At 41.3% G+C, this 56,388-nt stretch carries 64 protein-coding genes and 4 tRNA genes (1 of these 68 only partly in view); 17 read left to right on the forward strand and 51 right to left on the reverse strand.

The genetic code is table 11. The features are described from left to right. Positions 1 to 115: 115 nt before the first annotated feature. Positions 116 to 1,627, reverse strand: coding sequence for a DHA2 family efflux MFS transporter permease subunit (locus J2Z37_RS18155; RefSeq protein ID WP_209811725.1), 1,512 nt, complete (start codon positions 1,625 to 1,627; stop codon positions 116 to 118). A gap of 166 nt (positions 1,628 to 1,793) precedes the next feature. Here J2Z37_RS18155 and J2Z37_RS18160 point away from each other — a divergent pair, with 166 nt between their 5' ends. Beyond that, complete coding sequence (locus J2Z37_RS18160; protein WP_209811726.1) at positions 1,794 to 2,675, forward strand: TetR/AcrR family transcriptional regulator; 882 nt, start codon at positions 1,794 to 1,796, stop codon at positions 2,673 to 2,675. 63 nt (positions 2,676 to 2,738) lie between these two features. On the opposite strand, the gene J2Z37_RS18165 is transcribed toward J2Z37_RS18160, so the two are convergent. From J2Z37_RS18165 to J2Z37_RS18195, 7 genes are all read right to left on the reverse strand, one after another. Then, positions 2,739 to 2,815: transfer RNA gene (locus tag J2Z37_RS18165), tRNA-Pro, on the reverse strand. A 105-nt stretch (positions 2,816 to 2,920) separates the two neighbouring features. Further along, the gene (locus J2Z37_RS18170) at positions 2,921 to 4,390 is read right to left on the reverse strand and encodes a malate:quinone oxidoreductase (RefSeq protein ID WP_209811852.1); all 1,470 of its coding nucleotides are present in this window, start codon (positions 4,388 to 4,390) and stop codon (positions 2,921 to 2,923) included. Positions 4,391 to 4,575: 185 nt separating this feature from the next. Further along, positions 4,576 to 5,859, reverse strand: coding sequence for an MFS transporter (locus tag J2Z37_RS18175; RefSeq protein WP_209811727.1), 1,284 nt, complete (start codon positions 5,857 to 5,859; stop codon positions 4,576 to 4,578). Positions 5,860 to 5,895: 36 nt separating this feature from the next. Then, on the reverse strand, positions 5,896 to 6,330 hold the full coding sequence (locus J2Z37_RS18180; RefSeq protein ID WP_209811728.1) for a hypothetical protein: 435 nt from the start codon (positions 6,328 to 6,330) through the stop codon (positions 5,896 to 5,898). Positions 6,331 to 6,669: 339 nt separating this feature from the next. Next, positions 6,670 to 6,743 (reverse strand) — tRNA-Gly (locus tag J2Z37_RS18185). Between the two features lie 10 nt (positions 6,744 to 6,753). Further along, a tRNA-Val gene (locus J2Z37_RS18190) sits at positions 6,754 to 6,830 on the reverse strand. Between the two features lie 155 nt (positions 6,831 to 6,985). Beyond that, positions 6,986 to 7,061 (reverse strand) — tRNA-Gly (locus tag J2Z37_RS18195). A gap of 969 nt (positions 7,062 to 8,030) precedes the next feature. On the opposite strand from J2Z37_RS18195, the gene J2Z37_RS18200 reads away from it, so the two are divergent. Further along, positions 8,031 to 8,561 carry a GNAT family N-acetyltransferase gene (locus J2Z37_RS18200; protein WP_209811729.1) on the forward strand — a complete coding sequence of 177 codons (531 nt, stop codon included), beginning with the start codon at positions 8,031 to 8,033 and terminating at the stop codon, positions 8,559 to 8,561. Positions 8,562 to 8,597: 36 nt separating this feature from the next. Here J2Z37_RS18200 and J2Z37_RS18205 read toward each other — a convergent pair whose 3' ends face one another. Beyond that, entirely contained in the window at positions 8,598 to 9,839 is a 1,242-nt protein-coding gene (locus J2Z37_RS18205; protein WP_209811730.1) for a M16 family metallopeptidase, read from the reverse strand. A gap of 249 nt (positions 9,840 to 10,088) precedes the next feature. Between J2Z37_RS18205 and J2Z37_RS18210 the strand changes: the two genes are divergently transcribed. Further along, a complete protein-coding gene (locus J2Z37_RS18210) occupies positions 10,089 to 11,585 on the forward strand; it encodes a sodium-dependent transporter (protein ID WP_209811731.1) in 1,497 nt (498 codons plus the stop codon). Position 11,586: 1 nt separating this feature from the next. Beyond that, positions 11,587 to 11,685, forward strand: a complete 99-nt coding sequence (locus J2Z37_RS18215; RefSeq protein ID WP_209811732.1) for a MetS family NSS transporter small subunit — start codon at positions 11,587 to 11,589, stop codon at positions 11,683 to 11,685. Positions 11,686 to 11,720: 35 nt separating this feature from the next. On the opposite strand, the gene J2Z37_RS18220 is transcribed toward J2Z37_RS18215, so the two are convergent. Together J2Z37_RS18220 and J2Z37_RS18225 are read right to left on the reverse strand one after the other, a co-directional pair. After that, positions 11,721 to 12,566, reverse strand: a complete 846-nt coding sequence (locus J2Z37_RS18220) for a glucosaminidase domain-containing protein (protein WP_209811733.1) — start codon at positions 12,564 to 12,566, stop codon at positions 11,721 to 11,723. A 65-nt stretch (positions 12,567 to 12,631) separates the two neighbouring features. After that, positions 12,632 to 13,573, reverse strand: a complete 942-nt coding sequence (locus J2Z37_RS18225; RefSeq protein ID WP_209811734.1) for a hypothetical protein — start codon at positions 13,571 to 13,573, stop codon at positions 12,632 to 12,634. A 176-nt stretch (positions 13,574 to 13,749) separates the two neighbouring features. On the opposite strand from J2Z37_RS18225, the gene J2Z37_RS18230 reads away from it, so the two are divergent. After that, entirely contained in the window at positions 13,750 to 13,935 is a 186-nt protein-coding gene (locus tag J2Z37_RS18230; protein ID WP_209811735.1) for a hypothetical protein, read from the forward strand. 17 nt (positions 13,936 to 13,952) lie between these two features. Here J2Z37_RS18230 and J2Z37_RS18235 read toward each other — a convergent pair whose 3' ends face one another. After that, on the reverse strand, positions 13,953 to 14,765 hold the full coding sequence (locus J2Z37_RS18235; RefSeq protein WP_209811853.1) for a YitT family protein: 813 nt from the start codon (positions 14,763 to 14,765) through the stop codon (positions 13,953 to 13,955). A 157-nt stretch (positions 14,766 to 14,922) separates the two neighbouring features. Next, positions 14,923 to 15,165, reverse strand: a complete 243-nt coding sequence (locus tag J2Z37_RS18240) for a hypothetical protein (protein WP_209811736.1) — start codon at positions 15,163 to 15,165, stop codon at positions 14,923 to 14,925. 176 nt (positions 15,166 to 15,341) lie between these two features. Between J2Z37_RS18240 and J2Z37_RS18245 the strand changes: the two genes are divergently transcribed. Both J2Z37_RS18245 and J2Z37_RS18250 read left to right on the forward strand, forming a co-directional pair. Then, positions 15,342 to 15,815: a DUF6932 family protein gene (locus tag J2Z37_RS18245; protein ID WP_209811737.1), complete on the forward strand. Its 474-nt coding sequence runs from the start codon at positions 15,342 to 15,344 to the stop codon at positions 15,813 to 15,815. A gap of 72 nt (positions 15,816 to 15,887) precedes the next feature. Then, positions 15,888 to 16,988: a hypothetical protein gene (locus J2Z37_RS18250; RefSeq protein WP_209811738.1), complete on the forward strand. Its 1,101-nt coding sequence runs from the start codon at positions 15,888 to 15,890 to the stop codon at positions 16,986 to 16,988. 35 nt (positions 16,989 to 17,023) lie between these two features. On the opposite strand, the gene J2Z37_RS18255 is transcribed toward J2Z37_RS18250, so the two are convergent. From J2Z37_RS18255 to J2Z37_RS18265, 3 genes are all read right to left on the reverse strand, one after another. Further along, a complete protein-coding gene (locus J2Z37_RS18255) occupies positions 17,024 to 17,194 on the reverse strand; it encodes a cold-inducible protein YdjO-related protein (RefSeq protein WP_209811739.1) in 171 nt (56 codons plus the stop codon). Between the two features lie 105 nt (positions 17,195 to 17,299). Continuing rightward, the gene (locus J2Z37_RS18260; RefSeq protein ID WP_209811740.1) at positions 17,300 to 18,292 is read right to left on the reverse strand and encodes an HRDC domain-containing protein; all 993 of its coding nucleotides are present in this window, start codon (positions 18,290 to 18,292) and stop codon (positions 17,300 to 17,302) included. A 259-nt stretch (positions 18,293 to 18,551) separates the two neighbouring features. Next, entirely contained in the window at positions 18,552 to 19,883 is a 1,332-nt protein-coding gene (locus J2Z37_RS18265; protein WP_209811741.1) for a DNA recombination protein RmuC, read from the reverse strand. 221 nt (positions 19,884 to 20,104) lie between these two features. Here J2Z37_RS18265 and J2Z37_RS18270 point away from each other — a divergent pair, with 221 nt between their 5' ends. Beyond that, entirely contained in the window at positions 20,105 to 20,260 is a 156-nt protein-coding gene (locus J2Z37_RS18270) for a hypothetical protein (protein WP_209811742.1), read from the forward strand. A 122-nt stretch (positions 20,261 to 20,382) separates the two neighbouring features. After that, on the forward strand, positions 20,383 to 20,583 hold the full coding sequence (locus J2Z37_RS18275) for a cold-inducible protein YdjO-related protein (RefSeq protein ID WP_209811743.1): 201 nt from the start codon (positions 20,383 to 20,385) through the stop codon (positions 20,581 to 20,583). 78 nt (positions 20,584 to 20,661) lie between these two features. On the opposite strand, the gene J2Z37_RS18280 is transcribed toward J2Z37_RS18275, so the two are convergent. From J2Z37_RS18280 to J2Z37_RS18305, 6 genes are all read right to left on the reverse strand, one after another. Further along, positions 20,662 to 21,582: a DMT family transporter gene (locus tag J2Z37_RS18280; protein WP_209811744.1), complete on the reverse strand. Its 921-nt coding sequence runs from the start codon at positions 21,580 to 21,582 to the stop codon at positions 20,662 to 20,664. Positions 21,583 to 21,625: 43 nt separating this feature from the next. Then, entirely contained in the window at positions 21,626 to 22,801 is a 1,176-nt protein-coding gene (locus J2Z37_RS18285; protein ID WP_209811745.1) for a M20 family metallopeptidase, read from the reverse strand. Between the two features lie 70 nt (positions 22,802 to 22,871). Further along, positions 22,872 to 24,182 carry a uracil/xanthine transporter gene (locus J2Z37_RS18290; protein WP_209811746.1) on the reverse strand — a complete coding sequence of 437 codons (1,311 nt, stop codon included), beginning with the start codon at positions 24,180 to 24,182 and terminating at the stop codon, positions 22,872 to 22,874. A 26-nt stretch (positions 24,183 to 24,208) separates the two neighbouring features. Then, entirely contained in the window at positions 24,209 to 24,883 is a 675-nt protein-coding gene (locus tag J2Z37_RS18295) for a DUF4230 domain-containing protein (protein WP_209811747.1), read from the reverse strand. 64 nt (positions 24,884 to 24,947) lie between these two features. Beyond that, entirely contained in the window at positions 24,948 to 25,370 is a 423-nt protein-coding gene (locus tag J2Z37_RS18300; protein WP_209811748.1) for a DUF559 domain-containing protein, read from the reverse strand. Between the two features lie 29 nt (positions 25,371 to 25,399). Next, positions 25,400 to 25,939, reverse strand: a complete 540-nt coding sequence (locus J2Z37_RS18305; protein ID WP_245203918.1) for a DUF309 domain-containing protein — start codon at positions 25,937 to 25,939, stop codon at positions 25,400 to 25,402. Between the two features lie 135 nt (positions 25,940 to 26,074). On the opposite strand from J2Z37_RS18305, the gene J2Z37_RS18310 reads away from it, so the two are divergent. After that, on the forward strand, positions 26,075 to 26,590 hold the full coding sequence (locus J2Z37_RS18310) for an MgtC/SapB family protein (protein WP_209811749.1): 516 nt from the start codon (positions 26,075 to 26,077) through the stop codon (positions 26,588 to 26,590). Positions 26,591 to 26,660: 70 nt separating this feature from the next. Continuing rightward, positions 26,661 to 28,781: a DNA topoisomerase III gene (locus J2Z37_RS18315; protein WP_209811750.1), complete on the forward strand. Its 2,121-nt coding sequence runs from the start codon at positions 26,661 to 26,663 to the stop codon at positions 28,779 to 28,781. A 179-nt stretch (positions 28,782 to 28,960) separates the two neighbouring features. On the opposite strand, the gene rarD is transcribed toward J2Z37_RS18315, so the two are convergent. The 8 genes from rarD to asd form a co-directional block, all read right to left on the reverse strand. Beyond that, positions 28,961 to 29,887 carry an EamA family transporter RarD gene (gene rarD, locus J2Z37_RS18320; protein WP_245203919.1) on the reverse strand — a complete coding sequence of 309 codons (927 nt, stop codon included), beginning with the start codon at positions 29,885 to 29,887 and terminating at the stop codon, positions 28,961 to 28,963. A 39-nt stretch (positions 29,888 to 29,926) separates the two neighbouring features. Further along, entirely contained in the window at positions 29,927 to 30,424 is a 498-nt protein-coding gene (locus J2Z37_RS18325; protein ID WP_209811751.1) for a metallophosphoesterase family protein, read from the reverse strand. A gap of 67 nt (positions 30,425 to 30,491) precedes the next feature. Beyond that, the gene (locus J2Z37_RS18330; RefSeq protein WP_209811752.1) at positions 30,492 to 30,944 is read right to left on the reverse strand and encodes a GNAT family N-acetyltransferase; all 453 of its coding nucleotides are present in this window, start codon (positions 30,942 to 30,944) and stop codon (positions 30,492 to 30,494) included. 183 nt (positions 30,945 to 31,127) lie between these two features. Further along, positions 31,128 to 33,590 (reverse strand): DNA topoisomerase IV subunit A, encoded by a 2,463-nt coding sequence (gene parC / locus J2Z37_RS18335; protein ID WP_209811753.1) that lies wholly within the window; start codon positions 33,588 to 33,590, stop codon positions 31,128 to 31,130. 1 nt (position 33,591) lies between these two features. Beyond that, positions 33,592 to 35,568, reverse strand: a complete 1,977-nt coding sequence (locus J2Z37_RS18340; RefSeq protein WP_209811754.1) for a DNA gyrase/topoisomerase IV subunit B — start codon at positions 35,566 to 35,568, stop codon at positions 33,592 to 33,594. A 160-nt stretch (positions 35,569 to 35,728) separates the two neighbouring features. Further along, the gene (locus J2Z37_RS18345; protein WP_209811755.1) at positions 35,729 to 36,160 is read right to left on the reverse strand and encodes a zinc ribbon domain-containing protein; all 432 of its coding nucleotides are present in this window, start codon (positions 36,158 to 36,160) and stop codon (positions 35,729 to 35,731) included. Positions 36,161 to 36,313: 153 nt separating this feature from the next. Further along, positions 36,314 to 36,739 carry a S1 RNA-binding domain-containing protein gene (locus tag J2Z37_RS18350; RefSeq protein ID WP_209811756.1) on the reverse strand — a complete coding sequence of 142 codons (426 nt, stop codon included), beginning with the start codon at positions 36,737 to 36,739 and terminating at the stop codon, positions 36,314 to 36,316. 117 nt (positions 36,740 to 36,856) lie between these two features. Beyond that, positions 36,857 to 37,702: an archaetidylserine decarboxylase gene (gene asd / locus J2Z37_RS18355; RefSeq protein ID WP_209811757.1), complete on the reverse strand. Its 846-nt coding sequence runs from the start codon at positions 37,700 to 37,702 to the stop codon at positions 36,857 to 36,859. 145 nt (positions 37,703 to 37,847) lie between these two features. Between asd and J2Z37_RS18360 the strand changes: the two genes are divergently transcribed. Next, positions 37,848 to 38,495, forward strand: coding sequence for a hypothetical protein (locus J2Z37_RS18360; RefSeq protein ID WP_209811758.1), 648 nt, complete (start codon positions 37,848 to 37,850; stop codon positions 38,493 to 38,495). Positions 38,496 to 38,532: 37 nt separating this feature from the next. Here J2Z37_RS18360 and J2Z37_RS18365 read toward each other — a convergent pair whose 3' ends face one another. The 9 genes from J2Z37_RS18365 to J2Z37_RS18405 form a co-directional block, all read right to left on the reverse strand. Beyond that, positions 38,533 to 38,733: a hypothetical protein gene (locus J2Z37_RS18365; RefSeq protein ID WP_209811759.1), complete on the reverse strand. Its 201-nt coding sequence runs from the start codon at positions 38,731 to 38,733 to the stop codon at positions 38,533 to 38,535. Positions 38,734 to 39,003: 270 nt separating this feature from the next. Further along, on the reverse strand, positions 39,004 to 40,110 hold the full coding sequence (locus tag J2Z37_RS18370) for a PRK06851 family protein (protein WP_209811760.1): 1,107 nt from the start codon (positions 40,108 to 40,110) through the stop codon (positions 39,004 to 39,006). Between the two features lie 167 nt (positions 40,111 to 40,277). Then, positions 40,278 to 40,871 carry a hypothetical protein gene (locus J2Z37_RS18375; protein ID WP_209811761.1) on the reverse strand — a complete coding sequence of 198 codons (594 nt, stop codon included), beginning with the start codon at positions 40,869 to 40,871 and terminating at the stop codon, positions 40,278 to 40,280. 277 nt (positions 40,872 to 41,148) lie between these two features. Next, a complete protein-coding gene (locus J2Z37_RS18380) occupies positions 41,149 to 41,472 on the reverse strand; it encodes a hypothetical protein (RefSeq protein WP_209811762.1) in 324 nt (107 codons plus the stop codon). Positions 41,473 to 41,588: 116 nt separating this feature from the next. Next, a complete protein-coding gene (locus J2Z37_RS18385; protein ID WP_209811763.1) occupies positions 41,589 to 41,918 on the reverse strand; it encodes a hypothetical protein in 330 nt (109 codons plus the stop codon). Between the two features lie 55 nt (positions 41,919 to 41,973). Next, positions 41,974 to 42,603, reverse strand: a complete 630-nt coding sequence (locus J2Z37_RS18390) for a spore coat protein (protein ID WP_209811764.1) — start codon at positions 42,601 to 42,603, stop codon at positions 41,974 to 41,976. 14 nt (positions 42,604 to 42,617) lie between these two features. Further along, a complete protein-coding gene (locus J2Z37_RS18395) occupies positions 42,618 to 43,049 on the reverse strand; it encodes an Hsp20/alpha crystallin family protein (RefSeq protein WP_209811765.1) in 432 nt (143 codons plus the stop codon). Positions 43,050 to 43,175: 126 nt separating this feature from the next. Further along, on the reverse strand, positions 43,176 to 44,126 hold the full coding sequence (gene pyrB, locus J2Z37_RS18400) for an aspartate carbamoyltransferase (RefSeq protein WP_342453853.1): 951 nt from the start codon (positions 44,124 to 44,126) through the stop codon (positions 43,176 to 43,178). An 86-nt stretch (positions 44,127 to 44,212) separates the two neighbouring features. Further along, entirely contained in the window at positions 44,213 to 44,446 is a 234-nt protein-coding gene (locus J2Z37_RS18405; RefSeq protein ID WP_209811766.1) for a hypothetical protein, read from the reverse strand. A gap of 106 nt (positions 44,447 to 44,552) precedes the next feature. Here J2Z37_RS18405 and J2Z37_RS18410 point away from each other — a divergent pair, with 106 nt between their 5' ends. Further along, the gene (locus J2Z37_RS18410) at positions 44,553 to 44,942 is read left to right on the forward strand and encodes a globin domain-containing protein (RefSeq protein WP_245203922.1); all 390 of its coding nucleotides are present in this window, start codon (positions 44,553 to 44,555) and stop codon (positions 44,940 to 44,942) included. Here J2Z37_RS18410 and J2Z37_RS18415 read toward each other — a convergent pair. The 3 genes from J2Z37_RS18415 to J2Z37_RS18425 form a co-directional block, all read right to left on the reverse strand. Continuing rightward, positions 44,939 to 45,421, reverse strand: coding sequence for a PaaI family thioesterase (locus tag J2Z37_RS18415; protein ID WP_209811768.1), 483 nt, complete (start codon positions 45,419 to 45,421; stop codon positions 44,939 to 44,941). The genes J2Z37_RS18410 and J2Z37_RS18415 overlap by 4 nt on opposite strands. Beyond that, positions 45,418 to 45,633 carry a hypothetical protein gene (locus J2Z37_RS18420; protein WP_209811769.1) on the reverse strand — a complete coding sequence of 72 codons (216 nt, stop codon included), beginning with the start codon at positions 45,631 to 45,633 and terminating at the stop codon, positions 45,418 to 45,420. The genes J2Z37_RS18415 and J2Z37_RS18420 overlap by 4 nt, the downstream gene beginning before the upstream one ends. 74 nt (positions 45,634 to 45,707) lie before the next feature. After that, positions 45,708 to 46,355 carry a YkyB family protein gene (locus tag J2Z37_RS18425; protein ID WP_245203924.1) on the reverse strand — a complete coding sequence of 216 codons (648 nt, stop codon included), beginning with the start codon at positions 46,353 to 46,355 and terminating at the stop codon, positions 45,708 to 45,710. Positions 46,356 to 46,615: 260 nt separating this feature from the next. Here J2Z37_RS18425 and J2Z37_RS18430 point away from each other — a divergent pair, with 260 nt between their 5' ends. After that, the gene (locus J2Z37_RS18430) at positions 46,616 to 47,215 is read left to right on the forward strand and encodes a 3'-5' exonuclease (RefSeq protein WP_209811770.1); all 600 of its coding nucleotides are present in this window, start codon (positions 46,616 to 46,618) and stop codon (positions 47,213 to 47,215) included. Here the strand turns inward: J2Z37_RS18430 and J2Z37_RS18435 are convergent. The 4 genes from J2Z37_RS18435 to J2Z37_RS18450 all read right to left on the reverse strand — a co-directional run bounded on the left by J2Z37_RS18435 (position 47,187) and on the right by J2Z37_RS18450 (position 50,177). Next, complete coding sequence (locus J2Z37_RS18435) at positions 47,187 to 47,630, reverse strand: threonine/serine exporter family protein (protein ID WP_245203926.1); 444 nt, start codon at positions 47,628 to 47,630, stop codon at positions 47,187 to 47,189. The two genes, J2Z37_RS18430 and J2Z37_RS18435, sit on opposite strands and share 29 nt — an antisense overlap. Next, positions 47,630 to 48,385: a threonine/serine exporter family protein gene (locus J2Z37_RS18440; protein WP_209811771.1), complete on the reverse strand. Its 756-nt coding sequence runs from the start codon at positions 48,383 to 48,385 to the stop codon at positions 47,630 to 47,632. Before J2Z37_RS18440 ends, J2Z37_RS18435 begins: the two co-directional genes overlap by 1 nt. Positions 48,386 to 48,449: 64 nt before the next feature. Then, the gene (locus J2Z37_RS18445) at positions 48,450 to 48,782 is read right to left on the reverse strand and encodes a hypothetical protein (RefSeq protein ID WP_209811772.1); all 333 of its coding nucleotides are present in this window, start codon (positions 48,780 to 48,782) and stop codon (positions 48,450 to 48,452) included. Between the two features lie 57 nt (positions 48,783 to 48,839). After that, a complete protein-coding gene (locus tag J2Z37_RS18450; RefSeq protein ID WP_245203928.1) occupies positions 48,840 to 50,177 on the reverse strand; it encodes a putative glycoside hydrolase in 1,338 nt (445 codons plus the stop codon). 95 nt (positions 50,178 to 50,272) lie between these two features. On the opposite strand from J2Z37_RS18450, the gene J2Z37_RS18455 reads away from it, so the two are divergent. Next, the gene (locus J2Z37_RS18455) at positions 50,273 to 50,908 is read left to right on the forward strand and encodes a peptidylprolyl isomerase (protein WP_209811773.1); all 636 of its coding nucleotides are present in this window, start codon (positions 50,273 to 50,275) and stop codon (positions 50,906 to 50,908) included. A gap of 32 nt (positions 50,909 to 50,940) precedes the next feature. Here J2Z37_RS18455 and prpE read toward each other — a convergent pair whose 3' ends face one another. Further along, positions 50,941 to 51,687, reverse strand: coding sequence for a bis(5'-nucleosyl)-tetraphosphatase PrpE (gene prpE / locus J2Z37_RS18460; RefSeq protein ID WP_209811774.1), 747 nt, complete (start codon positions 51,685 to 51,687; stop codon positions 50,941 to 50,943). A 168-nt stretch (positions 51,688 to 51,855) separates the two neighbouring features. Then, on the reverse strand, positions 51,856 to 51,990 hold the full coding sequence (locus J2Z37_RS25885; RefSeq protein ID WP_280922237.1) for a hypothetical protein: 135 nt from the start codon (positions 51,988 to 51,990) through the stop codon (positions 51,856 to 51,858). A 206-nt stretch (positions 51,991 to 52,196) separates the two neighbouring features. Between J2Z37_RS25885 and J2Z37_RS18465 the strand changes: the two genes are divergently transcribed. After that, a complete protein-coding gene (locus tag J2Z37_RS18465; RefSeq protein ID WP_209811775.1) occupies positions 52,197 to 52,811 on the forward strand; it encodes a rhomboid family intramembrane serine protease in 615 nt (204 codons plus the stop codon). Here J2Z37_RS18465 and J2Z37_RS18470 read toward each other — a convergent pair. The 3 genes from J2Z37_RS18470 to J2Z37_RS18480 form a co-directional block, all read right to left on the reverse strand. Then, positions 52,808 to 54,073, reverse strand: a complete 1,266-nt coding sequence (locus J2Z37_RS18470) for a stalk domain-containing protein (RefSeq protein WP_209811776.1) — start codon at positions 54,071 to 54,073, stop codon at positions 52,808 to 52,810. The two genes, J2Z37_RS18465 and J2Z37_RS18470, sit on opposite strands and share 4 nt — an antisense overlap. Positions 54,074 to 54,309: 236 nt before the next feature. Beyond that, positions 54,310 to 54,591 carry an NAD/NADP transhydrogenase alpha subunit gene (locus tag J2Z37_RS18475; protein WP_209811777.1) on the reverse strand — a complete coding sequence of 94 codons (282 nt, stop codon included), beginning with the start codon at positions 54,589 to 54,591 and terminating at the stop codon, positions 54,310 to 54,312. A 190-nt stretch (positions 54,592 to 54,781) separates the two neighbouring features. Further along, positions 54,782 to 55,396 (reverse strand): cell wall hydrolase, encoded by a 615-nt coding sequence (locus J2Z37_RS18480; RefSeq protein ID WP_209811778.1) that lies wholly within the window; start codon positions 55,394 to 55,396, stop codon positions 54,782 to 54,784. Between the two features lie 125 nt (positions 55,397 to 55,521). Between J2Z37_RS18480 and J2Z37_RS18485 the strand changes: the two genes are divergently transcribed. Further along, positions 55,522 to 56,388: the 5' portion of a hypothetical protein gene (locus tag J2Z37_RS18485; protein WP_209811779.1), read on the forward strand. The gene runs 321 nt beyond the window's last position; only the first 867 of its 1,188 coding nucleotides appear in the window; the start codon lies at positions 55,522 to 55,524; the stop codon falls past the right edge of the window.

Here is a 56,388-nt window from a genome sequence, read left to right on the forward strand (position 1 = left end):
GAACTTAAAAAAGATGACCCCTATTCAATACAGGAATCATCTTTTAGTGGCTTAATCTCTTTTTTTATAGTGTCCTTGACATAGGTGCCAGTTTACACTTGGTCCTTTTTAAATTTTATGCTGTTACCGGCTTAGTGGAAACATTATTTTTACCTTCTAGCTTGCTTACCGCATCCGCACTTGTATCCACACGTTTAACAAATATCGCTAGCACTAGCGCAACAATATTTACGGCAAAAGCGACATAGAAGGAATATTGGATACCAGCCAATAAGGTATGCTGCGTTAAAGCAGCTTTTGAAGCCTCGGTTAACGTTGTTGGGTCTACTCCGGCCATTAAACTCTGCGCTTCTGTTTTCGTCACAGAGTTCATAATGGTTACGAGAATCGCCGTACCAATGGATCCAGATACCTGTTGCGCTGTATTATTAATCGCCGTCCCATGTGGATTTAAACGAGTTGGCAACTGGTTTAAGCCGTTGGTCATAATTGGCATCATCACCATCGACATCCCAAACATACGCAACGTGTAAGCTAAAATAATATAGGTGTAACTCGAATCAATCTGCAATTGCGCTAACATGTAGGTTGAAACGGCTGTCACCGTTAAACCGATCACGGCTAACAATCGCGGACCAAAGCGATCAAACAGCTTCCCTGTAATGGGAGACATAATCCCCATGACAATTGCCCCTGGCAGCATCATTAAACCTGAATCAAGCGGGGAGATTCCCCGCACACTTTGTACATAGGCCGGTGTTAAAATCATCCCGGAGAACATCGAAACCGCGTTGACGATCGCGATGACGGATGCAAGGGCAAACATCGGGTACTTGTAAGCACGTAAATCTAGTAACGGCTGCTCCATTTTTATTTGGCGAACAATGAAAGCCAATAACGCGATGCCGCCTACAATCAATGTAGTTAGTACAATCTCATCCCTCCAGCCATCTGAGCTGGCAGAACTACAACCATATAATATGCCCCCAAAAACAATCGAAGACAGAACAACGGATAGATAATCCAATGTCACCTGCTTGTTTTGTTCCATAACATTTTCAAGCTTCCAAATAGCTAACAATAAACTAATAACAGCCAGTGGCAAGATCATTTCAAATAGGATACGCCAATCGTGATATTCCACAATATAACCGGACAAAGTTGGCCCGATGGCCGGTGCAGTAATCATCACCAACCCAAAGACCCCCATCGCAGTTCCCCTTTTTTCACGCGGAAAACTGACCAACATCACGTTCATTAATAAAGGCCCCATAATTGAAGAACCGGCAGCCTGAATCATCCTTCCTGTTAGCAACACACCAAAGGTAGGTGCATAGGCCGCTAATGCAGTTCCTAACGTAAAAATCGTCATTGATGCAATGAACAAATGACGATTGGAAAAACGAGTTAATAAAAATGCGGATGCTGGAATTAAAATCCCGCTAACCAGCATGTAACCTGTGGCTAACCATTGAACCGTAGAATAATCGGCAATGTTTAAATCAGTCATAATCGATGGCAAGGCAACGTTTAACAACGAGTTGTTTAAAAATGAAACAAAAGCACCCACAAATAAAATCACAAGCATTAAATATGGTGGTTTTCTATATTGAAGAGTCGAATTCATAGTTCCCTTCCCTCTTATCTTTTTTATTTTTCACTTGACCTATTTTATACCCATAGTTCAATAAATGCAATAGTTTTATACTTATGGTATAAAACTGTGTTGTATTTCCAACACAAGAGAATTATACTATTCTTATAGAGAACAAACAGACGCGTTGGAGGACAGAATGAATAATAGGAAGAGGAAAGTTGCAGACATTGCTTTAAAATTGTTTGTGGAGAAAGGAATTCAACAAACCTCCATCCAGGAAATTATCGAGAATGCAAATATTTCGAAAGGGACTTTTTATAATTATTTCTCCTCTAAAAATGATTGTGTTGCAGATATTTTAGAATTTCTTCGCTATGATGCAAGTCAACAGCGGATTGCCATGCAAATTGGCAAAGATATGAAAGACCGTGAAGTGTTTATTGAACAAATCACTATTTTATTCCAGTTAAATGAGGAACGAAATTTACATGCCTTGTTTGAGGCCATTTTATCTTCAAATGAAAAAGAACTAAGAAAATTAGTCTTGCAGCATCGAATGATTGAGTTGGAATGGTTATCCAATCGCTTGATTGAAGTCATGGGGGATGATGTTCGAGAGTACGCATTTGAGGGAACAATCTTATTTTATGGCATGCTGCAGAATATCTTGTTTACATTACGAATTACAAATAGTACGTATTCGCTAAAACAGGTCGTTCATGTGATTTTATCCTATCTTGAATTAATCCTGCCATACATGGTAAAGCATGGTACTTCCACGTTAAATCATGCTGCCATTGATCAATTAAGCTCCCATGTGGATAAACGATCAGTCACGATCAAGGAATTAACGGAATTTGCCGAGCTGCTACAACAACAGCATTCTTTTAATGAAGAGCAACAAGATTTGATGGATGTTATTATGAATGAATTAAATCGTGGACGGATTCGTAAAATTGTCATTCAGCCACTATTAAAACCTTTACAGCAATTATTTAACGAGACACCGATCCAATCACAAGTACACACCTTTACGAATATGATTTGGTATTTTTTAAAGATAGGAAATACCCGTTGATTTCATAACAATAAAGACCATCTCACCCTCTTGGATGAAATGGTCTCTAAATAACCTTATGTATGGTCGGGAAGACAGGATTTGAACCTGCGACCCCCACGTCCCGAACGTGGTGCTCTACCAAGCTGAGCCACTTCCCGCAAACTACTTCTAATTAATATTTTAATCAAAAACAATCAAATTTCAATTCCCTTTTTTGTAGTCCAGAAGATATTGGTTTTACTTCCTTCATCCTACGCAGTTATTTATCGTAATCCAAGTCCCTTTGCTGTTGAGGCATGAATTTGATCGATCAATTCTGGTCTTTCCACTAGTTGCACCCCATAAGAAGGAATCATTTCTTTTATTTTCGGTTCCCACGCTTTTAGATGTTGTGGAAAACATTTTCCAATTAATTCAAGCATAATGGAAACGGCTGTAGAAGCACCTGGAGAAGCACCAAGCAAAGCAGCTAATGAACCATCCGAGGCACTAATTACTTCTGTACCAAATTGAAGTGTTCCTTTACCGGTAGCCGTATCTTTAATTACTTGTACTCGTTGACCCGCTTTCACAATTTCCCAATCTTCTATTTGAGCAGACGGAATAAATTCACGTAAATTTTCCAAGCGTTGTTCCTTTGACAATCTCAATTGCTGAACCAGATACCTTGTTAATGGAACGTTTTTTGTTCCTGCTGCTACCATAGTTAAAACATTATTCGGTCTTACGGAACGTACCAAATCTAACTTGGAACCAGTTTTTAAGAACTTCGGTGAGAAACCGGCAAAAGGCCCAAACAGTAATGATTTTTTCTTGTTGATGAATCTTGTGTCAAGATGTGGGACAGACATAGGGGGAGCGCCAACCTTTGCTTTCCCATATACTTTCGCATGATGTTGTTCTATTATCTCTGGATTCTTGCATACCATAAATAGTCCACTTACTGGGAAACCTCCAATATGTTTTCCTTCAGGGATCCCGGATTTTTGCAATAAATGAAGGGCTCCCCCACCGGCGCCAATAAAGACAAATTTTGCAGTATGGCGTTCTACAGTACCCCTATCGAGGTTGCGTACTTTCACCTCCCAACCACCATGTGTCCGATGAATATGATCTACATGATGTTTATATCGAATATTGACGTTTTGGTTCTCTAAGTGGTTGAATAACAAACGTGTTAAAGCACCAAAGTTGACGTCGGTTCCAACATCGGTTTTTGTAGCCGCTATCGGTTCGTTTGCATTCCGCCCCTTCATAATAAGCGGAATCCATTCCATTAGTTTTTCCGGGTCATCAGAAAATTCCATCCCTTGAAACAAGGGACAATTAGAAAGTGCTTCAAAACGCTTTCTTAAAAAGGCTACATCCTTTTCCCCGTATACGAAACTTAAATGAGGTAGTGGCATAATAAAGTCCTTGGGATTTTGAATCAGATCCTGGTTTACAAGGTAAGACCAAAATTGTTTAGAAACTTGGAATTGTTCATTGATCTTGATCGCTTTGCTAATATCAAGACATCCATCCGGTTTTTCAACGGTATAATTCAACTCACACAAGGCAGAATGCCCCGTACCTGCATTATTCCATTCATTAGAACTTTCTTCCCCCGCGCTTGCCAGTCCCTCAAATACGGTAATATTCCAGTCTGGTACTAATTCTTTCAACAGTGTTCCTAAAGTGGCACTCATAATACCAGCACCAATTAAGATAACGTCCTGACCCATTTTCCTCATCCTTTCCATATTGCCTAGGGTTTTTCAAGTACCGCATTTTTAATAACTTACCCTGCGGCAATATCCCCTATGTATAGTCATGACACGAGCATATTTATAATGAAAAAAGAGGCATCTCAATGGATGATGCCATTTGTCAAAAGTCTATATTAGCAATGTACCACTCCAAAACATCAATGTGCCAATTAACCATCCAAAGTAGATATTCTGTTCACTTCCTTCACTCGGACGCTTTTCACTTCTTTCAACAAAATCACGCCTATCAAGCCAAACATGGAGAAGACCACAGGAATAAAGAAACCGTAGTAATAACCTTCAATGCTGCCCGTAGCTGACTGAAAATAATCCAGTACATTTCCATAAATGCTTGGCAACATTACCGCACTCAAAAAACCACCAGTATTTGCAAACCCAGAGACTAGGCCTGATTCTTCGATTGGAAAGGATTGACGAACGGCAGCAAAGGTTAAGGAATTGGCCCCATAACAAAAACCAATGATAAAGAATAGTACGATCACCGAGGAATATGGCGGATTCCCTTTAAATAAGAGAAAGTAGGACCAACTGAGTACCATAATGATATGAACAACAAAATAAGGACGTTTAATAGTTTCTAATCGACTGGAGATCCAACTTGTTAAAGGTGCACCAATTAGCGCCGCAATCAGTCCAATCATTACAAGCTGACTAGCATCAGAACGTGTCACTCCATACACATTCATCCCGTAAGGTACTGCCCACGAACCGATAAATCCTACATACGTGCCAACCAATCCAAAATGACAAAGGAATAAAGCCCAAGCTTGTCGACTTGAAACAATTCTTCTTAGTAAAACCCATGTTTTTTCACGTCTAATCCTATTCTTTGCAGTTATATGGTTATTGGGAAAGAGTTGTTTTGTTTTTGTTACCAGGATAAAATAAAGCAGAATCCCGCACAGACATAATAGCAGCCCAACCGAAAAAAAAGCTTCCCTCCAACCAAGCATGATAATCCATACAGAAAAAGGAACTGTCGCTATAAGAAACCCGAGGTTTCCTGTCATTCCGACTACACCAATTAACCGTACAAACTCCTTTGCTTTAAACCATTGGCTCAAAATTAACACCATACTAACCCATATGGTCGCGTCCCCTATTCCCGTTAGCACTCTTGCAAAAAACAGGACAAATTCATGCGTACTAAGGCTATAAATAATTGTCCCTACACCGGTAAGGATTGAGCCTGCAATGAGAAAAAAATTGGGACCAAAACGGTCAACCAATATCCCCATCGGAATTTGTAATCCGGTGTATACGAAAAATTGAATACTAGTCAACAAACCAATCGTTGATGCCGTTACATGAAAATCCCTCATTACCTGGTCTGTAATAAGTCCCGGAGCTGTCCGTTGACTCGCCATGAATAAATAAGTGAACATCACAGTAACAAATACAACCCATCTAAACCTGCTGTTTTGCTTTTCCAATGATTTCTTCTCCTGTTAGTTTTTGTAGAATAAAATTTAACTCCCACTTCTAGCGGTCCAGAAACGAAATGATTTTAATATTTTCGGCAAGTCCTCATTCTCCATTTTTATAAGTGCTCTGAATTCAGGAATGCTGCGGTCGTAATCGCTATGATCCTCTTTTAAAAATTCTTCTGGAGCCTCTTCGGGGGCAATAGCCGCAAAAACCCTTCCCCGTTTTTCCCCCAGAAATTGAAAAGGTGATCCACCAAATTGCTCCATCCATCTCCTTTTGGACATCTTAAAAATAACCACACTAAAAATCACACAGGAACTTTTCCCATGGTATTTCTTCCGATATTTCAAGTTGAAATGAACCGCTGTCTCCGGGCCATATTTCGTTTGAGTAACAAAAACATGCGGCTTCCACCAACGCGGAATAACCAGTTGAAACAGATAGGTCTTGTTTTTGTAAATAATAACGGGTTTCACGATTCCCCCCCTTTGTGCTACTTGTAGGCAGGATATTCGTAAAACCCAATTTTAGTGAAACGATATAGAGAAGATTAGTCGGGAGGCGGAAGGGCGGAAGTATAGAGGGAAATTCTCACGCTATTCTTCTTGCAATCTTATGGGGGTTCACTTGTTGCTTGATACTTTTATATTTCACCCCCGAAAAATGCAAAAAAACCTGCCACCAATGGGTAGCAAGTTTTTTTTATCACAATAGCATTAAAAGCTTCTTTAGATCTTATGTATGGAGCACTCTTCGAGTACTACTCATATGAATCCAACAAAGAAGTATTTCGACGTAGTAGGATTCAAAATAGATGGAGCGGGTGAAGGGAATCGAACCCTCGCTACTAGCTTGGGAAGCTAGAGTTCTACCATTGAACTACACCCGCACTGATTTTATGGTGGACGATGACGGATTCGAACCGCCGACCTCTACGATGTCAACGTAGCGCTCTAACCAACTGAGCTAATCGTCCATTATTTTAATGGAGCACCCTTCGGGTACTTCTTTATTTCATTCCAGCAAGGATGTTTCTCGACGTAGTAGGATTCATTGCAGATGGAGCCATAAAGGACCTCTTTATTTCATTCCAGCAAGGATGCTTCTCGACGTAGTAGGAATGAACATTAATGGAGCGGACGACGAGACTCGAACTCGCGACCCCAACCTTGGCAAGGTTGTGCTCTACCAACTGAGCTACGTCCGCATCAGGAACAATATTTATAATAAACAATTTGGCCATGCTTGTCAAGAATATCGTTAAATTTAGAGCCCTTGCTATTCGATCCACCAGTTAAGATTAAATAGACAGGTTGAGGCTAATCCCCAAAATCCCTTTTTCTTGGGATTAGCGGACTCTGTGTCGATTCATTGGGGGTTACCCTGGGAATTGAGCCTATCGATTTATGTAGGAAGAGCGACTAAGATGGGGCCGTCCAGGCTTGTTTCGGACTGAGACGAGCCGTGTCATCGGATCTCAGTCCGAATCCAAGTCTGTTTCGGACTGAGATGGGTAGGGTCTGTGGATTTCAGTCCGAATCCAAGTCTGTTTCGGACTGAGATGGGTAGGGTCTGTGGATTTCAGTCCGAATCCAAGTCTTTTTCGGACTGAGATGGGTGGGGTCTGTGGATTTCAGTCCGAATCCTGGTCTATTTCGGACTGAGATGGGTGGGGTCTGTGGATTTCAGTCCGAATCCAGTCTTTTTCGGACTGAGATGGGTGGGGTCAGTGGATTTCAGTCCGAATCCAGGTCTATTTCGGACTGAGATGGGTGGGGTCTGTGGATTTCAGTCCGAATCCTGGTCTATTTCGGACTGAGATGGGTAGGGTCTGTGGATTTCAGTCCGAATCCTGGTCTATTTCGGACTGAGATGGATAGGGTCTGTGGATCTCAGTCCGAATCCTGGTCTATTTCGGACTGAGATGGGTAGGGTCTGTGGATTTCAGTCCGAATCCGGGTCACTTTCTAGGCTGCCCTGTCCCGATTCTGGCCTATTTTGAAATCTCGGCTAAAAATCCAAGTGCTTCGGTTAACAGGGCAGAACCCTGTCCTCTGACTGCCATTTTTCCGGTTCCCATAACAGACATCCACCCTCAGTTTCTTAAACGCCATCCATCAGTTATACTAGCCTAAGATAAATATCTGGCGAAATAATCTCATTGGAGGCTGATCACTTGATTTTGCGACCTTTGGAAGAAAAGGATACAGAAGCGCTTTTTGAACTTTTCAAAGAGGAAAAAGGGGCCAATTGGATCGACTTCCCCATCACCTCTCTACAACGATTTAAAGGCCATATATCAGAGCTTTTAGCTGGTGAATTTTTAGGATTCGCGGTTCCCCGAGTGATCCTTGATCCGGTTACACAAAAAATTGCTGGCTTGATTCTCTTAACAAATATCGATACAGAAAATCAATCTGCAGAAATGGGAACTTGGCTCGGCTTTAACTACCGGGGTAGTGGCCTTAACCAACAGGCAAAAGCGGAGATGATTCAGTACGCCTTCACCGAACTCAATTTAGCAAAAATCCTGTTGGTCACAGCGGAACAAAATATCGCATCAATCAAAGCAATTGCCAAACTACCCTATACGTGCAAAACTCGGGGGGATGAGTACGGCGCCTTAAAAAAGCATTATGCTTTTCTTTATCGAAAAAACATTCTCATTTATAAAATTACTCACGAAGATTTTTTCGCAAAAAAATGATTCCCAGCCCATTCTCATTTATTTCTTTTCCTTCGCCTATCCCTTCGCCCTTTTCCCCTTAGGGACAAGCGCACTTAAAATATAATTTTCTGTATCCAACAAACGATTGGCTACCCGCTGCACGTCTTCGGCAGTGACTAACTGTATTTGTTTCAATTCTTCCTCCGGATCCTCCAACAGTCCACGGACTGCCATCGATCCCATGTGGGAATTAAAGGCCCCTGCCCCTTCCAACTCCATAATCCGTATGCCCTCAAGGGAGTTCTTGGCAATGAGCAGCTCCTCTTCGGAAACCGGATCTTTTTTAATACGCTCCCATTCCTCGAGGATTATTTTTTCGACCTGATCGAGTTTTCGATGATCCAATCCAGCACTAACATAGAAACACCCCGCACCTAGCCATGCGTCATGGGATGTGTCAATGGCATAGGCGAGGCCTTTTTCCTCACGAATCGATTGATACAATCTTGATATTTCATTTCCTCCAAGGATTGCATTCAACACTTGAATCGCTGTCCAATCGTTATCTTCTAACCCCGGAGCGGGAACCCCAAGTATAATTTGACCTTGATCCACTTCACGCTGATATTTGTTCCATTGCTTACGAGGCACCGCACCCTCTATCGTCTTATATTGATTTTGCACTACCCGGCGTGTCCCCAATGATTTCTCTAGAACGGGTAAAATCTTATCGGCTTCTACTCTCCCTGTTATAGAGACTGTTAATGAAGAATCATAATACCATTGTTCATAAAACCCAAGCACATCCTCGCGCTGAATCAACTTCACACTATCACGATAGCCTAGAATAGGCACACCAATGGACTGATTTTCGTACACCATTTCCATAAATCGATCCATAAGGAATTCACCTGGAATATCATTATACATATCAATTTCTTCTAAGATAATTGAGCGTTCCTTCTCTAGCTCTGCTTCTGGAAACAAAGGATTTACGAACATGTCCAAAAGAATATCGAGCGCCTGCTCCGCCTGCCGATACGGAACATCCATGGTATACGTGGTTGTATCGCGTTCCGTGAAGGCATTAATGTACCCCCCTATTTTCAATGTATCAATGGAAATCTGCCGATGTCCTCTTTTGTGACTTCCTCGAAACATCATATGTTCAACAAAATGGGCAAGCCCACGTTTATCTTGAGGATCATTAAGTGATCCTGCTCTCACTAAAATGTCCATGCACACTTTAAAACTGGACGGTATGGATTTTATATAGACGGGTATACCATTAGATAATACATATTTTTGAAAACTCATTAAAATCTCCTCTCTGCGACAACTCTCTCTATCTTAAAAGAAACCTCTTCCCAGTTCAATCTTTTCCCTTTACCTGAGCAGTAAGACAATTGATTCCGTGGAATCAATAGACCAAAAATGGGAATAAAAAATACCAGTGGATAGTTTCAATTTAGTTTACAAATAAACTTTCGCTTGTTACTATTTCTTTTAGTCTACCTAGAATTTAATTTTCGTAAATTTCCCATTTTATCAACAGGAGGATACATCATGAAAAATGAACAATGGGGAAATCGAACCGGCTTTATTCTTGCCGCTGTAGGTTCCGCGATCGGACTTGGAAACATTTGGAGATTCCCTTATGTTGCTTACGACAATGGCGGTGGAGCCTTTCTTATTCCTTACCTCTTTGCCCTACTTACAGCAGGGATCCCAATCCTTATTTTGGAGTTCAGCATTGGTAAAAAAGGACGTGGTTCTGCTCCTTTAAGCTTTACCCGTCTAAATAAAAAGTGGGAATGGTTAGGATGGTGGCAAGTTGCCATCTGTTTTGTGATTATAAGTTATTACGCTGTCATTATTGCCTGGGCGATGAGTTATACGAAATTTAGTCTAAGCCTTGCCTGGGGTGACGATACGAAAGGTTTTCTATATGGACAATTCCTCCATTTAACAGACGACGTCTGGTCAATAGAGAATCTGCAACTTCATATCATTATACCATTAGCACTTACCTGGGGAATTGTTTTTATTACCCTCTACAAGGGAGTTAAAACAGGTATTGAGAAATTGGCCAAATTCGCTATGCCTTTGCTTATCTTTCTCTTCCTCATTATTACGTTTCGTGGGCTTACACTTGAAGGAGCAGTGATAGGCCTTAATCATTTCTTTACTCCTGATTGGAGTAAAGTTTGGGATTACAGAACTTGGATGGCGGCTTACGGCCAGATTTTCTTTAGTCTAAGTATCGCTTATGCCATCATGCTAACTTATTCAAGTTACCTGCCGGAAAAATCAGATGTGAATAACAGTGCATTTATCACTGCTTTTTCCAATTCTGGCTTTGAACTTCTGGCTGGAATCACTGTCTTTAGCGTTTTAGGATTCATGGCCTTTGAAAGCCATACAGATATTAGCGAACTAGCCGCGGGTGGAGTGGGACTAGCGTTTATTGTCTTTCCTAAAGTGATTAATACCCTTCCCACATTAAACAGCCTATTTGGTCTTTTATTTTTTGGATCGCTCGTTCTTGCTGGTCTGACTTCAGCGATATCCATCTTAGAAGTTGTTGTTGCAGGGATTCGTGACAAATTTGATATGCAGCGTCAAAGAGCGGTCATTCTAGTTTCCATCCTTGGTTTTGGTGCAAGTTTAATTTACGCAACAGGCGCAGGATTGTATTTCCTAGATATTGTTGACCACTTCATCAATAATTTTGGCGTCGTTATTTCCGGATTGGTCGAACTTATCTTAATTGGATGGTTCCTCAACCTTAAGGCGCTACGTAAGGAAGGGAACCTCACTTCCGATTTTTCCATCGGAAGATGGTGGGATATCATGATCAAATTTGTGACACCTGCGGTTTTACTATTTATTACGATTCAAAACATTATGGGTGAATTCGAGACCCCATACGAAAATTACCCAGTCAGCGCTCTTCTTTTGATTGGTGCAGGAATCGTTGTGATGGTAGTTGTTCTAGGTTATATTTTCAGCAAATTCCGTTGGAATTCTATAGAAAAAACAAAACAACGAAAGGTGGCCTAAGATGAATACTTCTGCGATCGTTATGTTTATCATTAGTGCCAGTTTGCTATGGGGCGGTTTAATCGTATTTCTGACCATTGCCATGAAGAAGAAAGCCTAATCTTATAGGAGCCCGGTCATCGGGCTTCTATTCTTTTATACACGAATAAGCTCGTCCACTGGCTGTGTTCTTTTCGCCAAACTAACCATAACCTTGGCAATTCCATTTTTCCAATTATTGTCGGAGGCATAGCGAACATTCATCCCGCGAAGATTCGATCCGTGGTAATATCGACCCTCTTCACTTAAATACTGCTTACTGACAAAACTCGCAACTCTATCAATACTATCAGCCTTTGTTTTAAAACCGTGGGCACTCTCATAAGGGCTTCTATCATAAGCCATATAACCAAATAGATTATTCTTTTCACGACTAATGCGCGATTTCCCCCAACCGCTTTCCCATGCAGCATGAGCAATCAAATAATACGCATTGACTTTATATGTTTGTTCAGCTGTGACAAATGCCTTACCTAAACCTTCTAAGCCGGTTCCTTTTAACAGTTGCTCGGCTTGTACATCACTTAAGCCAGAAGGTTTACGTAAATCAAGTCGGGTTACATCCGTTGTTCTTACAACTTTAAGAAATTCTCCATTCTTCTTATTTTTCTCTTGTATTTCTTTATGGATTTCTGCTGCTTTTATCGTTTGTAAACGCTTTTCTTGTTGTGCATCCTCAACCGTATGGTATTCTTCGGTGCTTTTCTGAGGTGGAGCTATTTCTATTTGATCGAGATCTGAAGAAGTATTTTCTTTCCCCACTATATTTTGACTCTCATTAACCGTGTAAAAAGATAGAGTGAGTGGCTTCAACATCGGTTTATAAAGTTCTAGAGCTTGTCCTTGCAAGCCTAAATCAGCGGCAACCACCGGGTTTTGAATGGAAATTGTAAAAAGGATGATGATGTTCATCATGAGCAAAAAGATTCTATTCTTCCTCAATTTTGGTTCCCCTCTCTGTTTCAAATTAGTCTACTAGTTTTTATATTCACAGAGAGGAGAAAATATCACCCTAAATTTGGACGAGCCTCAGAAGAAGTAGAATTCAATTTTTTATTTAGTAAAGGAAGTAACTGACTGATTTCTTTACAGCCAAGGATGTTGGGGTTTAAATCACTTCTGCTGTACAATCCAATCCTTAGCTTATTGATTTCTTTTAAAGATGCTTTTTGCTCCTTCCGGGGAAGAAAATGAATGATCAATTGGTTTTCCCCTTCACGGGTCAGAAAGGGTCTAGCTAATTTGGGAAGCAAATGCTGTGGGGCGGCGAGTCTAATATAAGACTTGAAATAGGAATCATTCAACTTTTGCAATGTTTCCCCGCTTAACCAGGGCTGATCGACAGTGCCCTTATTATCGCGAAACAGGAACCGCTGAAGCATTGCATTAATAAAATATAGAATATATCGAACCCAACCTGTTTGGGAAACTACCTGACGTCGTTCCTTTTGTCCCCCCTCCATCTTCTTTTTCAAAATAGCAGTATCCCACTCTTCCCCCTGAATCGGGATAAAGCAAAAACTGATACGTGCACATTCCCCTGGTACCAGAGATATTTGACCTGGTAATTGAACCGGAGAATCTCCTCCCAAGGCGAAAAGATTTTCGTAAGCCAATTTCAGCTCACAAATTGACACCTTGGCCGAGAGCTCAAGTTCGGAACTAGAAACCTCATGGATGATCACATCAGATTTACGTCTTCTTTTCCCTTTTGGATACAAAAGGGAGTGAAAGGATTCATAGGCGTTTTTCTCTAGAGTTAAATAAACTTTGACGCTTTCACCCGGATGATAGATATAGTCAACCCATACAGCGTGACGGACTTGCCCCCATCCTCCCTCCTTCTGATTCAACAGTATACGATGTGTCCGTTTCCAAAACTTCAATTGCTCTTTCATGCTGAATGGATTTTGAATCTCTAGACGGATAGTTTGTAGTGGATTATTCAAGGTTTTCCACCTCCTAAAACATGCCTATGCTGTGAGATGAAAAATGATGTGATGGAATCTGATTTTCATCTGTGCTATAATGGAGCAGATAAGTAAGGATTTTTGTTATACAATTGCCAGGCAAATATGCTTCTGATCGATGATAGAAATATGACGATTAGAAAGGTTGATGCCAGATGGAAACGTTGAAATTAGCAGAAATCGTTTTATCGGTTAACCCTGACTTGTATCAACTCTTGAAAACGGAAGAGTTAAATCAGGACATTGTCCTTCGCAACGGCTTACATTCTTTAAAAGCCCATGATCTTTTGGAAATTGTTGAAGCAAGTATTGCTCATAATCAAAACAACGCCCTTCATTGAGTGAGGGCGTTGTTTTTTCATGTTTTTCGAAATGAACCCATTACCCCAATGGTTTGTGTAATATTGACAAACGTGTCGGGGTCTATAGATTGAATAAAGGTCTTAACTTCCGAAAGCTCATAACGTGAGATCACAACAAAAAGGATTTTTCTTTTTTCACCAGTGTATGCTCCTTCTCCATCAAGCACCGTAATTCCCCGTTCTAGCTCAGTAAGGAGTTTTTCTTTTATTTTTTCACCCTGTGCAGAAATAATCATCAAGGTGAGTTTAATATGCCGAGTGTGAACGGTATCAATTACGCGACCCGTAGTGTATATGGAAACCATCGTATAAAGGGCTAAATCCCATCCAAAGATAAATCCAGAAGTAAGAACCACAATCGAGTTTAAGGAAAATATCAGAATTCCTAGCGGAAAATCTCGCTTTTGTGTTAACAACAATCCAATAATGTCGAACCCTGCAGTCGAGCCACCAAAACGGAAGATTAAACCAACAGCCAACCCTGTAATTGCTCCGCCAAAAACAGCAGCTAACAATGGCTCGCTTGTTATTTGTTTTTCAGGAATCAACTGCATTGCAACAGAAGTCATTGCCACGGATAAAATACTTAGACCTACAAACCTTTTACCTAGTTTTAAATAGCCTGCAATCAAAATGGGGATATTCAATAAAAATATGAACAAACCCGTATTTTTAAGTGGGCTTACATTGGCAATAATCATCGCGATCCCAGAAACGCCCCCACTAAGAATCTTGTGTGGAATTAAAAACAGATTAAAAGAAAGTGCCACAATGACCGATGCCAACCCAATAACAATGATCCGTGACAAACCACGATGGTTGTTAAAGAAATTGATCGTCGAAAGCAAAATATCTACTCCCTCCATTTTACAAGAGCATCGGTTATTGTTTCACAATTCATATCCTTTTATTCAGAAACAAAAAAGCAATGGACTTCTATCCACCGCTCCTAATCCATCTCTATTCTTATGTCGTAGCCTTTTTAAAAGCCTCAACCAATTGCGGAACGGTTTCAAAGCATTCAATCAGATTGGAATAATACAACTCAATATCCATGCCATCTAAAGCGAACGTAAAACGAATGTCCCCCGGTTTTTCAAATCGATCATAATCAAACTCTACATGTTGTACTCGAAACTGCTTTGTCATCTCATGAGCAATATCCGTTGCAAGATGATGCGCATTGGTGTATTCCCGAATGACTTTCATCTATACGTCCCCCTCCATATTTTTATCCACTTTCAACTATGTCTCAAGAATTTTTAAGTTCTGCAAATAGATATGCAAAGACGGGACAGGTTAGAACGTTTCTTGAATGAAGTCGAAAAAATGTCGCAAAATAGGAACTAAAACATTGGGCGAAGGGACAGAGAGGAGACATCTTCATGATATCTTTCGATCAGCATGGCAATATCCCTCCCGGAATCCACCAGTACACCTATTTAGAATTTAGGCAACAATTTGTTGAAGAATTTCCAACATCAAACACCCGAACAGAGATCCATCAATTATCTTTTCTCTGGTTAGGGGAAGTCCGCAGGTATATACAACCCGTAGAAGTTTGGGTAAACGGAGGGTTTATATCTAATGAATTGAATCCCCCTTTGATTGAGATGTGTTTGTTTATTCATCCATATGCCTTAGACGAAAAAAAATCATATGAATGTTTACAATTACTTAACAATGCAATGAGCTATAGGAGCCGATGTTATTTTGGTTTTCGGAATAGCGAGAAACCACTCGTATCCCTAGCAATCGGGCCATATTATTGGACAGAACAACTCGGCTTCGACGCCCAACAGATTCCAAAAGGAATTGTTTTATTACCGTGGGACGAAATTACTGCTGCCCTGGATTAAGTCGACTGCAAATTAAGGAACTATAATCCACACTTAATACATGAAAACTTATGTCACAAGGAGGTGCCAGTGGTGAATGAACAACTACATGCCATCCAGAAGAAAATTCAGAGTACAGAAGAAGAACTGGCTCGTTTGAAAACGCAGCTCAATACAAATTCAACTGAATACATATTTTCGACTGAAGTTTTGATGAAACGTTTGAAAGATCTGCAGGAGTTAAAACAAAGCTTGTTGGATGAGGGAACAGAGGATGGCAAAGATGATGAGAAAAAGGACAGAATGGATGAGATAAAAAAAGGGACAGTAGCCGGTATTGATGATCAAGAAAATCATCAGTTGGTTCAACAGGAATCCACAACCATACAAAAGACAACCTTCGAACACAAAGATCAGGATAAAAAACATATTGCCGAACGACTACAGCTTCAAGTTAGCCAAGAGGACTTGGGCCCAGCCCAGATCCGTGTTCGGGTCTTAACCTATATCCTACACAGCTTCCAAGCGCTTCTTGATCAAATTGGAAGAGAAATAAAATGTTGTCATCGTGTTGAGGAAACGGAAATGGCACAAATCTTTCCGGAGTCTGAACTAATCCTTTCAGCGTCAAACCTGGAACATGTATTTCTGCTTGAAATTTACATGGACCCCGTGTCATCCACTAAGGAACAATGGGCCACACAAATTTTAGATAAATCAATGAGCTTGCTAAATAGTTTGAATGTTCTTCCCCAGCTTGTCGAAGTGATAGCAGAATTCAGTGGGAAGACTCACACCCTGTTAAAAAAGTGGCTCGGATTTATGACAGAACACAAGGTTCAAATTCTGATCTCCTGGAGAAAGGAAAATACACAGCAGATCGAGTGGGCAGGTAATGTGGAGGACTTTAAATCGGGCTTAAAAAATCTAGAAATGATCAAAGTCGATCGCCTAGAGGAAAGAGAACTAGTTGGGATTATCGTGGGTATGAATATTCGAATAGGATCTCTTGAGTTTCAAGAAATGGAATCCAATCGATTGATCTCAGCGAAATGCACGGTTGGGAAACTACTCCAGTACCGCTCTAGTATCGGGGAAAAAGTAAACATACGACTCTTAAAATCGGTTGTGGAAAATATTCAATCTGGAGAAGTCAAAATGAAATGGATTGTCCAAACTTGTGAACCGATTTGAGAAAAAGTCAGGAAACCTGACTTTTTCCCCTTGTGTTATTCATTGCTCGCCATAGTGCGCGGTGGAATTTCCTTCTCCACCTGTACCATGGGAACATTACATGTCGGACAAGTAACAAAAAAGTGAGTTCCAACGCGATACCAAGTATCACATTGATCATTTGAACATACCATGGCTAATAATTTGTTATTGCTCACTTTCCCCATTCTGTATCTCCTCTCTACAGTTGTTCTAAATTTACGATAAGTATACAGGATGATGTATCCGTTTGCAATAAATTTTCTAAATTTTTATAACATTTAGCTTGATATCTAAGCGGCTGATTGTATTTGCAAATAGGTGCAAACCAATCGAATATGGTTGTACTTCTCCCCTTTTTCATCCCTTGGTAATTCTTCCATACTTCCATACAATTTTTCAAAGATTGGTTTTAGGCGTTCATTCCCCAACGATGAAACTAAGTCAACGATCTGATCCTTTTCCTTGATTCGTTCCACTTCTTGTTGAAGGTAAGGGAGCACGTCATAGCCATCCCTGGATAATTCCCTAATTCGTTTCAAAAACTGGACCATTGTTAAAGACATCTTATCTAGGATGTTTCCAATCGAGATTTGATCTTCGATGGCTTCAAGCATCTGTCGTTTTTCTTCAAGCTCTTGCTTCATCCTAACCTGATGCCTTTCCTCACGCTTTATTTTATCTTCCAGCAGCCAAGTTGCGAGTTCTTCCTCTGATACTTTTCGTTGAATCCAATCCAAAGGAAAAGAGTATATCTGCGGATACTTGTTCGTGATCTTTAAAATCTCTTGTCCATAGGAATCCAGTTTAGTCTGACCGATCCCAGGTATTTGCAGTAATTCTTCTTCCTTCTGTGGGACAAGCGCAGCAATTATGGATAACAACCTATCCGTACCAATAAAATATGGTGGGACCTTGGCTGCATTGGAAGCGGTTCTTCTCCATTCTCTTAATTCCTGGAAGAGATTTGCATCATGATGTTTGCTACAAAAGCACTCAAGCTTACGAACGGTTAGAAAGGGTTTGGGTATAGCAGATAAATAGAAGGTAATATGGGGAGTCTGCAATCGAAATCCATCCCGGCATCTGGCTTGTCTTGTTGCTTCAGCAGCTAGCCATGCCCTCTCAAGCTCTGGACCGCTGTACAGGGTTTCTAATGACTCTTCTTCCCCTGAAACATAAGACCAGTGTGTTTCATACCCATTACTTCTCTTCAAAATAATGATCTTCCCTTTCTCAAAGGGGGGCCTGTCCAAAGAAATTAAATATTGAATTTCATTAAGCATACAATTCCTCCTTGTATGTAGGTTTGATTGTTAGGCAAAACAAAAAGACGTTCAACATCTAATAAACGAGAAATCACCTCCACACAACTAAAAAAACAACACCGGAATGATAGATACGGAAAAAACGGAAAATAAAAAACAGAGGAATATAAGAGGTTAATAAGAGGATGATTAAATTATAACAACTGTTAGAATATTTAGCAACCACCAAATTGGAAAAGGGAAGAATTTTTCTCCCCTATCTCGTTTAATTAATTGCCTACTCATTGGATACCAGGTTCAGATCCTCCAGTTGGAGAATCCCCTTTGCTTCTGAGACAGGTAATTCTTCTACAGTTTTCAGGTTTCTTTCAATCGCACGCGTGCGAACAAACGCAGAATCAATGACGTTATTGGCTTCTTGCAGTTTTTTCTGGGCCTTGGTTAAGATTGTTCCGAAGTTGCCAAACTCCGTCTTGATTGCTCCTAACACCTTCCAAACCTCGCTCGAACGTTTTTGTATTGCCAGTGTTCTAAAGCCCATATGTAAAGAATTAAGCAGAGCTGTTAAGGTTGTTGGCCCTGTCACTATGATTCGGTACTCTCTTTGCAGGGTTTCCCATAATCCAGGTCTTCGCAAAATCTCCGCAAATAATCCTTCGATTGGCAAAAACATAATGGCAAAATCAGTTGTATACGGACCAAGATATTTTGATTGGATATTCTTTGCTTCTCTTTTGATTCGGGATTCTAATTGTTTTGCAGCGTCCCCTACTGCATTCAAATCACCGATTTCCTCCGCTTCCAGAAGTCTGTGGTAGTCTTCTAAAGGAAACTTCGAATCAATCGGAAGATATATATACTTATCCTTTTCATCCTTGTCCGGAAGTTTCACAGCAAATTCAACCCGATCATTACTTCCGTCCCGTGTAATCACATTTTTGTCATATTGTTCGATCGTCAAGGTTTGTTCGAGTAGGTTTTCCAACTGAATTTCCCCCAGAGTTCCCCTAGTCTTTACATTTGTTAGCACCTTTTTAAGGTCCCCCACCCCGGAGGCCAGGTTTTGCATTTCTCCCAAACCTTTATGTACTTGTTCCAACCGTTCGCTTACCAGGCGGAACGACTCTCCTAACCGTTTCTCTAGTGTAGCGTGAAGCTTTTCATCTACAGTCATGCGCATTTGTTCAAGTTTCAGATTGTTTTCTTTTTGAATGGTATCAAGCTTTCCTTCCACGGTGCCCCGCATCTGTTCAAATTTCTGGTCATTCATAAAAGTTAATTCGGAAATTTGCTTAGAAAAACTGTCAAACAAGTTTTTTTGTTGCGTAAACTGATCACTCATTCCCGTTAAGACCATTTGATTAAACGTGCGCAAAGATTGCGTTAAGTCATCCCTATTTTGCTTAAAACTGATAGCTGCTTCCGCTCTATTCTGCGAGATTTCTTCACGGATACTACGCTCCAGTCTGTCAATAGCCTTCTCAATGGATAACAATTGAACCTCAAAAGCTGGATTTTTAGCAACTGGCTTCCTGCTCCACAGGATGAACAATAAGACTAGCGTAATCATATTTACTATCAAAGATCCTATCGGAATGAAAGTTTCCATCATGATTCCTCCTGTTCTACTTCAAGAAAATACGTTCCCATTATACAGCATTTTGCAGGCATACTCTAGATTTGGATGGGGGATTTATTCATATTTTTGCAATGAAACACATAAATATAGGAAACAATTACCTTGCAAAACCCTAAAGGACAACGGCGTGGTTTGTGAAAGATAGCAAATCGTGGCAGTACACAACCCCAACTGAGGAAGGAGGTTTTGATGTGCTCACTTCATTACTTCTTCAAATTGCTTGGGTGATCATTATCGCACGATCTGGCTACATGGTCATTAACATGTTAAACAAACGAAATAAACCTTGGTTTGACATTTTGTTTTACCTTTCCGTCGTCATCGTTTCATTAGGATTTTTGTTTTAAAGTTTAAAATGAAGGGAGGCCTAAGAATTAATAAGGTCTCCCTGTCTTACTTATGAAACGGATAATTTCGATGACTAAGGGAATAATATGCAAAATTGGAAAATAGAGCGAGGAGGGTAACCATGTTTTTTAATCGTAAAAAGGATCCCGAACCGATTGAAGAAATGAATACCGACATTTGGAGATGTGTTGGTGATTCATGCTCTGGGTGGTCCAGAAAAGAATTTTCCTTCTCAACCGAACCAACTTGCCCCTTTTGTGATGGAGAAATGGTTAGCGATACACGCATGCTGCCCATTCTGATGGACAGGCTGCCGAATTAGGAAGAGCCCGGTGTGATCACCGGGCTTTATTTGTTTTATATAGATTGCGAAAAAAAATTCCGTATGCAAAAACCTAATTTAAAGGGATGAAGCGGACCGCGCTTCACTAATCGTCTGCATTTTCCTCCGCGGGCGATAGGAAAACAGCAACAGTCCCCCGATCACGACTGCGGTGCCAAATGCTTGCAGCAAAGTAAACTGTTCACCGAGAAGGAAGAAAGAAAAGATAGCCGCGAAGATCGGATTGAGATTGAGAAACATGCCAGAGGTTGTGCCTCCAACATGCTTCACCCCGATATTCCAAAATCCCATGCCTAACACGGTGCCAAGAACACCAATATAAAGCACTGCCATCCAAAATGCGGGGTCTGGATCAATTAAATTGAAACTTGCTGCATCAAATGGGACCAGAATGACCAGACCAAAAATCCCACCCCATAGTGTCGACTTTAAGGGTGATACGTATTTCATTGCTGCTTTTGATGCAACCGCGTAAAATCCCCAGGTCAAAACAGCCGCTAACATAAACAAATCCCCTAAATTAAAGCGAAGCTGCAATAACCTTTGCCATTCTCCATGTGTCATCACAATGATCACACCAAATAAAGAAACAAACATCCCAGCGATCTGCCTGCCATTCATTTTCTCTTTTAACAGAAAAAAGGAAACCACTGCGATCGACAGTGGATTTAAAGCTGAGATTAAGCCTGTATTGCTCGCGGTTGTTCTTTCCAATGCCCAAAACATAAACAAATTAAAAAACACTACACCAGTTAACCCCATAAAAATCAAAGGAATCCATGCGGCTTTGGGGGGCAACAAGCGCTTTTCCTGCAGCCAAACAATGGGAAGCAAGCATAAAACCCCAACCCCCCAACGCAGATCTGTCAAGGTCAGTGAGGAGGTGTGACCGACCATAAACTTCCCGGCGACGAAATTCCCACCCCATAACAAACTAGTGCAAACAAGTAAAAAATAATAAAAATACTGCCTTTTCATGATATTATTGATCTCCTATCTTTAAAGCACCAAAAAGCCAACATTATTTCAGCAGCCTTAACGCTGTATGAATAAACATTTTTAGCCCTTTTTCCAAAGCTTCTTCATCTATGGTAAACTTCGGGTGATGATGGGGATAGATAATTCCTTTTCCCTCATTTCCAGCACCAATAAAGAAGAAGGATCCAGGTGCTTTTTGTTGGAATGCAGAAAAGTCTTCGCCACCCATATTGGGTTGCATCAGGTCCAACGCCTTTTCACCAAAAACTTCCCGCACAGTTTCCTCAACAACAGCTGTGACCGCATGGTCATTAATCACTGGACGGTATCCGAATTCATATTTAAATTCATAACCTGCACCATGTGCCTCGGTAATCCCCTTAATTACCCGCTCCATCAAATTTGGAACGCTCTCCCGAAGCTTTTGATCAAAACTACGAACCGTACCACAGATAGCAACAGATCCTGGTATCACATTATGTGCGGTTCCTCCTGCAAACTGGGTAACAGATAAGACCAGCTGGTCAATCGGATCTGTATTCCGCGAAACAATATGCTGAAGATTAGTGACCACCTGCGCGCCAATGGCAATACTGTCAATGGTTTGATGCGGGAGTGCAGCATGACCGCCCTTACCTAGAATAGTAATCCAAAAAGTGTCTGGTGCAGCCATCATCGGCCCATAGCATACACCGATTGTCCCGAGCTTCATTGGTGCCCATAGATGTGTCCCAATCACATAATCGACACCTTCCATCACCCCGGCCTGAACCATTTCTTCGGCACCACCTGGGAACACCTCTTCTGCGTGTTGAAACAAGAACCGAATTTCCCCTTTGATCTGATCTTTCATTTCAGAAAGCGCTTTTGCTGTTCCAAGCAGCATGGCCGTGTGCCCGTCATGCCCACAGGCGTGCATCACACCGGGATTTGTTGAGGTAAATTCAAATGTATTTTCCTCTTGAATAGGAAGAGCATCCATATCCGCACGTATGGCTAGAACAATCCCCGGTTCCTTCCCGATTAATCTAGCCATCACACTTGTCTTGGTGGGACGTGAAACTTCCAACCCAGCAAAGCCTTGAAGAGTATCATAAATGAACTGCGAAGTCGCTTCTTCTTGAAAGGAAAGTTCGGGATGTTGATGAAGATAGCGCCTCCAGGCAATCACCTGTTCTTTCAATCCTTCTACCCTATCATTAATAGAAGCAGATCTCATCAATGTGTCCTCCTTCATATGATCATCCGTAAAAACTTACTTTAATCATACAACGAAAGTGGGTATCCTACTACCCACTTTTCCTTTGCAATGCTTTTGTCTCGAAAGAACTCCAGTTCACCAGGTTTTCCAGTAAAATTGAAAGAATAATCCCCACCAACAAACCGCTGCTGATTAATGGTCGGATGAGCATCGGCAAGGATTCAAAGACGGTTGATGGCAAATTCATAATTGCCACGCCTAGAAGCACCGGTGCTGCAATCCGATAAATCGTTTTTGAATTAAACTGGATCCCTTCAAGATTGCGTAAAGCAGAACCAAATAGCTGCAGATAGGCGACAAATAAAACAGCATCCCCCACACTAATGGGAAGGGTAGAAAAAAATGAACTTAGAGCCGGAATAAATCCGAGAAGAGAGAACAAAACTGCCCCAACAATAAAAGGGGAGCGTTGCAGAATCCCTGTAGACTGCAAAAAACCAATGGAAGATGTGTATGGTGCATAAGGAACAAGGCCGAAGATTCCAGAAACAACAGAACTTGCTCCCGTGATCGCAAAGGATCTGCGGTAAGCCTGTTCTCCGGCTTTTTCTTGATAAAGCATTTCCGCTCCTTTTATCGATGCGATCGTATTCGTCGTATTTAGCATCCCGGAGATCACAGCTGTTAACACAATACCTACCGTGAAATTAGGACTTCCCCAAGGGAAAAAGGTTAGCAGATCCGCAGAGGGCGCTACTTCTAATACTGGTTCAGAAATTAACAGCGTGTAGGCCACCCAGCCAACGATGATTCCAATTAAAATGGAGAAATTACTAAGTAACCCTTTTCCTTTAATATTCAGCCAGCTCACGAACACGACAATAAAGAGAGACAGACCTGCCACGGGAACGTTGATTGTATCGCCCTGCTCCAAACCAACCATCCCGCGAAAGAAGATCTGAATTAATTGACAGGCAAGCAGCAACAAGAATGAGCCCATGACGATCGGGGTGAAAATCCGATTCAAAAATCCCCCCATTCCGATCAAACCTAAAACGGTAATCAAGATCCCGGAAATGATAATTCCAGTAGCCAGCGCCCCACCAACTTGAGAAAGACTAATTCCGGTCGTAGAAGCTGAGGCACATAAACTGAGGATCACACCCCACCATAATCCAGATTGTCCTTCTACCAAGGCATACCGATGCCCGATTAACGCTTGTCCGACACAAGCAATCCCTGTGTAAATAAAGGAACGCTGCATCGCGGCCGAAATTTCCTCACCAGATAAACCAAACGCAGCCCCAATGGACAGCGGGATCACAACCGTATTGGCAAACATAAAAAAAAGCCACTGAACACCCGCTAAAAAGGTGGCCGTGGAATTAAGCTGTTTCATCCATTTTTCTCCCCTCAGCAAATCTATTAATCTATTTCTTTGAAGCTTATATCTGCCGTATATCCGATCGATTCAAGATAATCATTAATCTGGGCTTTGGCTTTCTCTTCTGCTTGCTCTAGAATGCCTGCTTCAAGTGCCTTCTGTCTGAATCCGTCTTTTGCCTGTTCGATCATTTGATTGCGATCATCCAGCGATATCCGTTGAAAAATCATATCTTTTTCATCGGCAAATTGAACGACGCTGTCCACTGAGAAAATTTCTGCATGGGGCAAAGTTATGATTACTTTTTTCCCATCTCTTTCCACACTGCTTTTGCTTTTCTCCAAATCTATGCCAGCTAAAACTGAAGCAGCTGCAGACGCCAAAATTGATTTTTCCAATTCCAAAAAAACTAGACTTTTATTTTCTTTCCAATGAATAACGTCCGAAAAATTCTGTTGTACGGTTGCCAATTTTGAAATGGCTGTAACACTTGCAAGGATTGATTGTTCCTTCTTCGCATCTGCAGATTGGATGAAATAAAAAGTAAAGTAAATAATGATAGCTAATAAAAAAACGAGCCCTACAGCGAATCCAACCCAAACTTTTCGCATCCGTTTCTTCCACAATTCCTCAACTCTGCCAGCTAGTTCAAGGGCAGCGGAGGTTTCCATTCCCCCCGCCATAATTTGTTGGATGGCCTCTTTAGGATAAAACATTACTTTTTCACCGCCTTATCCGTCCTCATTCATTTGTACGCCACCCGATTGAAGGACAGCACTGTCATTTCAGCTTTTTGGGACTATAACTTGCCTCTCTGACAAAAAAGGACTGTTCAATTTGTGTAACACAACCTTTAGGATTGCGGAGTATTTCTCTCGGGGTGAAGAACACCACTTTCCACCCTTGCTCCTGTAGCACACGCCTTTTTCTTTCACTGCGGTAGTACTGAATGTCTGTATAATCTTCGTGATTCCAAGTACATTCAATGGCAACCTTCCGATAAGGAAAAGCAATATCAACTTGATACTTTCCGACCTTGTAACCAACTTCTGGATAATAGCCCGCTCTCCATAAAGCACGAAATAATTGCCTTTGGCAAGGCCGAGTACAATTTAAAAACTGTGGTGTTTTACTATATTCCCGCCTGTTAAATAATAAGATGCTAACAAGCAGCATAACCACCGATCCTATTCCATAGACCATCATTTAACAACACCTCGGTAAAAGTATGGCTATTCTTGTAACCGGGTATACGAGTCTTGATTTCTATGGTTTAGTTTTTGCAGCAACCTTTCTTCCCGTTGCTTGATCACATCGGACCGATCCCGCAACTTATGGCGATCAACAAGGTCTCTATTGTCCATCGACGTTGAACCCCATGTGAGATTTTTCTTCTTGCATGTCTCTAAACACTGGACATGGAGCTGTTGGTCTTCAATTGGGAGATCAATATCGGTGTATACACAGCCTTGAGCAATCTCGGCCATTCGACGTTTAATCAAGTCTGTCATTTTTTCATAATTAAGGCCAAGCTGTGTAATTTTCTTTTGCTCCATTTTTTGCAGGGAACTTTTTAGCATTTTGATTGCTCCCGCATGATTTCCACGTCTCTGATGGTATAGCCCAACAGCAAGTTGAATGAGAGCCACCCAAATTTCTTCTTTCATCTTATGGTCTTTCCAATAATCTTCGAGAATCTCATGACACTCAAAAAAATCACGATCCCCATGAAAGTGAACAAGGTAGTCAATAAAAGCTTGTGGATATATCATTTTACTTCCCTCTAAAATCATATTTGTCGTTTCAAGGCCATACAATAGTTTAAAGGAGCTTGAACTAGTTGTCGGCGAACAGCCGATTTTTATAATTTTTTACAGGTGAAAAAATTTTGAAAGGAGTAACTCTAATTGATAAACAACATTATCCCAGACTTTATCACTTCCATCAATATAGAAGTGTACTTGCGTATTCTATTAGGCGTCTTTGTCGGATTTTGTATCGGCTGGGACCGAACGGCGAAAAACAAACCTGCGGGGATTAAAACATATTCTTTCGTCACCGTGGCCTCTACTCTTCTAACCATTGTATCCGTAGATCTCTTTCATTCCTATGCCAAATTCGGCGTGACTATGATGGACCCTGCTCGGCTCGCAGCACAAATCCCTCCTGCACTTGGTTTTATTGGAGCAGGATTAATTCTAAAAGAAGGAAGAAAAGTCTCTGGATTGACTTCTGCCGCCATGATCCTGTTTGCAGGAGGAATGGGAATTTGTATCGGGGCAGGTTATTATGGACTGGTCTTTTTCACTCTGTTACTAATGCTAGGGGTGATTAAAATCGGGAATTGGTTAGAAATCCGACTTTCTGAGCCGAAGGAAGATGACGTTCTTCTGCGGGAGGAAATCGAGAAAGTAACGGGGTAAACGGTTGGTTTTCATGCTCACATTCGGTAAGATAGAACATAGTTGAAATAGGAGAAAAAGGAGTTACGCAATGAAATCATTAGTGTTAGCCGAAAAACCGAGTGTGGCGAAGGAAATTGCTCGTGTTTTAGGATGTCGAGAAAATCATAAGCATTTTATGGAAGGTCCCAACCATGTGGTGACATGGGCTTTGGGACATTTGGTGACACTTGCTGAACCTGAGGATTATAACCCTCAATATAAAACCTGGAGAATTGAGGATTTGCCCATTCTGCCCACCACTATGAAGTTGAAAGTGATGAAGGAAACCTCCCATCAATTTCGCGCGATCTCCCAGTTAGCCAAACGTAAAGATTTACAAAATCTAGTGATCGCCACGGATGCAGGGCGTGAAGGGGAGCTTGTTGCACGCTGGATTATGGAAATGATTCATTGGAAAAAACCTTTCCAACGATTATGGATCTCCTCGCAAACAGATAAAGCAATTAGAGAAGGATTCTCTCAGCTAAAACCCGGGATGAATTATGACAATCTTTATCAATCTGCGGTTTGCCGTGCAGAAGCAGACTGGTTGATTGGACTCAATGTCACACGTGCACTCACAACCAAATACCAAGCACAGCTTGCTGCTGGAAGAGTACAGACCCCTACCCTTGCGATGTTGGTAGAACGGGAAAAAGAGATTCGATCATTTATCCCCGTTCCATATTGGACGATTCAGGCCGATTTTGGATCTTTCCAGGCGATTTGGCGTTCCCGCGAAAAACAAGATCAACGGATTTTCGATGAAGAGACTGCAAACCTCCTTCGTAATCTTGTACAAGGCAAGACTGGCCATATTACAGAAATAAGCAGCAAGCAAAAATCAGAGGCACATCCTTTAGCCTATGATTTAACTGAATTACAACGGGATGCAAACCGCAGATATGGCTTCTCTGCCAAGCAGACATCCAATGTCCTGCAACGGTTGTACGAAAGGCACAAAATTGTGACCTACCCTCGTACTGATTCACGTTACCTTACAAGCGATATGACAGCAACGCTTCCAGTGCGTTTACGAAGTATCGCGGTTGGTCCATATGCAGACTTTGTTCGTCCATTATTGCAGAAAAAGCCACTGCCTGTTTCAAAGCGTGTCATAGATGATGAAAAAGTTACTGATCACCACGCCATTATCCCAACCGAAGAACCTTTGCGTCTTGCACAATTGGATAACGATGAAAGAAAACTCTATGACCTCATCGCACGCCGGTTTATCGCTCTATTCTATCCGCCCTATCGATACGAATCCGTCAAAATGACGATTGATCTGGGTGGGGAGGCATTCCATGCTGCTGGAACGACGGTGGTAGACCCTGGGTGGAAGGCAGTCTATGGAAAAGAGGCACCTGATTCGGATGATGAAGAAAAACAAAGCCTCCCAACCTTTAATAAAGGAGATCAAGTTCCTCTAAAAAAGGTAGATATGCAGCGGAAATTAACAGAACCGCCTCACCCATACAATGAAGCAGAACTATTAGGCGGGATGGAGAAACATAATTTGGGAACCCCTGCCACACGCGCCGATATCATCGAAAAATTGTTGCAAACCGATACAATTGAGCGCCGAGGGAATCGACTGCACCCGACTCAGAAAGGGATGCAATTGTTAGAGCTCGTCGCCTCCGATCTGCGCTCACCTGAGTTAACCACCGACTGGGAGCAAGAATTGGAGCGGATTGCCCGGGGGAAAGGGAACCCACAGCAATTCTTGGCGGAGATTCGTAACCAGGCTGGACAATTGGTTAGAGAAATTAAAACAAGTGAGACCAACTATAAACCGCATAACTTAACCGGCTCCAAATGCCCGGAATGCGGTGAGTTCTTGCTCGAACGAAAAGGAAAACGCGGAAAAATGCTCGTCTGCTCCAACCACGAGTGCCATTATCGCCGAGCTGCCGAGAACCAGTTGATTAACAAACGCTGTCCACAGTGCCATAAGAAAATGGAATTACGGGAAGGCAAGGCTGGAAAGTTTGCCCAGTGTAAATCTTGTAATGTTGTAGAATTGCTTGATGGAGGGAAAGGGCAAAAGAAAGTGGGTAAACGCGAGGAAAAATCTCTTCTTAAGAAATATTCAGGGAACGAGGAAGCTACCAATAACCTGGGTGATCTTTTAAAGGCGGCACTGGAGAAAAAGGATCAGGATTAGCGGAATGTTTTTCCGCTATAATTGGGAATCGAATGAAAACAGTGATGATAACGGAATCTTTTTCCGTTATCATGTCTGTGCATTCCATTGTTAGCGCTTTCAAATTAGTATAACGGAAAAATTTTCCGCTACTCCCCTGAAATTGGTTGTAAAAGATTGAATAACGGAAACTTTTTCCTCTATACCGACTCCCTCTTCTGCATAACCTCAGGCTTTTGGTGAAACCATTTCGTAAACGAGAGCGAGTAAAGTACAAGGGCGATCCATATAAAGCTATAGCTCATCAAATGGCTTTTGGTAAAAGGTTCGTGATATAAGAAAACACCCAATAGCAGTGTAACCGTTGGTGAGAGGTATTGAATAAAGCCGATGGTCGATAAAGGAACCCGTTTTGCCGCTTGGGCAAACCACAGTAACGGATAAGCGGTGACAACACCCGAAACCATTAGCAATAAAGAGGCTGTCCATGAGCCGCCAAAGGCGCCATTCCCTTGACTGTGGACAAAAAATAGATAGATGAGGGCAACTGGGACAACAACGAGTGTTTCCAAAGCCAAGCCAGTCATCGCATCAAACTTTACCAATTTTTTCGCCAGACTGTAGAAAGCAAAAGAGACAGCAAGGGTTAATGCTATCCAAGGAATTTTACCTAGCTGAACCGTCATAAAAAGTACTCCAATAGCTGCTAGAACCAACGAAACCGTCTGCCAAAAATGCAGCCGTTCCTTCAATATAACGACGCCTACCGCAATACTAATCAACGGATTAATATAATACCCCAGGCTAGCCTCCACAATGTGATTATGGTTCACTGCCCAGATAAACAAAAACCAGTTAATGCTAATCGTAAAGCCACATAAAATCACAGCATACCGGGATTTCCGGTCAGATAAAACCTCCTTGACCAACCCCCATCTGCCGCGAAGAAAAAGTAGAATGGCAACAAAAACAAAAGACCAGGCAATACGATGAGCTAATATTTGCCCGGATGGGATATGCTCCAGAAGTTTCCAATAAATCGGAAGGAGTCCCCATGACACATAGGCCGCTAACGCATACCACAGTCCCGCTTTTGACTGTCCACTTGTATTCATTTGATTGTCCATCTCGTGATGTTCCTCTCCGTTATAATATCTCTTTCTATCTTATGCTCTATCATCAAAGAAAAAGTGCTCAGCCTTTACAGCACTCCCTAATTCCAGAATACCATAGGAGTACCTCGGTTGTCTTCGCTTATCTGTGGGTGATCCCGGATTGAAGATGAGGATTCCTTGGTGTGTCCGCTGTAAGGGGATATGCGAATGGCCAAAAATGATCACGTCCACTTTATCCTTACTAAATGTTTCCCATGCGCGAAATTCCGTCGTTTTTCTCGTACCGTCACCGTGTGTAATCCCGATGCGGAACTTCCCCAGGGACAAGATCTTTTTCTTGCTAAATCGCTTACGAATCGCCTCACCGTCATTATTTCCAACTACCCCTTCCACCGGAGCAATTTTCTCCAACGCCTCAACTACACTAAGATCAACCCAGTCACCTGCGTGAAGGATCAAATCAACTCCCTGCAACCCTTGAATTAAAGCCATTGGAAGATGTTTAGCCCGCCCTGGGATATGGGTATCTGAAACAACACCAATTTTCATCCTTTTCCTCCCTTCAATCACTTAATCGCGATTCGATGCTTTTTTCTAACTTCTCGGCTCAGATTCCTTAACTCATTTCATAAACCAGCCACTCTGATAACTGCCCGCCCATTTTGTTATATAATGCTCGTGCGACTTTGTTATCTTTTGCTGTTTCCCATGTCATATAGGCAAAATCGTTTTCCCTTATGTATGATAAACAGGTTTGAAATAGCTTTTCACCCAGCTTTCGTCCCCTTGCATCCGGTAACACAAATAAATCGTTCAAGATTGCCATTCTTTTGACCTGCAGAGTGCTAAAGGAGAAGTAAAGAGTTGCAAAACCTAATAATTTCCCATCTTCTTCTGCGACAAACTGTATACCACTTGCAGGGTTCTCTAAGAGTTGATTTACCAATTCCATCAATAATCGTTCATCTGGCTTAGGTCTGTTATAAAAATCAACGATATACTGGACTATCATATCTAATAGATGATCAATATCAGTTTTCCTAGCAGGCCTAATCATTACTTCTCCCATTTAAATAACCCCAATCCTATTTATATTTTCATTTTACCATTTTTTTGAATAGGTTCACCTAAAATTATCCTTAAAAAAGAAGGATACCCCCAAGAGTATCCTTCCACTTTTTTGTCCCTCGACGACACAATTACACATCTTTTGCGGTACGTCCTCGAATCCTGCGCTTGCCTAGGAAATAAATTACATTTCCCCATTTTCTTCCTCAGTCAAGCTGACAGTGGGGACCATCAAGACCTTTTCAATTGTTTCACCCTTCTCAAGGTCAACAATACTACGGCCAATCCCCCCCTGTTCGGTAATCTCCAATGGAGACAAATCAAGCCCAACTTCCCGTGCTGCCGATGTCAATCCTAAAGCTTGTGGAAAAGCATCATCAATGGCTGCAAAGAGTATTTCGTGTGGGTTCGTTTTTCTTCGTTTCAAAACGAGAAGCCCTTTCCCACCTCTGGCCTGAAGCATAAAATCAGAAATATATATCCGTTTTCCGATACCTTCCTTTGTCACAACTCCTAACACTCGTTCATCCTCTTCATGTGTCACGACGGATGCTACGACTTCATCATCATCTGCTAAACGTATGGCCTTCACACCTGCTGTATTTCGACCCATGCCCCCCACTTCTTTAAGCGCAAAGTGGATGCACATCGCCTCCTTGGTGATTAGCAATAACTGATCGGCGTCTGTCGCCAGAAAAACGGAAACCAGTGAATCTCCCTTTTTTAGTTTAACGGCTGTAATTCCCCGCTTCCGTTGGTTGGTTGAATAATCTACTAGTGCTGTCTTCTTCACCATTCCCTGTGCGGTCACAAAATGTATAAAAACATCCTTGCTAAAGTTTTCGACGGGTATAACGCAGATGATTTTTTGTTCTTTCCCTAAAGAAACAATGTTGACTAAGGCTGTTCCAATGTCCTTCCATCGGACATCAGGGATTTCATGTACTGGGAGCTGGAAGTACATACCGTCATTCGTAAAAAGCAAGAGGGAGTGGATCGTATTGATTCGAATAAAGTCACGGATTCGATCCCCCTCTTTCATCCCGGCGGTTTCCAGAGTCCCCCCGGAACTGGTAAAAGATCGTGTAGATACACGCTTAATGTACATTTCATCCGATAATGTAACCAGCACTTCCTCAGCAGGAACGGTAACAGATATATCGACCTCAATGGTCTCAATTTCGTCCTCAATCACCGTTCTCCGTTCCGAGCCGTACTTATCGCGAATTTCCTTCAGCTCTTTTTCAATGACGAGGTTTAATTTCTTTTCACTAGACAGAATCCCCGCATACTCCTTTAACTTTTTCTCTAACTCAGAGAATTCTTTTTCATATTTTTTAATGTCGAGTTTTGTCAGCTGATGAAGTCGAATATCAAGAATGGCCTCTGCTTGTTCGTAAGTAAACTGGTATTTTCGAATTAGATTTTCCCTTGCATCTTCCCGTCCTTGAGAATCCATAATCGTGTCAATGACCTCGCGAAGAATCGAGATCGCTTTCATAATCCCTTCTACGATATGTAGGCGCTTCTCGGCTTTATCATGATCATGCCTTGTTCGACGAGTTACGACCTCTTTCTGGTGCGCAATATAGGATTCGAGTATTTCTTTTAGTCCCATTTGCCGAGGATGGGTATCTGAAATCACAAGCATGTTGAAACTGTATGGGATTTGCAGGTCGGTCTTTTTGTATAGGTAATTCAATATTCCATCAACATCGGCATCTTTGCGAATTTCTAAGACGATGCGCAACCCTTCGCGATCTGTTTCATCTCGTACTTCAAGTAAACCATCAACATTTTTTTCAATTATTTCTTCGTCAATTTGCTGGACCAATGCTTTTTTCTTTACGGAATAAGGAATTTCATCAACAACGATCAGCTGTCGACCCTGCTTTCCCTTTTCCAGATGGGTCTTGGAACGAATGACAATGCGCCCAGACCCTGTACGGTATGCCTTTTTGATTTCTGCTTTCCCTTGAATGATCGCACCTAAGGGAAGATCGGGACCTGGAATATATGTCATTAGCTCATCCAGGGAAATATCCGGCCGATTTAAAATAGCAATTGTCCCATCAATGACTTCACGGAGATTATGGGTAGGAATTTCGGTCGCAAACCCAATGGAGATTCCCGTTACCCCATTAACTAAGAGATTGGGAAAGCGGGCAGGAAGAACAGTGGGTTCTTTTGTCGTGTTATCGTAATTGGGTATAAAATCAACGGTATCCTTTTCAATGTCACGGACCATTTCGGTGGAAATTTCCATTAATCGGGCTTCGGTATACCTCATGGCAGCAGCTGAGTCCCCATCCACAGTTCCCCAATGCCCGTGGCCATCAATGAGTGGTTCTCTCATTTTATGGGGCTGAACCAAGTTAACCATTGTTTCGTAAATCGAGGAATCACCGTGAGGATGGTAATTCCCCATGACATCCCCAACCGTTTTTGCTGATTTTCGGTAGGGACGGTCAGATGTATTTTTTTCCTTATACATTGAGTACAAAACCCGCCGTTGAACGGGCTTTAACCCGTCCCGAACGTCAGGAATAGCACGAGAAAGAATGATATACCTAGCATAATCACTAAATCGGGAGCGATAGACATCCCTGACACTCATTTGCATATACTGCTGGTCAAACAGACTCACATTACTCCTCCTCAACAACAAACTTCACATTTTTTTCAATCCAATCGCGGCGAGGTGGAACCTTATCCCCCATCAGAATAGACACGATCCGCTCTGCTTCGGCGGCATCTGCTACATCCACCTGGATTAGCTTACGAGTCTCTGGGTTCATCGTTGTATCCCAAAGCTGTTCCGCATTCATCTCACCAAGTCCCTTATACCGCTGAATTTCGGCAGCTCGTCCCAATTTTTTCTGGGCTTGCAGCTTTTCTTCCTCAGACCAGCAATAATAGGCTTCCTGCTTCTTCTTTTCCTGTTTATAAACCTTATACAAAGGCGGCTGGGCGATATAGACTTTCCCCTTTTTTACAAGTTCGGGGAAATATCGATAGAAGAGGGTTAGCAGCAAAATTTGAATATGTGCCCCATCATAATCGGCATCCGTCATGATAATAATCTTTCCGAAGGCACACAGATCAGCATTGAAATCATCACTAATCCCTGTTTCCAGCACCTCAACAATCGTATTAATTTCTTCATTCCCATTGGGACCGATCACTTCGTATATTTTTTTCTTCTCCACATTTATCGGTTTACCGCGCAAGCTTAGGACAGCTTGAAAGTTTCGATCCCTTCCGTTAATTGCTGAGCCCCCTGCACTGTCTCCCTCAACAATAAACAATTCATTTCGCTCGGGATCCCGTTTGGCTGGAGGAGTAAATTTGTCGCTGATGCTTTTCTTCCCCTTTTTCTTCTTTTTTCCGGGATTACGCAGGGCTTCTGCCGCTTTTTTAATTTCGTCCTTAATTCTACGCGATTCAATTGCTTTCTCAATTAACAGCTTGGCGGTTTCGGGATTTTCCTCCAAAAAAAAGCCAACTTTTTCTCCGATAAACCCTTCAACGGCTGATCGCGCTTCTTCACTTCCCAACTTGTCCTTGGTTTGGCTTTCGAACTGCGGATCATCCATACGAATACTTAAAACGGCCAAAAATCCCTCGCGATAATCATTTCCGGAAAGATTTTTATCGTTTTTCTTAAGAAAATTGTTTTTCCTAGCGTAATCGTTATAGGCTTTGGTAAGGGCATTCCGTAAACCGGATACATGTGTCCCCTCGTCAATTGTAGGGATTGTATTCACATAAGACAGCAAGTTCTCCGTTACCGAATCATTATATTGAAAGGCAAACTCGATATCGATTCCATCGCGCTCCCCCTCAATATAAACCACGTCATGGAGAGCCTGTTTTCCATCATTCAAATATTCAATAAACGTCTTGATACCTTCATCAAAACAAAAAGTTTCTTCTACGATAGGTGTCCTTCTTTCATCCCTTAACTGAAAGGTAACTCCCTTTAATAAATAGGCATTGTCACGAAGTCGCTCTTTTAGTGTTTCATAATCAAAATGGGTTTCACTAAAAATGCGTGAATCTGGTTTAAAACTGACGATCGTCCCTGTCTTTTTGCTCTTTCCTATCTCCACTAAACCTGTGACAGGATGTCCGACCTTCATTTCCTCGCCATTACTTGAACCGCCATCAATATATTCAAAGCGCTGTTTGAACACTTTGCCGTCACGATGAATCTCAACTTCCAGCCATTCCGATAGGGCATTCACGACACTTGCCCCTACACCGTGGAGTCCCCCAGACTTTTTATAGCCTTCTCCACCACCAAACTTCCCCCCGGCATGGAGCACCGTAAACACTACTGTCGGGGTCGGAATTCCCTCGTCGCGGTTCATCCCTGTAGGAATCCCACGACCATTATCCGAAACAGTTACACTGTTATCTTTATGGATGATCACTTGTATTTCATTACAATACCCAGCAAGCACTTCATCCTTTGAGTTATCGATAATTTCCCACACCAAATGGTGAAGCCCTTTCATCCCGGTAGATCCTATATACATTCCAGGCCTTACGCGTACAGCGGTTAGACCCTTCAGAACTCTTATATCTTCATCACTGTATTGTTTTGCCTGTGTTTGACTCAATGGACATCCCCCTTTGTTTCTAAAATGTAGCCGTTTTTTTTCAATATTGCAAGAAGGAAAAGTGTGAATGGATAGAGAAATGCTCCCAAATGGGTGTTTTGGATTTTATCGTGGATAGAAAAAAACCACCGAATGAGCCCTCAGTGGTTTTGCCTGTTTCTTATGTCTCGTTTTTGTTGTGCTCTGCAAGCGCAAGCATCTTCGTGACGCTTTTCAGCAAATCCCCTATATTTCTTCCACAATCAGGACAAAACTTCGTATCGATCGACACAATCTTTTCACAGGAGTCACATTGAACGTGATTCTTAAGATACAATACTTTACTTTTCATCACCTGTAATTCGTTCAACGCAAATTGAATATTTTTCACTTGAAATTCAATAAAGTTTTGAGTCTCTAGGTTTTCCAATAACGGATCTTTAAATACCTTTTCACCCAACTCCTGGTACAGGCGTTCAACTTGCAATTCCTTTTTCTTAATCTGACTATTCACCTTATTGATCTCCAGGACGTCGTGGGATTTCCGTGTTGCCGTGTCAATGGTACCTTTCATCCTATTTAGAAACCTCATGCTAATCACTACACCCTCCATCTATATGATGGTAATGCGTTTGATTGCAATATATGATGTGGGATAAGATCATAGAACCAAGAGAGGCAGGAACCCTTATAATAACAAGAAATTTCCCGCCAATTCCCAGCCCATACAAAAAGGCCCTGTTAGGCAGGACCCTTATCCCCGGAACTATTTCCTTTTTTCTCTTTTTCCTAGATCACTCATTCTATCTTCACTATTTTTCGCCCATTTTTTCATCATGGACTCAAAGTCTTCTTTGTGCCTGTTAGGCATAGCACCTTCTCTGCTGCCGCCGCGAGGTCCTGCATGAAACCCACGGTCGTCACGCTTTCTCGGAGGCCGGTTGTTCTGTTTGGGTTCTTCATCAATCCGCATGGTTAAAGAGATCTTCCCATCCGGCTTGATTTCTGTTACTTTCACACGAACTTGGTCATTAACCTTAAGGACCTGATTAATATCTTCGACATACTGCGAGGATATTTGGGAAATGTGAACAAGCCCTTGCTTATTCTCACCGATGCTGACAAACGCACCAAAAGACTGTACACCAACAACGGTACCTTCAATAATGTTACCAACCTCAATCGTACTCAAAAAATGTTCCCCCTAAATAAATATATACATTATGAATATACATCATATTGATTTTAAAATAAAGGGCAAGCCGAAGAAAAAAAGTGAAAAAGGAATAATATTACAGCTTTTCAGTCCTTATCGCTTCCCGATCGCTATTTTTTCACCCATTTTAACTGGTTGACCCGGGGTTAATTCATCGATCCAATCAATCTGCCCCTGTTCAAATACTAAAATAACCGTTGAACCAAATTCAAAATACCCGATTTCTTCACCTAGATTAATTGGCTTTCCTACCGGTAAAGATTCATGATGAACCACTCCGGCCTTCACATTCGTGGTCGCTCCCAGATGATAGGCAACACGCACACTCCCAACAATCGTTGCGCCAACCTTAACAACAGCAACCATTCCCATTTGTTCAGAGTCAATATAAGAAATGAGCCGTTCATTTTTGGCGAAGAGCCCCTTGACTGCGCGAACACCAAAGGCGTTAACAGGAAACAACGTCCCCGGGATATAACTGCATTTTGTAATATACCCCTTAATTGGAGAATGTACGCGATGATAATCCTTGGGGCTCAGATAAACGGTAATAAACTTCCCTCCGTTAAAAGAAGCAGCCTCTTCTTTTGAAATGCCAAGCAAATCCCAAACTGAAAAGTAGACCCCTTTAGCTTGAACAAGCAACCCCTCAGAAATCGTTCCGAAAGCAGCAATCATCCCGTCGGCAGGACTTACAACAGAACCCGGGTCAGCGGAAATAGGGCGAACCTCCGATTTTAACCGACGGGTAAAAAAGTCTGTCAGCGATTTAAATTCATTCAATTCTTTTTCCGATTCTGTCAATGAAATCTTATATTTTTTTGCAAATATAGGGATAAACGCCTTACTGACTGAATGACGTGCCAGTTTCCCCACCAAACGCGAAAGGGAATGGGTTGGCATACATCTCATCAATTGATACAATAACCAATCTTTCATCTTTTCCTCCATGCAATTGCGACAATCCATTAATATCCATTCTAACGCAGTCCTATGCGGAAAAAAAGTTAAAAAAGTCGGTGTGAAAAAAAAGCCTATGGATGGTATACTCATATTTGTGATTAAACGAACTGAGGGAGAAACTATGAGAAAAATATGGTTAGGCTTTTTAACCTTCCTTGTGGTTAGCACATTGCTTGTCGGATGCGGACAAGAGAAGGTAATGGATACGGATTTTATCCGTCTGCAAAACAAAGTGAATGATCTTGAAAACCACCAAAAACAAATGGAAGAAGAACGGACCCTCTTAAATCAAAAAGTCACTGATATGGAAGAGTCCTTAAACCAGCAAAAAGAACAACTGGCAAAGATGCAAGGCCCAACATCCGAAAACAGTGAACAGCTACATCCTGTTGTCATCCAGGATGTTAAATTAACTTCTGAAAAGATGGACTCGCTAGGACGGGTCTGGGGTCCATTCAATCTCAATATTACGTTGTATAATGGAACAGATCACGATATTTCCGATTATGTGAATGCCTTGGTCTTAAAAGAAAACACGCAAACTCCTACAGAGGCGCCTAACATTAAAGAACTTGGGCAAAGGTTTGAAATTAAGGCTAAAGAGTCCAAAATTATTACCTTTAGCGACATTGAAATCGGAGATCCGTCCAAAAGGTTTAATATTGTGATTAAATTGCTTGAACAACAACCGGAAACAGGAAATATTGGCGTACCGGGGAAAGTGACCTGGACAGAGGTTCCTTCTATTGTTTTTCCGCCAAAAAAATAAGCAGAAAAATACCCCTTGCCATTTGGTATAGGGGTATTTACCAGCCAACAATTTTTTGATGTTTAGTCAGCTGCTTCACAAAATCGTAGTGAAAGTTGGCCTGCTGTTGGCTCACTTGAGATAAAATCCATCCCTTTCGGTTCATACTATCTAGTAATTCACTTGACAGCGTTGTTTTGGTCACAATCATATGATGTCCGCCCATTCTTTTCCCGACTAAAAAAATTCCGTTCTCCATTCTTCAACACCTCTGTCGTTTGGTTTGTGAGGCTTGTCCCTATATTCGTCATGTTTTTTTTGTAATCGCCAGATTTCCTTTCTGTATCTCTATTTTATAAAAGACCGCTACTCATTCCAACAGAAATCGTTCCTCTTCTTTCGACGATAATAAACAAATATTCTTATGATTCAAACAACATATATGAGATTCTTGTCGTATTCCGTCAATTGCGCTATACGATTTTCCGACAGAAAAAAAGGAAGAGACCCCTCCCTTCCTTTTTATGAATTATTCTGCCGCAGTAAATTGAGCAACCCTGTCGATTTCAGTTAAAATTTCATTTCTAATTTGATCCACTTTTGAAAAATCCATAGCACTCTTATAGTAGCTTTCCAGTTGGTCGTGCAGACTTTTCGCCTCAGCCAAATACCCCGTTCCCGCGTTCATATTTTTTCTGTAACGGGAGGAAATTTCTTTTAATTCATTTGCATATTTTTCATCAGTTCCCGGCTTAATTGCTTTTTCATACATGTCAATAATTTCATCTGTTTCACGTACTGGATCATATTCATGGGGTGCTGTGCTATCAAAAATAGCCACGCTCAATTCACGAACAATTACCATATCAAGGCTGTTTGGGTCGAATCCGCAGTGATAAATCTCTACATCAAATCCCAATTTTTCCGCCTTAGACGCTATTTTTTTCAACATCGTTGATTTACCAGACCCTGGCCTTCCTTTTATGAAATATCGTTTGGAAATATCTTCAGTTAAATTATTAATGAAGTCTTTTGGACCTTCCGGGGTTGCAGCACCAAGAAAACGATGGCGTACGTCCGGACTCTTATTTAACTTTTGGTCTTGAAAAATTGTCTGGATCATATCCTCTGTTGTATTATTTGCTGCGACAAAATCCATATTTTGAATGTAGATTCTTTCCCATTCATCATGGATCTTAAGTGCTTCAGCGAATGAAGCATACGCTTTTTGAAAAGCACGGCTGACTTCTTCATTTAATTCTTTAATCTCTTTCTTCCGTTCTATAAGTTTTGCCGAGTCCCAGGCCACCCCTAAGTTCACATATTCTTCCACAATCCCTGGAAGGTTAGGCTCAAGCACATGTGGTGCTGTTCCGTCGACAATCCCAAATTTCAGGCTATTGATGATGACCCCGTCGATCGATTGATTATCTGATGCACAATGAATCAATTGAATATCGTATCCGCGGTTAACCATCTCCTTTGCGATTGCTTTCATCAAAAATGATTTCCCCGTTCCAGGACCACCTTTCAGGATATACAAACGATCTAATCCCTTAAGCGCCGAATCAAATAGACTAAAGAATCCTTTTGCAGTGTTGCCTCCAGAGTAATAATTGGTGATTTTACCTATCATACTACCTACCCCTTACGATCAAATTATCTTTCCCTTGTGTTTTACATCATATGAAAAAGGGAGGGCGTAGGTGTTTACCCAGAGGAGAGTTTGAGGGAATAAAAAGAGAGCTTCTCACCACTCAATGTCGTTAAAGAAGCCCTGCTTTACAAATTAAGGTCTTTATTTTATTGCAAATGCTCATGCTCCACATGACGAGTGATTTCCAGCATTTCTCCGTTTCCTTCAGCTTTCACAGAATTCGCAGTAGCAATAGCCTTAATTCCGGCACTTAGAAGAATATCTGTTCTAATCAACTCTGAAGCATCGTCAACCGGACTAAAATAGCAGGTTAGAGTTTCAGCACCATTTATCGTTTTAATGGAGACTTCCTCTAAATACCCCATAAACTCCTGTCCTTCATTATAACGAATATAGAGCATATCATCCCGGTATTTCTCATCAATCATCCGTGCTAGTTCATCTGCCCGGGAATATTCCACTTCTATATTCCCTAAGTGGGCAAAGGGAGCAAACTCATCTTCCCATAACAGATCATCAAGAAATAGTTGAAATTCGTGTTCTTCTAACTCAGTAAAGTCCCTTTTTCGGTACACATCCATGGCTTCATCGGAGAAGGAAACATCCACTAATTCCTCCCCGTTTTTCATCACGGTTATATCCAAAGCATTTGTTCCACTATTTCCGATTTTATAATCCCATTTTGTTAAATCATAAACAACTGAAGGGACCCCTCGTTTTACCTGTTTCTCAAATTGCAATGGAATTACCTCCTCTCTGCTTCTCGCTTATACCTAAGCTACACAGGACATATTTAAAGTAATCCCTTATAATTTTACCTACAAAAAAAAGAATATGTGCAAAAAAAAATGACTTCCTCGAAGAAGAAGTCAAAGATACTCTCAACCAACTATTTTGTTAGTTGTACATTAACAATAACATAACTTAGTAGAATTGTATAACAAAAAATATTACCAATCGACATATTTTTTACTGCTAGGAACGTTTAAGTTGATTCAAAGTAAGTTAAACTCAACATTACGATTCCTCTTTACTATCTGAATCCGATTCCTCTTGATCCTGCTCACCATCAAATTTCAAGGTCTCTCCACCCATATTAATATATACATATGGTTCATGGCTTGAATCCCCCGCAACTGATTGCTTTAAGCCATTAATGTAATGGGTAGTTATATCCAAGAAATTCTGCTTTTCACCTTCCTCATCGAGTTGTCCTAAAATGTAAATATCTCCACCCTCTTTATACATGTAGGACAAATAACCAACTGCCTTTCCTTTCATATCAATCACATTGAGGATCTCCCCATGTTCATTGCGAAATTGAGGTTCAAGATAGATCATAGCTTATCCCCATTTCATGGTGTATTTAACTTTAGGTTTTGCTATTTTTTATTTTTTAATCTTCAACTGCAGGCAAAAAAGCTGCCCCCAACACTCTTTTAGAGGCAGCCTTAATTTTATTCTTTTGTAACCTTCTTAATTAATTCAATCATTTCTTGACTTTCTGCATCCATTTCTACATCGTAGTCACCAAAACTACCTTCACCCGCCCGAAAACGATCCAGTTTTCTATTCATATTTTTTTCATCTTGAGCATTTTTATCAAAAAGCCGCGTATAGAGGTCGGATTTCTTTAAAGAACTCCATTGTTTTGCAACAGGATCAGAGTTTTCTGCCATCCATTTGATACCTAAAAATATAAAAGGAGAGGATATCAGGAATGCTGTCCAAAGTCCTTGTCTAAAACCATCTCGGTGTCCTTGTTTAAATCTGTTATTGGTAAACAAAAAACTTTTCTCCTTCCTGCATATGCCGATTTTCCCTCCATGTCAGCCACCATCATTACATCATCATAGGGTTGCCTGTGTACGGCATTTGCCCTGACCTTGACTGCTGCATCATGGCTGTAGACATGTTACTTGGATAACCTTGATTCGCTGGTTGGTAGTGGTGCAACATTGTTTTGGCTGTATGGTCCTGTAAGGTTGGAACTTGATACCAGCCCTGCTGATTCATGTAGAGGAATATTTCATACCCTTGGTTACAACACGTGACAGACCCATTGATCAGCATCTGCCTAACATTAGGATCCGCACATTCAGTGGCCGCTGACATTTGGTTTTTTGCGGAATTTTTATGATTGCTGAGCATTGCACCGGCAATTTGCTTATCAGAAAATCTCATCGTTGGCATAGAAGGCGATTCAGGTGATGGATTCCGTAAGCCATATTGAATATCTTGTGGTGAAACAGGAGTATTCCCCATTCTTTGAGATGGTGCTTGTTGATAATCATGGGTATAGGCTACAAGCTGATTATACGATTGAATCGCGGTTTGCATATGACGCTGAATCATTTGCCGCAAGGCAGGGTCCTGGGATTGTGTCATATAAAATGAGAAATGATCAAGCATACAAATCTTTTCGCTTAAAATCTCATGTACGGCAAGAGTCTCTGCTGCTCCGAAAGGCATTTTCGTATTCCTCCTTAATGAAAATCAATCTTTACCTGTTTACCTTGTGTTAATTTTTGCTTTTTCATACGAATTTCTAGAACCCCGTTTTTATAACTGGCCGTTGCCTTCTCCTCATCTACTTTCTCAGGAAGCTGAACCTCTCGATAAAAATTTCCAAAAAACCGTTCTGTCCGATGGTAACGATTGTCCCTCGTATCTTCCGAAGCGCGTTGAATAATCCCAGTTATTGTTAAAGATCGTCCATTTAAATGAATATTAATATCATCCTGTTTCTCCAATCCGGGAATTTCACATGACACAATCACTTCTTCAATCGTTTCATAAATATCGACAAGTGGACCTGTTCGATGAAAATATTCATTGTAAGGCTCCATTCCTAGGTTTTGTTCCACAGTTTGCCTAATTTGTGGATTGGGTTGAAAATTAGAAGGATGGATTAACATGGGCATACCTCCGATGTAAAAAGTTATTTCTTCTAATACGGTTTCCCAATTGGAGAAGAAAAAAACAGACGATCTAAAAGGATCGTCTGTACTGTATCTTCGAAAGGGCTTCAATAGAAGCTTTTCTTAAATTTTTATGGTTTTCTTCACGAAGCCTTGTTTTTCAAAACACTTATGAATCAATGCCATCCGTACATAGAGTCCGTTCTGCGCTTGTCGGAAGTAAGCAGCCCTTGGATCAGTATCTACTTCGGTTGCAATTTCACCAGCCCGCGGCAGCGGATGCATAATAATCGCATCTTTTTTCATGAGCTTAAGTATGGAATTGTTGATGATATATTTTCCTTTGGCCTTCTCATATTCATCAAGCGATGGAAACCTTTCCTTCTGGATTCTCGTTTGATATAGAACATCCACTTTGGCTGCGACTTCTTCGAGATCATTGGTCTCCACATATTCTACATGATTTACTTCCAAGAATTTTTTCACATAAGGAGGGATTAGGACATTCTCTGGCGCTGTGTAATAGATCTTAATCCCATTAAACCGAGAAAGCAAATAGGACAATGAATGAACGGTTCGACCGTAGGTCAAATCTCCGATCATCGCAATTTTCAGATCATCTACTTGGCCGAGTTCCTTTTGAATGGTATAAATGTCAAGCAGTGCTTGGGTCGGATGTTCCCCCGCTCCGTCCCCTGCATTGATAATTGGCACAGTCGCCACAGCCGCTGCCCGTTCTGCAGCACCGATCTCTGTATGACGCATCACAATCACATCGCTGTAGCCAGACACAATACGAATCGTATCTTCAAGGGTTTCCCCTTTTATTGCAGAAGAAAATTGCGCCGCATTCTCCGTCCCGATTACCTTTCCACCTAAGCGGCACATAGCAGACTCAAAGGATAAACGTGTCCTAGTACTCGGCTCAAAAAATAAAGTGGTCATGACTTTCGTTTTATAACGGTCAGATCCACCGCTCGCTTCCACCTTTTCCATCTCTTCTGTCAGTTCAAAAAGCTCTTCTAAATTTGCACGGTCAAACTGTTTAGCCCCAATAATATGAAATTGATCCACGTAAACCATCCCTTTCACAAAAATTCTTATCTATTTTATATCACAAAACGAATTATTGCCAATAAGATGCAGTTTTTTGTTCGGATTCACCTGCGAATCGGTGTGTCCGCTAGGAGATAGTCGCTATCAGCATCAATAATCATTAGTTTTTCATGACAGCATGGCATCACAAGTGCCTTTTTTATTCTTTCCTTCACCCCGTCAAGATCTTTCAGTCTCCACGTAAGAAGGATTCGTTCACTGCCGCAGAAGGGACATTCATGGATATACAGGTCTGACCCGATCCTTTCGTACGGCAAGGTGTGACTAAATGGAATCACCGAGTTGCACACTCCCTTAATTTATGATTAAATCTTACTCAATCTAAGATTCTAATATACAATGGTAAGAAAGCATAGGGTTTTAAAAAAGAAGGAGGATGAAACATTGGAATACATAGAAAATATATATGAAAAAATTGGCGGGGAAGAAACCATTAGCAAACTAGTTAATGCCTTTTACGGGAATGTTGCGAAACACCCTGACTTGATCCCGATCTTCCCGGATGATTTAACAGAAGTAGCGAATCGACAATTTAAGTTTCTTACCCAATTTTTTGGAGGTCCACTCCTGTATTCAATGGAATATGGCCATCCTATGCTGAGAGCCCGGCATATTCCTTTTCCTATTACACCGAAAAGAGCTGAGGCCTGGTTGTCTTGTATGCATGATGCCATGGATAAAATTGGCTTGGAAGGTCCGATTCGTGAGCATATGTTTCAAAGATTAACACAGGTTGCTTATCATATGGTGAACCAGCCACCGGAAAACGACTAACCTTTAACAGAGCGGACCAAATGAAAGAAGGTTCCTGTAGAAGTGACAACGAGTTCATCCTTATCATTGACAATTGTGCACGATGCCTGCATCACGTTTTGTGCACGATGAACCACGGTACAGTGGGCAATGAGCTCTTTTCCACGGCCAGGGTTATGGTAGTTGACATTCATATCTAATGTCACTACCTTGTCCCTTGGTTCAATTAATTCCTCCAACATCCATCCCATCGCCATATCTGCCATCATCGCAGTCACACCACCATACACAATACGGTAAGGGTTCAACAGATCCCGCGTTATCGGCATCGAACAACTAAAGTCATAGTTGCTTGGAACCACCGTTAACTGCAGAAAATTCCCCATAAAGGGATAATCATTCTCCCTCATTCTTCCTACAGCTTGTACAGCTTTTGCAATAATATCAAGTTCCTTCTCCGACATGTTATGTATTAAATCAGTTAGCTCTTCGCGCCTCATATTTTTGTTCCTCCGTCAAAAGCTTGATCAGTTTTCTTCCACATAGCTTGCCTATCGGCATGGCAGCACCTGATTCCTTCTGAACTACGTCGATTTTCCTTCTTGCTTAGAAGGGATTGTTGTCCTCGAAGGGGGAAAGCTCCTTCTAATGATGAATACAACTTCTTCAAACGGGCTTCGATAGTAGAAGGTTTCCTTATATGATGTAGCATATGTCCCCCTAATATAACGCAATACAGATGTAAAGTCGATGAAAAAGAAAGAAAGCGGTTTCGTAAACCACTTTCTAAGTTCTCAGGTTTGTGTTTTTGTAAAACGGGCTAAGTAAAGGTTTCCTAGGTCTGGCAGGAGGGAAACGCGAAGGTTTTTTCTGGTCTGCAATCTGTGTTTTTTCGGCAATGCCAACATATTGCTCCAGCAAGGAAATAGCTTGGCGTAGTGAAAAGGATTCGGTAGGGTTCCTGAATTCATCATTCCATTCCCCTAAATGCGGAAGTCCCTGGAGATCTTCACGGGTTGATAAAAGATGAAAACCGTATTCACCAACTTTTACTAGCGTATTACATGTCTGTTGATGATATTTACTGGGATTGGGGGATTGCTGTAGCCCGACCTTATGTGCCTTTCCTTCAATCATTAATTTCTCTAGCGCTGAGGTTTTTAATTGATAGAGTTTTTGAGGTTGAGGACTTGTCTTTGCATGCCGGTTGACTACATAAATGGCAATCGCCAAATTATCCAAAGTTGGTTTTAATGTGACCGTATTTCGATTTGGGATGGGTGCGGATTGATTCTGGTCAAATAAATAAAAAATCCTATTCTTTTCTACAAGTTTGGCGATCGGAGACCCCACTGGTATCCTACCGATCTTCTGCAGCTCTTCCTTCGTTTTATAATGTGAAGGAACCTGATTTTTTTTCGAATACTGCTTCAAAATACTCCTCCTTCTTAAACGGGTTTGCGTACTACGTCGAAATACTCTCTTTCACAAACCATGTAGTTGACCTTTAAGGCTTTCAGATCAGGTGATTTTATTTTATCATATTTTCTTGATAAGATGTCCAAAAATAATAAAAAATAACCACAAAAAGGAAAATAGGACTAAAATGGAAAGGAGGATCCGGTACTTCTCAAATGTTCCTAACAAAACATATAATAAAAGAATGGAAGTCTAAGTGAAAAGGATGAAGATATTTGAATGCTATTGTATTTGACCTTGAGTTAGTGAAGCGATTTAAAAAAGGACAGCTTAGTGAAATTGTTGAAATAGGTGCCTGTAAGGTAGATATTGAAAAGAAGCAAATGATTGACACACTGCAAATCTATATCCTGCCTAAAAGCGGCTATGTCACCAAGAGTACGCGGGAATTTATCAATATGAGAAAAGAGGATCTGAAAAGGTCAGTGCCCTTTCGCATGGGGATTGAGAAATTTTCGCAATGGCTGGGAAAGGATTATTTTCTTTGTTCCTGGGGAAAGGATGACAAATTTCATTTTGTCAATCAATGTGATCGTTTAAAGGTCCAATTGGACTGGTTTAAAAATTACAACGATATTCAAAGCCAAATCGGCAGGATCTTAAACCCGGGAAGCAAAAATCAATTAGGATTAAAAAACGCCCTGGAACTAGCAGGGATTGAACCGCTAGGAAAAGCGCACAGAGGTATTGATGATGCCATTAATACTGCGTCTTTGCTGCTTAAATTTATCGACAAAATCCAGTTGCAATTTAATACCTTTACAGCAGAACAACGATCCGACAGGACTAGGATTTTTGAAAAATACGATAAATAACTTCTGAGAAAATTAGTCCAATAGCGATTGAACCCGATAGCATAAATGCCTTTGCAGCCAGTTGAATGGCTATATTATAATCATTTTGCACAAAATTCCGCATCGCGTCGTAGGCCATCCCACCGGGAACCAAAGGAATAATCCCGGCCACACTAAAGATAATCATGGGGGTCCGAAAGATCTTTGCAAAAATTTGGCTCACAAAGGCAACAATAAACGAAGCGGCGAGTGTGCCAAGCACCGGATCAAACTTGTAGGATACAAAAGAAAAATATACGGCCCAGCCTAGCATCCCGACAAACCCGCATTGCAGCAAGGAATTTTTCGGTGCGTTAAAAATAATGCCAAAAGCAGCTGCGGCAATAAAACTGGTTATTAATTGTTCGATCATGGTAGGTGTTCCTTTCTGTAACATCAAAGGAATGAAAAAACGACAGCAATCCCAGTACCTATCGCAAATGCAGTGAGAAATGCCTCTGCCCCTTTGGAAAGTCCCGAAACGAGATGGCCAGCCATCAAATCCCTTACGGCATTAGTAATTAACAACCCTGGAACGAGAGGCATCACCGAGCCAATAATAATTTTGTCCATCTGCACGCCGATTTTCGTTGAAACAAAAAACAGCGCCATTAAACCAATAATGAAGGCCGCTAGTGATTCTGAAAAAAATTTAACACGTACAAAACGTTCTAAATAAACAGCACAAAAATATCCTGCCCCACCCGCAAAAAAGGCAGGAAGGAAGTCACGCCATTGCCCCTGAAACATAATTAAAAAACACCCGCTCGCAATCGCCGCTGCAGCAACCTTATGAAAAATGGGATAGGCAAGTTTGGCTGTTTCGAGCACCTTTAATTGATGGTAGGCTTCCGTGAGAGAAAGCTCTCCATTACTAATTAGCCTCGACAGACTGTTGACCATCGTCACCTTCCGCAAATCAGTGGAACGCTCCAAAATTCGCGAGAATTTGGTTGACTCGGACCCATCTGCGGAAAATATAATTCCCGTTGGCGTGACAAAGCTATGGGAATGTTTAATCCCATATCCCGCCGCGATGCGTGCCATCGTATCCTCTACCCGATATGTTTCCGCCCCATTTTCCAACATGATTTTCCCTGCAAGCAGGCACACATCCATAATTTCGTTGATATTCGGTAGGCTTGTTGCCATTTTTTTCTCTCCAGCGTTTGTTTTTAAGAGACTTTTACAATAAAATCGGCTAAAAGCCGATTTTTTAAACATCCTCTGGTCCTTTAATCCTTGTTAACGGACCTTTAGATTCTGCGGACGACACATTGTTTTGATCCACTGTTTGAGTTTCGGAATTTGCACGATAATCTCTTTTTTTCACCTGACTATATACACCGCTAGCGGTTAATCCGATTAAAAGGGCTGCTACACTTTTCTCCATTAGCCAGTTAGGCATGGACACAAGTATAACCCCGATGACGATGGCAATTAAAGCACGATATCTTGTTTCGATATGAAATGCGTTGCCGAGAACAGAAACCAAAGCTGCAACTAGTGCTGATAACGTGGCATAGTCTAAAACAATGTTATCAAACATATGGAACACCTCCATATCACAGCTTATTCTCCTATTTTAGAAAAGGTGTAAGCAACACTACGGTGTGTAATCCACATTTTTGGTATAACTGTTTCCAGCGTTCCATAGTAAAAACTCCTTGATCCCTCCTTCATTTAAAGCTTTAATTTGCGCTTCCACTTCCCTCTTGCCATATGGGATATAGTTTCCCTTCCCTAACCATGTTGCTGTAAAATCCTGAATCCATGGCCGTGATATGGGTGGATTCTCTATTTTATTCATCTTTTCTTTTTCCATCTTCACGTATTCCTGAATCAATTGATAGGGCTTCAAATCCGGTTTTGCAATATTGAAATAGCCATTGCCCCAATGGCTAGGATAAATCATCGAAGAGATGACATCGACATGCTCACTAATTTTAGTAAAGTTCTGGCCAATCCCCGGTGCTTCTGGCAGGGTTGCTGTATAGCCAAAGATATCGACGGAAACTTTTACTCCGAACGGCTCCAATTGCTTTTTGGCATAAGAGACAAAATCGGTAACCGCATCGACTCTGGCTTTTACACTACGATCATCTTCTTTTTCTTCTGCAGGAACCGGTGCGGTAGATGCTGTTAGATTATCCAATTTTGGAGCAGGATTCTTGTAATCTCCCATCGTATATTGAAGAGCCGCCTCCCGTTTTTCAAATCCTTCCGGGAACCTCACATAATCAAACTGCACTTCATGAAATCCTAGACGAGCTGCTTCCTTAGCAATTTCCAGATTATGTTGCCAAACTCCTTTTACAAAGGGATTTACAAACGCTTCCCCTCTCCCATTCTTCCAAATATGCCCTTGTTCAACAAAAGAAGCCTCGGGATGCAAATTGGCGTAAACAGAATCCTTAAAGACCACCACCCTAGCAATTGGATAGATCTTGTGTTTTTCCAGGGTAGCTAACAATGCTTTCGGATCTTTAATAATAGGTTTGCTATAAGGAGCTAGTTTTCCATCTGCCTGAAAAGTAAGGTGGCCATAATCGTCTTTAATATCGATCACCATCGCATTTAAATCTGTTGAATCAATTAATTCAACTAATCTAGCAAACCGTTCTCCCCCAGCAGAATGGGCTGTAACATAAATCCCACGAACAGCTTCCGGATAGTCAAAATGCGGTCGTTCTGGGAGTATTGATTCTGCAGGTGTTGACACAATAGGAACAACCTTCTCAGTCTTTGGTGGAACCGAACTTTTGGGCTCAGTCCCAGATTGGACGGTCACCTTCTCAGGTCTGTACTCCTCCTTAGCTAGCAGCTTATCCTGTTTCACTTCGGGTTTACTGGCAGATTGGATTGTAGGTTCCGGCTGAGAGCATCCAGCAAGCAAAGTAAAAGTACATAGCATGGGAACTATCATCCGCCCCATTTTGATCATTTTGGTTTCTCCCCTTTAAGTGTAAATATTTCATTATATGTCTCTTTATAGTTTATAATAAGGTGTATTCTCTAATTGGAAAGGATGGAAATTTTGTGAAGAAATGGACACTGACTTGGGTCATCCTGTTCGCTGCTCTCCTGCTAGGCGGCTGCGGAAATAATCAACAACAACCAGAAGCTACACCAGCAAATCCCACTTACAAACAATGGGACAAGCCCCCTGCCATGACGATTGATCCAAACAAAAATTACTTAGCCACAATCCAAACAAATAAAGGCGATATCACAATCGAACTATTTGCCAAGGAAGCTCCCAAAGCGGTTAATAACTTTATATTCTTGGCAAATGAACACTTTTACGATAAAGTTGTGTTTCATCGCGTAATTAAAGACTTTATGATTCAAACAGGGGACCCTACAGGGACGGGAACAGGCACTCCTGGCTACAGCTTTGAAGACGAACTTCCACCGGCGTACCCATACGAAAAAGGGATTGTTGCGATGGCAAATGCCGGACCAAATACAAATGGCAGTCAATTTTTCATATGCAATGGTCCCGGGAGCGAAAATCTAAATGGTACACCAAATTACACCGTCTTCGGTCGAGTGAAAGATGGAATGGATGTGGTCGAAGCGATTTCCAATGTTCCTGTTAAGGAAAATTCTTTTGGAGAGAAAAGCGTTCCTACGGAGGAAGTCTTTATCAAAACCGTTACCATCTCTGAATAATAAACGGGGTTAGACCCAGGGTCTGACCCCGTTTAAATTTGGAATCTCTTGCTCTCCCCATATTTTTCTAAGGCCTGTATCTGTGTAAATTCTTTTTCCGGATAGCGAAAACAGGTTAATTTTCCGCCAAAAACACATCCTGTATCAATATTCAGGATATTTGCCTCCCATTCTGGACGATGGAGCGGTGTATGCCCATGAACTAACAGAGCCTTCCCCGAATAATGTTTCTTTACCGGTGAACGTTCCGGTAAGCCATGCTGATCTAATTTACCTGTCGGAAACCCATACAGACAAATTTCCTTCAATTTCTTTAAAGGAAGCCTTTTATACTCCGTCGGCAGCCCAGCATGTGATACAAGAAGATTGCCGTGATCAAAGAGAAAGTACAAAGGTAATTTGCTCAAATATTGTTCAATCCATTGTTTGGTTGCTTGTGGATTCTTCGTTTTCTTAATTTCCTCAACGGTAGTTTCCAATCCATGCTTCAGTTGTACTTTTCTCCCCTGGCACCAACGAAGTAATTTGTCATCATGATTGCCAGGACAGTGCAAAGCCAATCCGGCTTCTTTATGTACTTTTACAAATTCCAACACGTCCAAGCTGCGCGGGCCGCGGTCACACAGATCTCCGAGAAAGACAAGCATCCGCCCTTGTGGGTGATGATACAACTTGTCCTTTTTTAAATAGCCTAATTCTTTTATTAATAATAAAAGCTCGTCAAAACAGCCATGTACGTCTCCAATAATATCTACGTAACGAATGGAAGTAAAATCCATTCCAATACCCCTCTCTAAAATAAAGGTAAGCTTTCGATAATATTCCCTATTTGTCTTATTCTTAGGAGTCTTTTCTAAGTATATCTCTATAGTCATTGCTGATTCAATAACCGATTTTAGGGCAAAAAAAATACCCCTTTCTTGGGGTGTTTTCTCTAGACATCCTAATTATTCACTGGCTGCGTGAGAATTTTTAAGTTTATTTGAAAGTTTTTGTTTACTGGCCTCTTTCTTAATATCCTGTAACTTCTTCAAATATTCCGGTGATCCGATTTCCTTATTCCGAAGCTTCAGCTTTGTCATCTCGCTATTCACTCCTTCAAAGCCTCACTTACTTAAATTACCATCTTCTTAATTCCTTATATTCATATTATACTTCTTACTACATTAAATTCAATATTAAATTATAATAATTTTTATCTAGGAACGAAACAGGTAATGGAAAAATTTTGCTTAAACAGATACACTAGGAACAGTAGGATGTTTTGAAAAAGAAAGGGTATCCCATCATGTCTTGGTTTGTACGAAATGAAAACTGGCGAACCTATATACGCCGGTATCCAATTACCAGTCTTTTAATGGCCATTAATATTATCGTTTTTCTCTTCATGACTTTCGGTGGAGGTTCGACTGATTTTGTCACCCTGATTCAATATGGTGCCTATTTCAAACCCGCTATTCTTGAAGGGGGAGAATATTTCCGGTTTCTCACCCCGATTTTCATCCATATTGGTTGGGAACATCTTTTGTTCAATAATTTTGCGATCCTTATTTTTGCCCCCGGATTGGAAATTATGCTCAGAAAGTTTCGTTACCTGTTGCTTTATCTGGCTAGTGGAGCTTCCGGATTCATTCTAACATTTTTGTTTTCAGGCCCAGAAGTGATCGCTGCCGGTGCATCTGGTTCTATCTTTGGAATTTACGGAATGTATGCTTACTTAGCTAGATACCGGCGGGATTTGATGGACACCTATTCGCGCCAGACCATACTGCCGATTCTTATTTTCGGTGTCATATCCACTTTCGTCATTCCAGGGATCAGTATTTTGGGTCATATCGGAGGACTCGTTACCGGGTATTCATTAGGTTTCTTTTTAGTGAAAAGAAGACCCGTCTACTATTAATACCTCTTTTTGATCTGCTGTCGGATCCCGTTCCAATCATTCTGAACCAGCCCCAATCGCCAAAGGGCAATGCCTTTCAGATGATGTCTTTTGGCGATTGCAATTTTATCCTGAATGGTCTCTTCATCTTCTTTCCACAAATTTATCGCAAGTACCAGTTTCTCAGCAGGAACAACTGCTTTGGCCAATTCGACCGCCTGTTCCACCTTGTTCAGTGGTTCAGGCTGCTGTGATTTAGGATCGGTATAATCATAAGCCATGATAATGATTTGGTCGGCGACTCCCCCTAATGATTTATAATCATATCCTTTATATACGCTGTTTGGTGCATGTAGTGTTAAAGTTAAGCTCTTATTATTGGATCGTAGCTGTTCTGACAGGTCACTTACAAATCTGGTAAATTGGCTTTGTGTTTTAACGATCTGTTCCTCGCTTTGCCCAAGCCCTAGACCTTCTAAATCAAGATTAACCCCGTCATAAAGCTCAACTTCTTTCACGATTTGTGTGATCGCCTGTGACTTTACCTGCTCGTCTGTTAGTAGAGTTAATAGAGTGGGATCCTTCTCCGGCAGATGGATGGTCATCTCCGTTTTCATTCGATAGTCCCCAGCCGCCCCCAATACCGACTCCCAATCCGCAGGACGATTCCAATAATAGGGATTGTTCGGCAACAGGTTACCTTCTTCGTCCATACTATACCAGCCCAAAGCCAATTCGCTAACCAAATCGGTATTCCCTATGCCTGTCCCAGGGTAGTCCATGGTAAATAAATCAGTCCAACTGCTTGTTTGCGCATCTCCTAGTGTATAAAAACCGATCACAGCCATTGCGGCTGGAGGCGTCGTCATATAGATACTTTGATTTTCCGGGTCCCATGTGACTTTGGCATCAAACGTTTCTGCAAAGAAACGAAGAGGGATATATGTTTTTCCATTTTTGATCATCGGTGCGGCATCCAAGTCAAAGTTTCCTTGATTGGTAAGCGCCTGTTTCGAACCAATCGTAAGCTCCAACATAACATCATCGCTTATTGCATTAACGGTACGTTCCTTGTCATTCCATGTAACGGTTACGTCTAGTGCTTCCGCCAGGGCTCGAAAGGGGACAAAGCTTCTCCCATTTAAAATAAGCGGAGTGGTATTCTCCAATGCTGCCCCATCAACGACCACCTTATTTTTTCTATCTTCGGCAGCTGTAGCTGAGGACATCGAACCGGATAGCAAGGCTAAAGCAAGCGGTATAGCCAACAAGCTCTTTTTCATTGTTTTCTCCTCTTCTACTCTTCATTTTTTCTATTTTTAAATCTATTGTTAGTATGACAGATTTGCAATTTCTCGTCTATTCAAACCATACATTCCCGATTCCTATCTCATTTAAAATTAGTCCATTCCACACAAAAAAGGAGTAAATCTCCCACCCCGAATGAAAAAGGTTGGAATATTACTCCCGTATTTTTATGCGAAATTTTACATTGGGGTCTAATCCCTCATGCGTTCGACTATGCTGATGCTTCCTCATCCTCATTCTGCGAAGGAATCATTACTTCAAAAACTTCCCCATGCTGCAAAATGACGATTCCCTGTTTCTTCACCTTCATCACTGCGACTTCTGGTTTTTGCCTCATTTTTTCAATATACTCTAGATCAACATCCCCGGCATCACTAACTGTAATGCCTTCGATTTCTTTTTCCTCGTTTTCATCTAAAGATGACTCTAGTATCTGTTCAAATATATCTGAAAATTTCTCAAAGTCCTTTGTATACACACTAATACACTTCATCCACACTTCCTCCATTCTATTTTGTATCTTTCTAAATAACTATCCTATTCTAATTCATTACACACCAGAAAACAACCCGCCGTTTTCCATTTTATACTGAAATCAATAATTTTATTAGTAGATTTGGAAGAAAGGTTTTTTGCATAGAAAGGTATAAACTTCTTCGAATCGGCTTTAATAGAAGCTTTACTTAATATGCAAAATGGTGGCTTCCAATTTCCCGAATAACGACCCTTGAACGTATCCATTTGCTGCGAGCGGTTGTCGGGTTATAGAAGAAGAGTGCCCCTTTGGTTGGATCGGTTCCTTTCAATGCCTGACTTGCAGCTTTATAAGAATCATTGGAAGGTTGGACCTTATGAATTCTTCCATCGCCAACGGGAGAAAATTGGTACACACCATTGATTTTTTGAAAAATTACATCAGTCACAGAATTCGGGTAATCCTTGTGAAGTACGCGGTTGAGCACAACACTCGCAACGGCTACTTTCCCCGTAAATGATTCTCCCCCTGCCTCCGCTTCAATAATTTTTACAAACCACTGGAAATCCTTTTTGCTCATCTGAATTTCTTTTTTGTTTCTTGCTTTTGGAATCGTTAACATATCCCCAGGGTAGATCAGATCACCTTTGAGGTTATTCATCCTTTTCAGCTGGTATAGATCAACATGATTCATTTTTGCGATATGCCATAGTGTATCACCTTTTTTAACCTTATAAACTACGGATTCTACTGCTTCGACAGCATTCATAGAAAGGCATGTCAAAATAAAGCAAATGGATAGGCTTATCCATTTTTTAAACATACTTCTCCTCCTATTCTATGATCTTTATAGAGAAATCTATAGGATAAAATCTTCATCCTTCCTAACTTTTCCAGAATTAGAATGAAATATACATCATAAAGTGGAATAGAAAGGGAGGACGACCAATGTTCATACGACCACGCCACTGGTCACCCATTAGGGCTTTATTTGCCGTACAAATTATTTTTTCCGTGATCTTTTGTTTTGCCAGCCTTTTTCTTAACGTCTACTTGTGGGATAAAGGACAGTCTTTTCGCGGGATAGGGATTTACAATGTGTTCTCGGTGGTATCCATTTTTGTAGGATCCATTCTAGGGGCTTATTTTTTACAGTGGATCGGTTCAAGGGCTACGTTTATCGGTTCATCCATTAGTGCCCTTCTGTTATTCAGCTATTTGTTTTTATCCAACCAGGCTACAGATTACGATACGCTTCCTCTTCTTGGGATTCTGTATGGTAGCTATGTCGGTCTGTTTTATATCGGATTCAATCTGCATCTCTTATGGCTTACGGAAAAAAGAAACCGTTCATATCTGCTTGGTGTTGAATCTGCCATTGCGACCGCAGCACAGCTATTGACTCCAGTCTGTGCTGGAATCATGATTGCTAATCAAGGATATGTCCATACCTTTCTCCTTGTTCTTGTTCTTCTATGTATTCAACTGCTTCTAAGCTTTTCTATCCCAGGAATGCAAATGGATGGAGGGTTTCAAAAGCGGTATTTCTTCCTTGCAAAAAGCGACAAGGTAGCCCGCATGGGTTTTTCCTCACTTGCCTATGGATTTTACTTTTCTTTTATTCAAATGTCATTTGGCTTGTTTTTTTATTTCATTGTTAAAGACGAATTCCAATTAGGATCCTGGAACTTGCTCTTTGGTGCGATCAGCGCGATTATGTACTGGCTAACAGGCCGTTTTTTATCCTTGTCCAACAGGGACATCTTTCTCAGCATGGGAATGCTTGGCACATTGATTATTACCTTATCCCTGCTG

This window comes from Ammoniphilus resinae (genome assembly GCF_017873965.1).
GTDB classification, from domain to species: Bacteria; Bacillota; Bacilli; order Aneurinibacillales; family RAOX-1; genus Ammoniphilus_A; species Ammoniphilus_A resinae.

Bases quoted from the DNA above. Each gene is read 5' to 3' on its own strand.
- J2Z37_RS18440 (WP_209811771.1), bottom strand. From the start codon at position 48,385: ATGGCAACAAGCCTACCGAATATCAACGAAATTATGGATGTGTGCCTG.
- J2Z37_RS18155 (WP_209811725.1), bottom strand. From the start codon at position 1,627: ATGAATTCGACTCTTCAATATAGAAAACCACCATATTTAATGCTTGTG.
- J2Z37_RS18205 (WP_209811730.1), bottom strand. From the start codon at position 9,839: ATGAGTTTTCAAAAATATGTATTATCTAATGGTATACCCGTCTATATA.
- J2Z37_RS18230 (WP_209811735.1), top strand. From the start codon at position 13,750: ATGGAAACGTTGAAATTAGCAGAAATCGTTTTATCGGTTAACCCTGAC.
- J2Z37_RS18450 (WP_245203928.1), bottom strand. From the start codon at position 50,177: ATGATCAAAATGGGGCGGATGATAGTTCCCATGCTATGTACTTTTACT.
- J2Z37_RS18305 (WP_245203918.1), bottom strand. From the start codon at position 25,939: ATGATATATCCACAAGCTTTTATTGACTACCTTGTTCACTTTCATGGG.
- prpE (WP_209811774.1), bottom strand. From the start codon at position 51,687: ATGGATTTTACTTCCATTCGTTACGTAGATATTATTGGAGACGTACAT.
- J2Z37_RS18470 (WP_209811776.1), bottom strand. From the start codon at position 54,073: ATGAAAAAGAGCTTGTTGGCTATACCGCTTGCTTTAGCCTTGCTATCC.
- J2Z37_RS18465 (WP_209811775.1), top strand. From the start codon at position 52,197: ATGTCTTGGTTTGTACGAAATGAAAACTGGCGAACCTATATACGCCGG.
- J2Z37_RS18295 (WP_209811747.1), bottom strand. From the start codon at position 24,883: ATGTTTTATCCTAAAGAGGCCATCCAACAAATTATGGCGGGGGGAATG.
- J2Z37_RS18240 (WP_209811736.1), bottom strand. From the start codon at position 15,165: ATGAAAGTCATTCGGGAATACACCAATGCGCATCATCTTGCAACGGAT.
- J2Z37_RS18415 (WP_209811768.1), bottom strand. From the start codon at position 45,421: ATGAGGCGCGAAGAGCTAACTGATTTAATACATAACATGTCGGAGAAG.
- J2Z37_RS18290 (WP_209811746.1), bottom strand. From the start codon at position 24,182: ATGAAACAGCTTAATTCCACGGCCACCTTTTTAGCGGGTGTTCAGTGG.
- J2Z37_RS18160 (WP_209811726.1), top strand. From the start codon at position 1,794: ATGAATAATAGGAAGAGGAAAGTTGCAGACATTGCTTTAAAATTGTTT.
- J2Z37_RS18330 (WP_209811752.1), bottom strand. From the start codon at position 30,944: ATGGGAGAAGTAATGATTAGGCCTGCTAGGAAAACTGATATTGATCAT.
- J2Z37_RS18315 (WP_209811750.1), top strand. From the start codon at position 26,661: ATGAAATCATTAGTGTTAGCCGAAAAACCGAGTGTGGCGAAGGAAATT.
- J2Z37_RS18325 (WP_209811751.1), bottom strand. From the start codon at position 30,424: ATGAAAATTGGTGTTGTTTCAGATACCCATATCCCAGGGCGGGCTAAA.
- J2Z37_RS25885 (WP_280922237.1), bottom strand. From the start codon at position 51,990: ATGACAAAGCTGAAGCTTCGGAATAAGGAAATCGGATCACCGGAATAT.
- J2Z37_RS18215 (WP_209811732.1), top strand. From the start codon at position 11,587: ATGAATACTTCTGCGATCGTTATGTTTATCATTAGTGCCAGTTTGCTA.
- J2Z37_RS18260 (WP_209811740.1), bottom strand. From the start codon at position 18,292: ATGCTTAATGAAATTCAATATTTAATTTCTTTGGACAGGCCCCCCTTT.
- asd (WP_209811757.1), bottom strand. From the start codon at position 37,702: ATGAAAGATTGGTTATTGTATCAATTGATGAGATGTATGCCAACCCAT.
- J2Z37_RS18480 (WP_209811778.1), bottom strand. From the start codon at position 55,396: ATGTTTAAAAAATGGATAAGCCTATCCATTTGCTTTATTTTGACATGC.
- J2Z37_RS18300 (WP_209811748.1), bottom strand. From the start codon at position 25,370: ATGGTCTATGGAATAGGATCGGTGGTTATGCTGCTTGTTAGCATCTTA.
- J2Z37_RS18345 (WP_209811755.1), bottom strand. From the start codon at position 36,160: ATGGAGGGTGTAGTGATTAGCATGAGGTTTCTAAATAGGATGAAAGGT.
- J2Z37_RS18275 (WP_209811743.1), top strand. From the start codon at position 20,383: ATGTTTTTTAATCGTAAAAAGGATCCCGAACCGATTGAAGAAATGAAT.
- J2Z37_RS18395 (WP_209811765.1), bottom strand. From the start codon at position 43,049: ATGTTAATCCATCCTTCTAATTTTCAACCCAATCCACAAATTAGGCAA.
- J2Z37_RS18435 (WP_245203926.1), bottom strand. From the start codon at position 47,630: ATGTTACAGAAAGGAACACCTACCATGATCGAACAATTAATAACCAGT.
- J2Z37_RS18255 (WP_209811739.1), bottom strand. From the start codon at position 17,194: ATGGGGAAAGTGAGCAATAACAAATTATTAGCCATGGTATGTTCAAAT.
- rarD (WP_245203919.1), bottom strand. From the start codon at position 29,887: ATGGACAATCAAATGAATACAAGTGGACAGTCAAAAGCGGGACTGTGG.
- J2Z37_RS18475 (WP_209811777.1), bottom strand. From the start codon at position 54,591: ATGAAGTGTATTAGTGTGTATACAAAGGACTTTGAGAAATTTTCAGAT.
- J2Z37_RS18380 (WP_209811762.1), bottom strand. From the start codon at position 41,472: ATGATCTATCTTGAACCTCAATTTCGCAATGAACATGGGGAGATCCTC.
- J2Z37_RS18170 (WP_209811852.1), bottom strand. From the start codon at position 4,390: ATGAGGAAAATGGGTCAGGACGTTATCTTAATTGGTGCTGGTATTATG.
- J2Z37_RS18360 (WP_209811758.1), top strand. From the start codon at position 37,848: ATGAGAAAAATATGGTTAGGCTTTTTAACCTTCCTTGTGGTTAGCACA.
- J2Z37_RS18420 (WP_209811769.1), bottom strand. From the start codon at position 45,633: ATGCTACATCATATAAGGAAACCTTCTACTATCGAAGCCCGTTTGAAG.
- J2Z37_RS18445 (WP_209811772.1), bottom strand. From the start codon at position 48,782: ATGTTTGATAACATTGTTTTAGACTATGCCACGTTATCAGCACTAGTT.
- J2Z37_RS18210 (WP_209811731.1), top strand. From the start codon at position 10,089: ATGAAAAATGAACAATGGGGAAATCGAACCGGCTTTATTCTTGCCGCT.
- J2Z37_RS18370 (WP_209811760.1), bottom strand. From the start codon at position 40,110: ATGATAGGTAAAATCACCAATTATTACTCTGGAGGCAACACTGCAAAA.
- J2Z37_RS18265 (WP_209811741.1), bottom strand. From the start codon at position 19,883: ATGGAAACTTTCATTCCGATAGGATCTTTGATAGTAAATATGATTACG.
- J2Z37_RS18285 (WP_209811745.1), bottom strand. From the start codon at position 22,801: ATGAGATCTGCTTCTATTAATGATAGGGTAGAAGGATTGAAAGAACAG.
- J2Z37_RS18390 (WP_209811764.1), bottom strand. From the start codon at position 42,603: ATGCCTTTCGGAGCAGCAGAGACTCTTGCCGTACATGAGATTTTAAGC.
- J2Z37_RS18365 (WP_209811759.1), bottom strand. From the start codon at position 38,733: ATGGAGAACGGAATTTTTTTAGTCGGGAAAAGAATGGGCGGACATCAT.
- J2Z37_RS18245 (WP_209811737.1), top strand. From the start codon at position 15,342: ATGATATCTTTCGATCAGCATGGCAATATCCCTCCCGGAATCCACCAG.
- J2Z37_RS18280 (WP_209811744.1), bottom strand. From the start codon at position 21,582: ATGAAAAGGCAGTATTTTTATTATTTTTTACTTGTTTGCACTAGTTTG.